49 protein-coding genes and 1 riboswitch (2 of these 50 cut by a window edge) are annotated in these 56,413 nt (G+C 72.3%); of the genes, 25 read left to right on the plus strand and 24 right to left on the minus strand.

All coding sequences use genetic code 11. The features are described 5' to 3' along the window. Positions 1–1,941: the 5' portion of an FAD-dependent oxidoreductase gene (locus ACIA8D_RS27095; RefSeq protein WP_399236212.1), read on the minus strand. It extends 75 nt beyond the left edge of the window; 1,941 of the gene's 2,016 nt are visible here — the first part of the coding sequence; it begins with the start codon at positions 1,939–1,941; the stop codon falls past the left edge of the window. A gap of 160 nt (positions 1,942–2,101) precedes the next feature. On the opposite strand from ACIA8D_RS27095, the gene ACIA8D_RS27100 reads away from it, so the two are divergent. Beyond that, the gene (locus ACIA8D_RS27100; protein ID WP_399236214.1) at positions 2,102–2,560 is read left to right on the plus strand and encodes a MarR family winged helix-turn-helix transcriptional regulator; all 459 of its coding nucleotides are present in this window, start codon (positions 2,102–2,104) and stop codon (positions 2,558–2,560) included. A gap of 11 nt (positions 2,561–2,571) precedes the next feature. Here the strand turns inward: ACIA8D_RS27100 and ACIA8D_RS27105 are convergent, their stop codons facing one another. Beyond that, positions 2,572–3,315, minus strand: a complete 744-nt coding sequence (locus tag ACIA8D_RS27105) for a GNAT family N-acetyltransferase (RefSeq protein ID WP_399236216.1) — start codon at positions 3,313–3,315, stop codon at positions 2,572–2,574. Between the two features lie 142 nt (positions 3,316–3,457). Here ACIA8D_RS27105 and def point away from each other — a divergent pair, with 142 nt between their 5' ends. Then, positions 3,458–4,105 carry a peptide deformylase gene (gene def / locus ACIA8D_RS27110; protein WP_399236218.1) on the plus strand — a complete coding sequence of 216 codons (648 nt, stop codon included), beginning with the start codon at positions 3,458–3,460 and terminating at the stop codon, positions 4,103–4,105. Between the two features lie 3 nt (positions 4,106–4,108). Here the strand turns inward: def and ACIA8D_RS27115 are convergent, their stop codons facing one another. Beyond that, positions 4,109–4,903 carry a VOC family protein gene (locus tag ACIA8D_RS27115; RefSeq protein ID WP_399236220.1) on the minus strand — a complete coding sequence of 265 codons (795 nt, stop codon included), beginning with the start codon at positions 4,901–4,903 and terminating at the stop codon, positions 4,109–4,111. A gap of 99 nt (positions 4,904–5,002) precedes the next feature. Next, positions 5,003–5,713: a class I SAM-dependent methyltransferase gene (locus ACIA8D_RS27120; protein ID WP_399236222.1), complete on the minus strand. Its 711-nt coding sequence runs from the start codon at positions 5,711–5,713 to the stop codon at positions 5,003–5,005. A gap of 344 nt (positions 5,714–6,057) precedes the next feature. Here ACIA8D_RS27120 and rho point away from each other — a divergent pair, with 344 nt between their 5' ends. The 7 genes from rho to ACIA8D_RS27155 all read left to right on the plus strand — a co-directional run bounded on the left by rho (position 6,058) and on the right by ACIA8D_RS27155 (position 14,327). Beyond that, positions 6,058–7,215, plus strand: coding sequence for a transcription termination factor Rho (rho, locus tag ACIA8D_RS27125; protein WP_399236223.1), 1,158 nt, complete (start codon positions 6,058–6,060; stop codon positions 7,213–7,215). Between the two features lie 30 nt (positions 7,216–7,245). Beyond that, positions 7,246–7,737, plus strand: a complete 492-nt coding sequence (locus ACIA8D_RS27130) for a GNAT family N-acetyltransferase (protein WP_399236224.1) — start codon at positions 7,246–7,248, stop codon at positions 7,735–7,737. 65 nt (positions 7,738–7,802) lie between these two features. Next, positions 7,803–8,306: an inorganic diphosphatase gene (locus ACIA8D_RS27135; protein WP_399236226.1), complete on the plus strand. Its 504-nt coding sequence runs from the start codon at positions 7,803–7,805 to the stop codon at positions 8,304–8,306. A gap of 3 nt (positions 8,307–8,309) precedes the next feature. After that, a riboswitch (cobalamin riboswitch) is annotated at positions 8,310–8,526 on the plus strand. A gap of 30 nt (positions 8,527–8,556) precedes the next feature. Next, positions 8,557–9,675: a HoxN/HupN/NixA family nickel/cobalt transporter gene (locus ACIA8D_RS27140; RefSeq protein ID WP_399236228.1), complete on the plus strand. Its 1,119-nt coding sequence runs from the start codon at positions 8,557–8,559 to the stop codon at positions 9,673–9,675. Positions 9,676–9,842: 167 nt separating this feature from the next. Then, positions 9,843–11,849, plus strand: coding sequence for a GTP-binding protein (locus ACIA8D_RS27145; protein ID WP_399236230.1), 2,007 nt, complete (start codon positions 9,843–9,845; stop codon positions 11,847–11,849). A 352-nt stretch (positions 11,850–12,201) separates the two neighbouring features. Then, positions 12,202–13,533 carry a hypothetical protein gene (locus ACIA8D_RS27150; RefSeq protein WP_399236232.1) on the plus strand — a complete coding sequence of 444 codons (1,332 nt, stop codon included), beginning with the start codon at positions 12,202–12,204 and terminating at the stop codon, positions 13,531–13,533. A gap of 56 nt (positions 13,534–13,589) precedes the next feature. Beyond that, positions 13,590–14,327, plus strand: a complete 738-nt coding sequence (locus tag ACIA8D_RS27155; protein ID WP_399236234.1) for a dienelactone hydrolase family protein — start codon at positions 13,590–13,592, stop codon at positions 14,325–14,327. A gap of 75 nt (positions 14,328–14,402) precedes the next feature. Here ACIA8D_RS27155 and ACIA8D_RS27160 read toward each other — a convergent pair whose 3' ends face one another. From ACIA8D_RS27160 to ACIA8D_RS27175, 4 genes are all read right to left on the minus strand, one after another. Next, entirely contained in the window at positions 14,403–16,364 is a 1,962-nt protein-coding gene (locus tag ACIA8D_RS27160) for a M13 family metallopeptidase (protein WP_399236236.1), read from the minus strand. Between the two features lie 134 nt (positions 16,365–16,498). Then, a complete protein-coding gene (locus tag ACIA8D_RS27165) occupies positions 16,499–18,718 on the minus strand; it encodes an NADP-dependent isocitrate dehydrogenase (protein ID WP_399236237.1) in 2,220 nt (739 codons plus the stop codon). A 147-nt stretch (positions 18,719–18,865) separates the two neighbouring features. After that, a complete protein-coding gene (locus ACIA8D_RS27170) occupies positions 18,866–19,897 on the minus strand; it encodes a PHP domain-containing protein (RefSeq protein WP_399236239.1) in 1,032 nt (343 codons plus the stop codon). Between the two features lie 158 nt (positions 19,898–20,055). Then, the gene (locus tag ACIA8D_RS27175) at positions 20,056–20,646 is read right to left on the minus strand and encodes a DoxX family membrane protein (RefSeq protein WP_399236241.1); all 591 of its coding nucleotides are present in this window, start codon (positions 20,644–20,646) and stop codon (positions 20,056–20,058) included. 165 nt (positions 20,647–20,811) lie between these two features. Between ACIA8D_RS27175 and ACIA8D_RS27180 the strand changes: the two genes are divergently transcribed. Beyond that, positions 20,812–21,516, plus strand: coding sequence for a DUF4097 family beta strand repeat-containing protein (locus ACIA8D_RS27180; RefSeq protein ID WP_399236243.1), 705 nt, complete (start codon positions 20,812–20,814; stop codon positions 21,514–21,516). Positions 21,517–21,537: 21 nt separating this feature from the next. On the opposite strand, the gene ACIA8D_RS27185 is transcribed toward ACIA8D_RS27180, so the two are convergent. Next, positions 21,538–21,981 (minus strand): hypothetical protein, encoded by a 444-nt coding sequence (locus tag ACIA8D_RS27185; protein ID WP_399236245.1) that lies wholly within the window; start codon positions 21,979–21,981, stop codon positions 21,538–21,540. A gap of 196 nt (positions 21,982–22,177) precedes the next feature. On the opposite strand from ACIA8D_RS27185, the gene ACIA8D_RS27190 reads away from it, so the two are divergent. Further along, complete coding sequence (locus tag ACIA8D_RS27190; RefSeq protein ID WP_399236247.1) at positions 22,178–23,563, plus strand: MFS transporter; 1,386 nt, start codon at positions 22,178–22,180, stop codon at positions 23,561–23,563. A 45-nt stretch (positions 23,564–23,608) separates the two neighbouring features. Here the strand turns inward: ACIA8D_RS27190 and ACIA8D_RS27195 are convergent, their stop codons facing one another. From ACIA8D_RS27195 to lnt, 4 genes are all read right to left on the minus strand, one after another. Then, a complete protein-coding gene (locus ACIA8D_RS27195) occupies positions 23,609–25,540 on the minus strand; it encodes a helix-turn-helix domain-containing protein (protein ID WP_399236249.1) in 1,932 nt (643 codons plus the stop codon). Positions 25,541–25,679: 139 nt separating this feature from the next. Further along, entirely contained in the window at positions 25,680–26,468 is a 789-nt protein-coding gene (locus ACIA8D_RS27200; RefSeq protein ID WP_399236251.1) for a 3-hydroxybutyrate dehydrogenase, read from the minus strand. A gap of 55 nt (positions 26,469–26,523) precedes the next feature. Next, a complete protein-coding gene (locus ACIA8D_RS27205) occupies positions 26,524–27,003 on the minus strand; it encodes an NUDIX hydrolase (protein ID WP_399236253.1) in 480 nt (159 codons plus the stop codon). A 50-nt stretch (positions 27,004–27,053) separates the two neighbouring features. Beyond that, positions 27,054–28,682, minus strand: a complete 1,629-nt coding sequence (lnt, locus tag ACIA8D_RS27210) for an apolipoprotein N-acyltransferase (RefSeq protein WP_399236255.1) — start codon at positions 28,680–28,682, stop codon at positions 27,054–27,056. A gap of 197 nt (positions 28,683–28,879) precedes the next feature. Between lnt and ACIA8D_RS27215 the strand changes: the two genes are divergently transcribed. Further along, a complete protein-coding gene (locus tag ACIA8D_RS27215; protein ID WP_399236256.1) occupies positions 28,880–29,965 on the plus strand; it encodes an O-antigen ligase family protein in 1,086 nt (361 codons plus the stop codon). Positions 29,966–29,986: 21 nt separating this feature from the next. On the opposite strand, the gene ACIA8D_RS27220 is transcribed toward ACIA8D_RS27215, so the two are convergent. Next, the gene (locus ACIA8D_RS27220; RefSeq protein ID WP_399236257.1) at positions 29,987–30,550 is read right to left on the minus strand and encodes a hypothetical protein; all 564 of its coding nucleotides are present in this window, start codon (positions 30,548–30,550) and stop codon (positions 29,987–29,989) included. Positions 30,551–30,625: 75 nt separating this feature from the next. After that, positions 30,626–31,411, minus strand: coding sequence for a glutamate racemase (locus ACIA8D_RS27225; protein WP_399236259.1), 786 nt, complete (start codon positions 31,409–31,411; stop codon positions 30,626–30,628). Positions 31,412–31,470: 59 nt separating this feature from the next. On the opposite strand from ACIA8D_RS27225, the gene ACIA8D_RS27230 reads away from it, so the two are divergent. Continuing rightward, positions 31,471–32,634, plus strand: a complete 1,164-nt coding sequence (locus tag ACIA8D_RS27230; RefSeq protein WP_399236261.1) for a glycosyltransferase — start codon at positions 31,471–31,473, stop codon at positions 32,632–32,634. Between the two features lie 18 nt (positions 32,635–32,652). Here the strand turns inward: ACIA8D_RS27230 and ACIA8D_RS27235 are convergent, their stop codons facing one another. Continuing rightward, a complete protein-coding gene (locus ACIA8D_RS27235; protein ID WP_399236263.1) occupies positions 32,653–33,849 on the minus strand; it encodes a TerD family protein in 1,197 nt (398 codons plus the stop codon). A gap of 265 nt (positions 33,850–34,114) precedes the next feature. Here ACIA8D_RS27235 and ACIA8D_RS27240 point away from each other — a divergent pair, with 265 nt between their 5' ends. The 4 genes from ACIA8D_RS27240 to ACIA8D_RS27255 all read left to right on the plus strand — a co-directional run bounded on the left by ACIA8D_RS27240 (position 34,115) and on the right by ACIA8D_RS27255 (position 38,808). Beyond that, positions 34,115–34,555, plus strand: a complete 441-nt coding sequence (locus ACIA8D_RS27240; RefSeq protein ID WP_399236266.1) for a DUF6643 family protein — start codon at positions 34,115–34,117, stop codon at positions 34,553–34,555. A 76-nt stretch (positions 34,556–34,631) separates the two neighbouring features. Continuing rightward, positions 34,632–35,453, plus strand: coding sequence for an MOSC domain-containing protein (locus tag ACIA8D_RS27245; RefSeq protein WP_399236268.1), 822 nt, complete (start codon positions 34,632–34,634; stop codon positions 35,451–35,453). A gap of 184 nt (positions 35,454–35,637) precedes the next feature. Beyond that, positions 35,638–36,243 (plus strand): hypothetical protein, encoded by a 606-nt coding sequence (locus ACIA8D_RS27250; RefSeq protein WP_399236270.1) that lies wholly within the window; start codon positions 35,638–35,640, stop codon positions 36,241–36,243. A gap of 159 nt (positions 36,244–36,402) precedes the next feature. Next, complete coding sequence (locus ACIA8D_RS27255; protein ID WP_399236271.1) at positions 36,403–38,808, plus strand: right-handed parallel beta-helix repeat-containing protein; 2,406 nt, start codon at positions 36,403–36,405, stop codon at positions 38,806–38,808. On the opposite strand, the gene ACIA8D_RS27260 is transcribed toward ACIA8D_RS27255, so the two are convergent. Beyond that, a complete protein-coding gene (locus ACIA8D_RS27260; protein ID WP_399236273.1) occupies positions 38,778–41,138 on the minus strand; it encodes a hypothetical protein in 2,361 nt (786 codons plus the stop codon). The two genes, ACIA8D_RS27255 and ACIA8D_RS27260, sit on opposite strands and share 31 nt — an antisense overlap. A 236-nt stretch (positions 41,139–41,374) precedes the next feature. On the opposite strand from ACIA8D_RS27260, the gene ACIA8D_RS27265 reads away from it, so the two are divergent. After that, positions 41,375–42,202 (plus strand): DeoR/GlpR family DNA-binding transcription regulator, encoded by an 828-nt coding sequence (locus ACIA8D_RS27265; protein ID WP_328634412.1) that lies wholly within the window; start codon positions 41,375–41,377, stop codon positions 42,200–42,202. A 129-nt stretch (positions 42,203–42,331) separates the two neighbouring features. Then, positions 42,332–42,814: an SRPBCC family protein gene (locus ACIA8D_RS27270; RefSeq protein ID WP_399236275.1), complete on the plus strand. Its 483-nt coding sequence runs from the start codon at positions 42,332–42,334 to the stop codon at positions 42,812–42,814. A gap of 204 nt (positions 42,815–43,018) precedes the next feature. On the opposite strand, the gene ACIA8D_RS27275 is transcribed toward ACIA8D_RS27270, so the two are convergent. Further along, complete coding sequence (locus tag ACIA8D_RS27275; RefSeq protein ID WP_399236276.1) at positions 43,019–44,188, minus strand: PLP-dependent cysteine synthase family protein; 1,170 nt, start codon at positions 44,186–44,188, stop codon at positions 43,019–43,021. Positions 44,189–44,509: 321 nt separating this feature from the next. Between ACIA8D_RS27275 and ACIA8D_RS27280 the strand changes: the two genes are divergently transcribed. Continuing rightward, positions 44,510–44,824, plus strand: a complete 315-nt coding sequence (locus tag ACIA8D_RS27280; RefSeq protein WP_399236279.1) for a hypothetical protein — start codon at positions 44,510–44,512, stop codon at positions 44,822–44,824. Between the two features lie 206 nt (positions 44,825–45,030). Further along, on the plus strand, positions 45,031–45,543 hold the full coding sequence (locus tag ACIA8D_RS27285) for an ATP-binding protein (protein WP_399236281.1): 513 nt from the start codon (positions 45,031–45,033) through the stop codon (positions 45,541–45,543). Positions 45,544–45,572: 29 nt separating this feature from the next. Here ACIA8D_RS27285 and ACIA8D_RS27290 read toward each other — a convergent pair whose 3' ends face one another. From ACIA8D_RS27290 to ACIA8D_RS27300, 3 genes are read right to left on the minus strand one after another with little or no spacing between them, the layout of a single operon-like run. Continuing rightward, positions 45,573–48,134, minus strand: a complete 2,562-nt coding sequence (locus tag ACIA8D_RS27290; RefSeq protein WP_399236283.1) for an ABC transporter permease — start codon at positions 48,132–48,134, stop codon at positions 45,573–45,575. Next, a complete protein-coding gene (locus tag ACIA8D_RS27295; RefSeq protein ID WP_399236285.1) occupies positions 48,131–48,913 on the minus strand; it encodes an ABC transporter ATP-binding protein in 783 nt (260 codons plus the stop codon). The genes ACIA8D_RS27290 and ACIA8D_RS27295 overlap by 4 nt, the downstream gene beginning before the upstream one ends. Next, a complete protein-coding gene (locus ACIA8D_RS27300) occupies positions 48,910–49,236 on the minus strand; it encodes an SHOCT domain-containing protein (RefSeq protein ID WP_399236287.1) in 327 nt (108 codons plus the stop codon). The genes ACIA8D_RS27295 and ACIA8D_RS27300 overlap by 4 nt, the downstream gene beginning before the upstream one ends. A gap of 264 nt (positions 49,237–49,500) precedes the next feature. Between ACIA8D_RS27300 and ACIA8D_RS27305 the strand changes: the two genes are divergently transcribed. Then, the gene (locus ACIA8D_RS27305; RefSeq protein ID WP_399236289.1) at positions 49,501–50,217 is read left to right on the plus strand and encodes a DUF998 domain-containing protein; all 717 of its coding nucleotides are present in this window, start codon (positions 49,501–49,503) and stop codon (positions 50,215–50,217) included. Between the two features lie 31 nt (positions 50,218–50,248). After that, positions 50,249–50,833: a TetR/AcrR family transcriptional regulator gene (locus ACIA8D_RS27310; RefSeq protein WP_399236291.1), complete on the plus strand. Its 585-nt coding sequence runs from the start codon at positions 50,249–50,251 to the stop codon at positions 50,831–50,833. A gap of 123 nt (positions 50,834–50,956) precedes the next feature. Here ACIA8D_RS27310 and ACIA8D_RS27315 read toward each other — a convergent pair whose 3' ends face one another. The 3 genes from ACIA8D_RS27315 to ACIA8D_RS27325 form a co-directional block, all read right to left on the minus strand. Further along, on the minus strand, positions 50,957–52,216 hold the full coding sequence (locus ACIA8D_RS27315) for an ROK family protein (RefSeq protein ID WP_399236293.1): 1,260 nt from the start codon (positions 52,214–52,216) through the stop codon (positions 50,957–50,959). 78 nt (positions 52,217–52,294) lie between these two features. Continuing rightward, the gene (locus ACIA8D_RS27320) at positions 52,295–52,939 is read right to left on the minus strand and encodes an alpha-ketoglutarate-dependent dioxygenase AlkB family protein (protein WP_399236296.1); all 645 of its coding nucleotides are present in this window, start codon (positions 52,937–52,939) and stop codon (positions 52,295–52,297) included. A 67-nt stretch (positions 52,940–53,006) separates the two neighbouring features. Further along, positions 53,007–53,882, minus strand: coding sequence for a polysaccharide deacetylase family protein (locus ACIA8D_RS27325; RefSeq protein ID WP_399236298.1), 876 nt, complete (start codon positions 53,880–53,882; stop codon positions 53,007–53,009). Between the two features lie 272 nt (positions 53,883–54,154). Here ACIA8D_RS27325 and ACIA8D_RS27330 point away from each other — a divergent pair, with 272 nt between their 5' ends. Together ACIA8D_RS27330 and ACIA8D_RS27335 are read left to right on the plus strand one after the other, a co-directional pair. Next, positions 54,155–55,825 carry a putative glycoside hydrolase gene (locus ACIA8D_RS27330; protein ID WP_399236300.1) on the plus strand — a complete coding sequence of 557 codons (1,671 nt, stop codon included), beginning with the start codon at positions 54,155–54,157 and terminating at the stop codon, positions 55,823–55,825. A 152-nt stretch (positions 55,826–55,977) separates the two neighbouring features. Next, on the plus strand, positions 55,978–56,413 hold the 5' portion of the coding sequence (locus ACIA8D_RS27335) for a helix-turn-helix domain-containing protein (protein WP_399236302.1). The gene runs 152 nt beyond the window's last position; the window shows 436 of its 588 coding nt (coding positions 1–436); its start codon is at positions 55,978–55,980; its stop codon lies off the right edge, out of view.

Raw genomic sequence — 56,413 nt, forward strand, 5'->3', positions numbered from 1 at the left:
GCCGATCAGGTGCGGGGTGCGTCCGGCGGCCACCAGGTCGTCGTAGAGCGAGCGGTGCGGTTCCTGGCCCGCGCACAGCACGACGGTGTCGACGGGGATGAGGGACTGCTCGCCCTCGACGGTGATGTGCAGGCCCGCGTCGTCGATCAGGTCGTAGGTAGCTCCGGCGACCATGGTGACTCCGCGGTGGCGCAGCTCGGTGCGGTGGATCCAGCCGGTCGTCTTGCCGAGCCCGGCGCCGACCTTGCTGGTCTTGCGCTGGACGAGGTGCACCTGGCGGGGCGGGGTGGGCCGCTCGGGCTTGGCGAGGCCGCCGCGGTCGCCGTAGTCCATGTCGACGCCCCACTGGCGGAAGTACGTGGCCGGGTCCAGGCTCGCCTTCTCGCCGCCGTCGGTGAGGTACTCGGCGACGTCGAAGCCGATGCCGCCCGCGCCGATGACGGCGACGCGGTCGCCGACGGGGGCGCCGCCCCGCAGCACGTCGAGGTAGCTGACGACGCTCGGGTGGTCGACGCCGTCGATGGCCGGGGTGCGCGGGGTGACGCCGGTGGCGACGGCGACCTCGTCGTAGGAGTCGAGGTCTCCCGCGACGACGCGGGTCTCCAACTTGACGGTCACGCCGTGCAGTTCGAGCTGCGTGCGGAAGTAGCGCAGCGTCTCGTTGAACTCCTCCTTGCCGGGGACCTGGCGGGCGACGTTGAGCTGCCCGCCGATCTCGGCCGCGGCGTCGAAGAGGGTCACGTCGTGGCCCCGCTCGGCGGCACTGACGGCGCAGGCGAGTCCCGCGGGGCCGGCTCCGACGACGGCCACGCGCTTGCGGATCCGGGTCGGCGAGAGGACCAGCTCGGTCTCGTGGCAGGCGCGCGGGTTCACCAGGCAGGAGGTGATCTGGAGGCTGAAGATGTGGTCCAGGCAGGCCTGGTTGCAGCCGATGCAGGTGTTGATGGCGTCGGAGCGGTCGGCCGCGGCCTTGTTCACGAACTCCGGGTCGGCGAGCATCGGGCGGGCCATGGACACCATGTCGGCGGCGCCGTCGGCGAGCAACTCCTCGGCGAGTTCCGGGGTGTTGATGCGGTTGGTGGTCACCAGCGGGATGCTCACCTCACCCATGACCTTCTTGGTGACGAAGGTGTACGCGCCGCGCGGCACGGAGGTGGCGATGGTGGGGATGCGGGCCTCGTGCCAGCCGATGCCGGTGTTGATGATGGTCGCGCCGGCCGCCTCGATCTCCTTGGCGAGGTGCACGACCTCCTCCAGGGTGGAGCCGCCGGGGACCAGGTCCAGCATGGACAGGCGGTAGATGAGGATGAACTCGGGCCCGACCCGCTCGCGCACGCGGCGCACGATCTCGACGGCGAACCGGATCCGGTTCTCGTAGGAGCCGCCCCAGCGGTCGTCGCGGTGGTTGGTGGCGGAGACGATGAACTCGTTGATGAGGTAGCCCTCGGAGCCCATGACCTCGACGCCGTCGTACCCGGCGGACTTGGCGAGCTCGGCGGCGCGCGCGTAGTCCTCGATGGTCCGCTCGACCTCTTCGTCGGTCAGGGCGCGCGGGACGTGGGCGCTGATCGGCGCCTGCACGGCGCTGGGCGCGACGAGGCCCGCGTGGTGCGCGTACCGGCCGAAGTGCAGGATCTGCATGGCGATCTTGCCGCCCGCCGCGTGCACGGCGTCGGTGACCTGGCGGTGCTGCGCGGCCTCCGCCTCGGTGGTCATCTTGGCACCGCCGTCGAAGGTGCAGCCCTCTGCGTTGGGGGCGATGCCGCCGGTGACCATGAGGCCGACGCCGCCGCGGGCGCGGGTGGCGTAGAACTCGGCCATGCGCGCGAACCCGTTCGGCGCCTCCTCCAGGCCCACGTGCATCGAGCCCATCAGAACGCGGTTGGGGAGCGTCGTGAATCCGAGGTCGAGCGGGGCGAGCAGGTGCGGATAGCGGCTCATGGGGCCCTCCGTGAGCGGTGAACGGTCGAAACAGTTGTAGAGGACACCGCATTGGTTTTGCAACAAGTTGCAAAAGAGATCCGCGCCACGTGCCTCCCGTACGATCCCGGAGGGTGCATTCGGTTGTAGAGTGCAACAAGTACCGGGGAAAGGAACCGCCGTGGCACAGCCCGATCACCCGGCCGACCGTGAGGCGGCCGTGGAGACCATTCAGCGCGAGCTGACCTCGTTCGCCCGGCGTGCGCGCGCCACCGCCGCCCGGATGCACCCCGAGCTCTCGCTCGTCTCGTACTCGCTGCTCGCCCACCTCGACGAGCGGGGCGGCTGCCGTGCCACGGACCTGGCGGCGCACTACGCCCTCGACAAGTCGACGGTCAGCCGCCAGGTGGCCGCCCTGCAGCGGGCGGGGCTCGTGATCCGGCGCGTCGATCCGGACGACCACCGGGTGCAGGTGCTGCACCCGACCGAGGCGGGCGCCGACGTGCTGCGCCAGGTGACCGTCAATCGCCGGCAGATCTTCGGCGAGCGCCTGGCGGACTGGCCCGAGGAGGACCTGGAGCGGTTCGCCGACTATCTGGTGCGCTACAACCACGCGTCACAGGAGGAACCGGACGCGTAGTCCGCCGCGGCCTATCGCGGGGCGCGCACCGTCCGGAAGCGGGTCGTGTTGCGCAGGTGGAAGCCCAGGGACTCGTAGAGCCGGATCGCGTTGGTGTTGCCCGCGCCGGTGTGCAGGAACGGGGTCTCGCCGCGCTCCTGGACGACGGCCGCGACGGCCTTCACCAGCCGTCCGGCGAGGCCCTTGCCCCGGTGGTCCGGGTCGGTGCACACGGCGCTGATCTCGGTGTGTCCGGGCAGGTGCAGGCGCTCCCCCGCCATGGCGATCAGCGTGCCGGCCCGGCGGATCCCCAGGTACGTGCCGAGCTCGATGGTGCGCGGCGTGAACGGGCCCGGCTGGGTGCGCGCCACCAGGTCGAGCATCTCCGGCACGTCGGCGGCGGTGAGCAGCACGGCCTCGGGGTCGGGGGCCGCGTCCACCGCGTCGCCCACCATGCGCACGCCCGCGTGGTCCACCGTCGTCTCCCAGCCCTCCGGGAGTTCGATGTCGGTGCCGAGCAGCGGGAGGGTGCCGTCGGGGGCGGCGAAGGCGGCGAGGCCGTTCCAGTCCGCGGGGCCCGGGTCCGGGGGCAGCGCGGTCCAGGGGGTGACATCGGCGGGATAGCGCAGGGCCCGGCCGCTGCGCTCGGCGAAGTGCGCGTGCGGGCCGGTGAGCGCGGCGTACGCGGGGTGATCGAGGGGGTGGAACCCGCGCTCGGAGTGCGGGGCGGGACCCGTGGTGCCCTCGTGTGCTGCGTACGTCTGCGTCTGCGTCATCCGTCGAAACCTTCGAACCTTCTCCTGTGCCACCGGCGCCCCATCCGCATCGGGGCGGCCAAAAGATCAGAACCGCCGGGGGCGCCGACACATTCCCGGACCCCGCGGGGCGTGCCCGTGATCACGCTGGCATCCTGGCGCGATGCCGTTCACGTCACTGAATGATCACGTCGAGTCCCTGCTCGCCGCCGAGGGCCCGCTGCCGATCGTCGCCGCGGGCGACCCGGTGCTCCGGCGCCCCGCCGGGCCCGTCGACGGGCAGCTCTCCGACGGGCTGCTCGCCCGGCTGATCGCCGCGATGCGGGTCACCATGCACGCCGCGCCCGGCGTCGGCCTCGCGGCGCCGCAGATCGGCGTGCCGCTGCGGCTCGCCGTCATCGAGGACGCGGCGGCCGTGAGCGAGGAGGTGCGGGCGGCGCGGGGGCGGACGCTGCAGCCCTTCCGGGTGCTCGTCAACCCCGCGTACGAGGCCGTGGGCGGGCGCCGGGCGGCGTTCTACGAAGGGTGCCTGAGCGTGCCGGGCTACCAGGCCGTGGTCGCCCGGCACGAGCGTGTGCGGCTGCGCGCCCTCGACGAGCGGGGGCGCGCGGTGGACGAGGAGTTCACGGGCTGGCCCGCGCGGATCGTGCAGCACGAGACGGACCACCTGAACGGCACGCTTTATCTGGACCGGGCGGAGATCAGGTCCCTGTCGTCCACGCAGACCCCCGAAGCGGTGGAGCGGTGGGCGCAGCCGACCCCCGAACGCGCCGCGCGGGAGCTGGGGTTCGAGCTCCCGCCGCGCGACTGACCGTCAGGACAGGTCCGGCATCTCGCCCTGGGTCGACGTCACGTCGATGACCGAGAACGCGGCACCCTGCGGGTCGCCGACCGCGGCGAACCGGCCGAAGGGGGTGTCGACGGGGCCGAAGTACAGCTTGCCGCCCAGGCGTTGGACGGTGGAGACGGCCGCGTCGCAGTCCTCGACGACGAAGTACACGTTGACGTGACTCGGCACGTGCGGCGGGAAGTCGTCCGTCATCTGCATACGACCCATGGCCGGTTCGCCGTTCAGCTGCCAGACGTTGAAGTCGATCTGGTCGTCGTCCATCTTCTTCACGTCGTAGCCGAAGACGGCCGGGAAGAAGGAGTCGGTCTTCGCGGCGTTGCGGGTGTTGACCTCGGCCCAGCAGAACGCGCCGGGCTCGTTGACCTTCTCGAAGCCCTCGTGGGTGTCGGGCTGCCACACACTGAAGACGACGCCGGCGGGGTCCTGGGCGGTGAGCATCGTGCCGAAGGACGCGACCTGCATCGGGTCCATCATGAGGCTGCCGCCCGCGTCCTTGATCCGCTCGGCGACCGAGCCGATGTCCGCGGTGGCGAGATACAGGTTCCAGGCGGGGTGCACGCCCTCCGCGCCCGGCATCTGCGGCACGAGCGCCGCCACATGCTTGCCGTCGGGCGTCTTCGCCTGCGTGTAGTTGCCGAACTCGGCGCTGCCCTCGTCGTAGGTCCAGCCGAACAGCTCCGCGTAGAAGCCCTTCGCGGCCTCCAGGTCGGGGAACATGGCGTCGGCCCAGACCGGCGCGCCTTCAGGACGAGCGGACATGTCGCGACACCTTCCGTCGGCCACCGGACACGACGCGGCCCGGCAGGTACGGCTCCACGCTAGGCGCGGCGGGCCTGCTGCGCGATCCGGCGGGACCCGTCAGCGACGCGTGGCCACCACCAGTCGGCACCGGGGGCTGCCGTCCGGGCGGTCGCCGAGATCGGGCAGCGCGTGCAGGGCGACGTCGAACCCGGCGCGGTCCAGCGCGCGGCGGACGTCGCCGAGCCGGAACGGCCGGTAGTACATGACGAACGGGGGCCGCCACACCGCGTTGCGCACCCGCATCGCACCGTCGAAGCCGAGCATCGCCCAGTAGGCCGGCGAGGCGGGGCGCGCCGGCGCGGGCAGCGGGAACGCGAACTGCCCGCCGGGGCGCAGCACTTGGCACACCTCGGAGAACAGCCGCGGCCACTCGCGCGGCAGGAAGTGTCCGAACGCCCCGAAGCTCACCACCAGGTCGAAGACCTCGCCGAAAGGCAGCGCGAGCGCGTCCGCGCGCACGCAGTCGGCCGTCGGCTCGCCGCGCCGCGCGACGTCCAGCATGCCGCCGCTGAAGTCCACGCCCACGGCCCGCCCGACCCCCGCCTCACGCAGCACGCGCAGGCCCGCCCCGGTGCCGCAGCACAGGTCGAGCCCGGTGTCGTACGGGCCGAGACCGGCGAGCGCGCGGCCCACGGCGTCGAGCACGACGTCCGGGGTGCGGAACGGCGTATGGTCGAACTTCGGCGCCAGCAGGTCGTAGCCGCGCTCGACCGAGGACAGCGCCTGAACGGCCAGCTCGCGGAGGGTGGGGCCCTGATCGGTGAACATGGCCGATCAGCATAGGGCGCGCGGACGCCGGCATCGGGGCTTGCCGCGCGGCAGGGGTCGGGTGGTACGGTCAAGGCGGTACATGTGCTCGCCCGTTTCGAGGCGCCGGTACCGAATCTCTCTTTTCAGCGCACGCGGTTCGACATCTCTTTGTCACCGCACGGCGCACGTCATTCCTGGTCAGCGGCTTCTGGCGGGCTCTTCACCCGTTGCCGCGACACCGGGTTCTCCCCGGCCGCGGGGCGCGCTCTGCCGCCCCTGCCACTCGCCGGATCCCTCCCCTTCCCTGCCCCCTCACGCCCCTCGCGTCCGCGGCCCAGGCCGCGAAAGGACCTGTGATCGCCATGACCACGACCACCACCACACCAGCCACGAGCACCACCACCGATTCCCAGGAACAAGAACCCGTCCGCGCCGCCGGCGTCCTCGACATCGGCGGGAACGGGCACGGTTTCCTGCGGGCCGCCGACCTGGAACCCACGTCGCACGACGTCCAGGTCCCCGCCCACCTCATCCGCCAACTCGGCCTGCGCAAGGGCGACTTCGTCGAGGGCGCGCGCGGCAGGCCGCGCGGCCTCGCACACGTCGAGACCGTCGGCGGGGCCCCCGCGGAGACGGCCCGCCGCCGCCCGCGCTTCGCCGATCTCACCCCGCTGCACCCCAGCGAGCGCTTCCGCCTGGAGCACCCGGCCGCCGGGCTTGCCGGACGCGTCGTCGACCTGTTCACACCCATCGGCAAGGGACAGCGCGGCCTGATCGTCGCGCCGCCGAAGACCGGCAAGACGGTGCTGCTGCAGCAGCTCGCCGCCGCGTTCGCCGCGAACCACCCCGACGTCCACCTCATGGTGGTGCTCGTCGACGAGCGCCCCGAGGAGGTCACCGACATGCGCCGCTCCGTGCGCGGCGAGGTGTACGCCTCGACGTTCGACCGCCCGGCGAAGGCGCACATCGCGCTCGCCGAACTCGCCGTGGAGCGCGCCAAGCGCCTCACCGAGCAGGGCCGCGACGTGGTGATCCTTCTCGACTCCCTCACCCGGCTGTGCCGGGCGCACAACAACGCGGCCTCCGCCAGCGGCCGCACCCTGTCGGGCGGTGTCGACGCCGCCGCCCTGCACGGCCCGAAGCGCTTCTTCGGCGCGGCCCGCGACGCCGAGGAGGCCGGCTCCCTGACCATCCTCGCCACCGCCCTCGTCGACACCGGCTCCCGCGCCGACGACTACTACTTCGAGGAGCTCAAGAGCACCGGCAACATGGAGCTGCGCCTCGACCGCGTCCTCGCGCAGCGCCGCGTCCACCCCGCCGTCGAGCTCACCCCCTCCGGCACCCGCCGCGATGAACTCCTGCTCCCCGCCGCCGAGTTGACCGTCACCCGCGGACTGCGGCGCGCCCTGCAGAGCCGCGACCCCGCCGCCTCCTACGAGGCCCTGCTCGACAAGCTGCGCCAGAGCCCGGACAACGCCGCGTTCCTGCGCCAGGCGCACTCCACGGTGCCCACCGCCTGACCCCGCCCCCGAGTACGTAATACTCGACACATGAACGCGAGCATTACGCGCCGTGGCGGGCCCCCGGCCGTCAGCGTCCGGCGGGCCACCGCCCGGGACGCCCGGCGCCTCACCCGCCTCGTGCGCGGCTCCACCGCCTACCGGGACCCCTACGCCTCCATGGTCGCGGGCTACCGGGTGGGCCCCGACTACATCGAGGCGCACCACGTCCACGTAGCCGTGGACGTGGCCGACGAGCGGGTGCTCGGCTTCTACGCGCTGCTCACCGAGCCGCCGGAGCTGGACCTGATGTTCGTCGCGGACGAGGCGCAGGGCCGGGGCATCGGGCGGCTGCTCGTCGACCACATGCGGGCGCAGGCCCTGGCGGCGGGCCTGGACCACGTCCGGGTCGTCGCGCACCCGCCCGCCGAGGGCTTCTACCGCGGCATGGGCGCGCACCGCACCGGCACGGTGCCCGCGCGCCCGCCGGCCGTCGCCTGGGACCGGCCCGAACTCGAATTCCCCATTCCCCCGGCCGCCTGAGGGGTTCCGCCCTCGCCCGCCACGGCGCACACTCGGGGGCGTCGGAATGCGGCAAGGAGGCCACATTGGGCAGCAGTCAGGCACGCGCCGAGGCGTTCGACGTGATCGTGGAGATCCCGCAGGGGTCCCGGAACAAATACGAGATGGACCACGATCTCGGCCGGATCCGGCTCGACCGGATGCTGTTCACGTCGACGCAGTACCCCGCGGACTACGGCTACATCGAGGGCACGCTCGGCGGTGACGGCGACCCGCTGGACGCGCTCGTCCTGACCGGCGACGCGACGTTCCCCGGCTGCGCCATCGAGTGCCGGGCGATCGGCATGTTCGTGATGAGCGACGAGAAGGGCCCGGACGAGAAGGTCCTGTGCGTACCCGCGCACGATCCGCGGCACGACGCGACCCGGGACATCGAGGACATCCCCGAGTTCGACCGCCTGGAGATCACCCACTTCTTCGAGGTCTACAAGGATCTCGAACCCGGCAAGTCGGTCGACGGCTCCAACTGGGAGGGCCGGGAGAAGGCATACGAGGAGATCCGCCGGGCCCGTGAGCGCGCTTCCGACTAGGTAGTAGGGTGGTCGGGCCGTGGTGCTCGGGAAGACCGGTGACGGCCCCTCAGGGGCCCATTCCGGAGCGGCCCTCGCCACTGTGATCGGGTTTCGGACAGCGACGTCCGGAGCGCGCCGTTCCATCCTGTACGCCACTGGCGGCCACCAGCCGCTGGGAAGGCCGGAACGGCGGGCACGCCCGTAAGCCAGGAGACCGGCCGCGGCATCTCACGAAGTGATCCACGAGGTGCTGGAGCGTGATCGACGCATGACCCTGCCCGGGAACTCCCCGACCCCTGCCCTGAACACCCCTCCCCCTGCCTTCCGCTGGCGCCGCGAGGACACGCTGCGCACGGCCGGCCTGATCGCGGTGATCGCCGCGCTGCACGTCGTCGCGTTCGGCGTGCTCTTCCTGCTCGTCGTCCCCGAGCACTACGAAGTCGGCAACAAGGCCTTCGGCATCGGCCTCGGCATCACGGCGTACACACTCGGGATGCGGCACGCCTTCGACGCCGACCACATCGCCGCCATCGACAACACCACCCGCAAGCTGATGGCCGACGGCAAGCGGCCCGTCTCGGTCGGCTTCTGGTTCGCGCTCGGCCACTCCAGCGTGGTCGTCGCGATGGCGGCGCTCGTCGCGGGCGGCGCGGCGCTCGCCGGCACGCTGTTGAACGACGGCTCGACCACCCACCAGGTGCTCGGCGTCGTCGGCACGACCGTCTCCGGTACGTTCCTGTACCTCATCGCGGCGCTCAACCTCGTTGCCCTGATGGGGATCCTGAAGGTCTTCCGGGCGATGCGCGCGGGCTCGTACGACGAGCGGCGGCTCGAGGAGCACCTGGACTCGCGCGGGTTCATGAACCGGATCCTCGGCCGCTTCACCAAGTCGATCACCCGGCCCGGCCAGATGTTCCCGCTGGGCTTCCTCTTCGGGCTCGGCTTCGACACCGCGACCGAGGTGACGCTGATGGTGATGGCGGGCAGCGGCGCCGCGGCGGGCCTGCCGTGGTACGCGATCCTGTGCCTGCCGCTGCTGTTCGCCGCGGGCATGAGCCTGTTCGACACGCTCGACGGCACGTTCATGAACTTCGCCTACCAGTGGGCGTTCTCCAACCCGGTGCGCAAGGTGTTCTACAACCTCACCATCACCGGCCTGTCCATCGCGGTCGCGTTCTTCATCGGCACCATCGAACTCGTCGGCGTCCTGCACGACAAGCTCGACCTGAGCGACGCGGTGACCGGGTGGATCGCCGGGCTCGACCTCGACAACGTCGGGTACGTCATCGTCGGTCTGTTCGTCGCGGTGTGGGTGGCCGCCCTCGCCTACTGGCGGCTCGCCAAGGTCGAGCAGCGGTGGTCGGCGCGGATGGCCGACGCCGGATAAATCGGTTGCCGGGGCGCCCGGCCCGCTGCTGCACTGATCTCGACGCGGCAGCCGGCCGCGCGTCCCCGAGCGTGAGGACCGATCCATGCGCACTGCAGTCCTGATCCTTTCGAAGGCCACCGCGAATCCCGCCGTGGCACTCCCTTCCTTCAAGGACTCGACTGCCAGTGGCATTGCTGAATCTTGGAATTCTCGCGCACGTCGACGCCGGTAAGACCAGCCTGACCGAGCGGCTCCTGCACACGGCCGGTGTGATCGACGAACTCGGCCGGGTCGACGACGGAAGCACCCGCACCGACTCCCTCGACCTGGAGCGCCGGCGCGGCATCACCATCAAGTCGGCCGTGGTGTCGTTCCCGGTCGACGGCACGAACGTCAACCTCGTGGACACGCCCGGCCACCCCGACTTCATCGCCGAGGTCGAGCGCGTCCTCGGGGTGCTCGACGGGGCGGTGCTCGTCGTCTCCGCCGTGGAGGGCGTACAGGCGCAGACCCGCGTCCTGATGCGCACCCTGCGCCGGCTGCGCATCCCCACCGTGGTGTTCGTGAACAAGGTCGACCGTGCGGGCGCCCGCGAGTCCGCGCTCCTGGACGACCTGCGCCGCAAACTCACGCCCGCCGTGATCCCGATGAACACGGTGCCGCACGGCCTCGGCGGCCGGGACGCCCACTGCGTTCCCTACGCCGCCGAGGACACGGCCCATCGCGCCCGCCTCGTCGACGTGCTCTCGGCCCGGGACGACGCGCTCCTGGAGGCGTACGTCAAGGACGAGGAGTCGGTCACGTACGGCCGACTGTTCGATGCGCTCGCCGACCAGACGGCGTGCACCGAGGCGCATCCGGTGTACTTCGGCTCGGCGATGACGGGCGCGGGGGTCGACGCCCTCATGGACGGCATCACGCGGTTGCTCCCACCCGCCGACGAGGCGCCTCAACTGCCGCTGTCGGCCCGCGTGTTCAAGGTGGAGCGCGGTCCGGCCGGCGAGAAGATCGCGTACGCCCGCGTGTTCACGGGGGCGCTGCGCGTCCGCGAGCGGCTCGCACTGCCCGGCGGCGGGGAGGAGCGGGTGACGTCGGTGCGCGTCTTCGCGGACGGGGCGGACGCACCGCGTACGGAGGCGGGCCCCGGGCAGGTGGCGCGCCTGTGGGGGCTCGGCGGCGTACGCGTCGGGGACGACCTCGGCGAGCGCCACGTCCCGGTCGGGGAGCACCACTTCGCGCCGCCGACCCTGGAGACGGTCGTCGACCCCGACCGGCCGGGGCGGCGCGGCGCCCTGCTCGCCGCGCTCACCCAGCTCGCCGAGCAGGACCCGTTGATCGGGCTGCGACAGGACGACATCCGGCAGGAGATCTTCCTGTCGCTCTACGGCGAGGTGCAGAAGGAGGTCGTACAGGTCACGCTCGCCGAGGAGTTCGGGCTCGACGTGACGTTTCGGGAGTCGACGCCGCTGTGCGTGGAGCGGCCGACGGGCTCCGGAGCGGCGGCCGAGGCCATGAAGGACGAAGCGAACCCGTTCCTGGCGACCATCGGCCTGCGGGTCGACCCGGCGCCGGTCGGCTCGGGCATCGCGTTCCGGCTCGGCATCGAGCTCGGCTCCCTCCCGCTGGCCTTCATCAAGGCCGTCGAGGACAGCGTGCACAGGACGCTGCGCCAGGGGCTGCTCGGCTGGCAGGTCACCGACTGCACGGTGACGCTGACGCGCTCCGGGTACGCCCCGCGGCAGAGCCATGCGCACGCGATCTTCGACAAGTCGATGTCGAGCACGGGGGCCGACTTCCGCGGGCTGACCCCGCTGGTCCTGATGAGCGCGCTCGCGCGCGCGGGCACGGCGGTGTGCGAGCCGATGCACCGCTTCCGCCTGGACATCCCGGCCGAGTTGTACGGGGCGGTACTGCCGGTGCTCACCCGGCTGCGGGCCGTGCCGACGGGACAGCGCACGGGCGGCGGGCCGTGGACCACGGTCGACGGGCTGATCCCCGCGGCCCGGGTGCGCGCCCTGGAGCAGCAACTGCCTTCCCTCACCCGGGGCGAGGGCGTCCTGGAGGCCTCCTTCGACCACTACGCCCCGGTCCACGCGGACGCGCCGCGCCGCTCCCGCACGGACGACGACCCGCTGCACCGCAAGGAGTACCTGCTGCGGGTGGTGCGCGGGGCGGGGGTGCGGCACGGGTAGGGGGCGCGGCACCGACGGGTGGGGGCCGCGAACCCGGGCCGTTCGGCCCACCGGGAGGGCCCGTTGGCCCCGTCCCCCGCGAGGCCCCGCACTGAGATGCTGCGGTATCGAGCCTCCTGTGCCCTCGCCCTCCCGCCGCGGCGCACGGTCGAGGCCGAGGGCACGGGCCCGCTGTTCGCAGAAGGGGGAGTTGCGAATGGCGGGCCCGTCCATGCCCCGCCCCGGACGGGCCACAGCCGCTTCGCACACGTGTCCGGCGCGCTGCCGTGGCAACTCGCGCGCAAAACGCCCCAATCGGAGCGATAAAGTGGCTCGTCAACCCGCACGTGCCCGATCACTCAGGAGTGCCTACGTGTCCGTAGCCATCGACTCGTCCGACGCCGCCATCCCGTCCGGCGACGCCGCCCCCGCGGAGCCCGTGCCCGCGCCGGCCGTCGCCCCCGACGGCGGCGCCGCCGCGCCCGCGAACGAGGAGACGGCCGAGCCCGGGGACACCGCGAACATGTGGATCCCGCCGACCACCGAGACCCCGGACGCCGCCGCCACGGACGACACCGCCCCGGACGCCGAGAGCGCGTCCGACAGTGCGTCCGACAGCTTCTGGACGCCGCCCACGGAGGTCCCCTTCGCGGAGAGCTCCGAGGCCGACGCCGACGCGGCGGCCGACGACGACCCCGCCCCCGGCGACGTACCGGAGGCCATCACGCGCGACGCCCACGAGTTCGGCGTCTACGCCCGCACCGGCGGCTGGGCCTTCGCCCTGAAGGTGGCCCGCAGCGTGCGCCCCGGCGGGCAGGCGGCCGGTGAGTCGTCGAAGGTCTCGGCGCGGAAGTTCGCCGAGCTGGCGGGCTGCTCGGCCGACCGCGTCATGCGCTTCTACAAGGCGTGGGACAGCGCGGCCGACGACGGCATCGTCCCGCAGTTCGAGGCCCTCGCGCCCGGCGCCGACGTCGAACTCCCGGACGCCGACGTCTGGTTGTCGTACTACGTGTCCCGCAACAGCGCGACCTCGGTGCGCGGTCAGGCGATCACCGAGGCCGCCGAGTCCGAGGGCATCCGCCCGACGAAGGCCCTGGAGGTCGCGGAGAACCCGACGGCGCTGCGGGCCGCGATCCTCGCCGACCCCGGCACCGCCGAGGCCGCCCGCAAGGCGCTGATGGACCGCCTCGACGAGGACCCGGTGCTGCGCACGGGCATGGCGCGCGACATCGTCCGCACGGACGACCTGAAGAAGGCCGTCGCCGAGGAGACCAAGACCGGCGGCCAGCTCGAGTACGTGCGCAGGATCGCGGAGGAAGGCCAGGTCAAGACCCCCGCGGGCCAGAAGATCGAGGCCTCCCCCGCGCTGCGCGAGGAGGCCGAGCGGCACCTGTCCCTCATCGACGAGCTGGACGAGGACGAGGAGGCGGGCGAGTGGGCCCGCGAGGCGTACGACACCGTGCGCACGCTCGTCGCCGAGACCGTCGAGAAGGACCCCGAGCTGCGGGTGCAGGAGCGGCGCGCGAAGTTCTACAGCAGCCTGCAGAAGGCCACGAAGGCCTTCGAGGAGCTGACCTTCGACGACGTCGACGCCGAGGAGATCGACGACATCGTGGAGGACGACATGCTGCAGCGCCTCGAGGAGCTGCAGTCGGCGATCGCGATGTGCATCACGGCGCTGCAGTCCGCCCAGAAGAAGGACTGACACGGCCCGGCCCCACGATGCCGTCGCGGCGCGTTCCGCGGTGGCATCGTGGGCCCATGGCACAGACCCCGCACACTCCCAGGTCCACGGGCCGACCGGCCCACCAGAACCTGACGTTCGACAGCCACGGCAGCACGGCCCACGGCTATCTGGCGCTGCCGGCCTCGGGGCGCGGCCCCGGCGTCCTCGTCATCCAGGAGTGGTGGGGCCTGACCGACCACATCGCCGACATCGCCGACCGTCTGGCGGCGGAGGGCTTCGTGGCGCTCGCGCCCGACCTGTACGGCGGGAACGTGGCGCACGACTCCGCCGAAGCGTTCCGCATGATGCGGGACCTGCCGGTGGAGCGCGGCGTGGAACTCCTGTCCGGCGCGGTCGACTGCCTGCTGGCCCTCCCCCAGGTCAGCTCCGACACGGTCGGCGCGGTCGGCTTCTGCATGGGCGGCGGCTTCGTCCTGTACCTGGCCGCCGAGGACCAGCGGGTGAGCGCGGCCGTCCCGTTCTACGGCGTGATCCAGGGCGCGGTCCCGGACTTCTCCCGCCTCAAGGCGCGGATCCTGGGCCACTACGGCGAACGCGACGAGGCGATCCCCCGGGCCACCCTCGACGGCCTGCGCACCGCGATCAGCACCCAGTCGGGCGTGACCCCCGACTTCCGCATGTACCCGGCCGACCACGCCTTCTTCAACGACGGCCGCCCAGAGGTCTACGACGAACAGTCTTCGCGCGAGGCGTGGACGTCGACGATCGACTTCCTGAGGACGTCTTTGCTTTCAAGCCCCGCCGGCGATTGAGGCGCGGGGCCCGGGGCAGCGCCCCGAGACGTAGGACCGGACGACCGCAACCGTCCGGCCCACCCAAGGATCACGTCACCAGATCCGAACCCGCTCCCCCGGCTCAACCCACAACCCGTCCCCGGCCACCGTCGAAAACGCCTCATGGAACTCATCCAGGTTCCGCACAATGTTCGCCCGGAACTCCGGCGGCGAATGCGGGTCGATCGTGAGGTACTGCTGCTCCTGCTCCTTGCGCCGCTTCGTGCGCCAGCAGTACGCCCAGTTCATGAACAGCCGCTGCGTACCGCTGAGTTCACCGACACTCGGCACCGGCGCGTCCCCGAGCGCGATCTTGTACGCGGTGTGCCCGATGGTCAGCCCGCCGAGGTCACCGATGTTCTCGCCCACGGTCAGCGACCCGTTGACGAACTCCCCCGGCAGGTTCCGCGGCGAGAACCCGTCGTACTGCTTGACGAGCGCCTTCGACTTCGCCTCGAAGGCGGCCTTGTCGGCGGCGGTCCACCAGTCGTTCAGGTTCCCCGCGCCGTCGTACTGCGCGCCCTGGTCGTCGAAGCCGTGGCCGATCTCGTGGCCGATGACGGCGCCAATGCCGCCGTAGTTCTCCGCGGCGTCGGCGTCCGGGGAGAAGAAGGGCTTCTGCAGGATGCCGGCCGGGAAGCAGATCTCGTTCGTGCCCGGGTTGTAGTAGGCGTTCACGGTCTGCGGCAGCATGAACCACTCGTCGCGGTCGACCGGCGCGCCGATCTTCGCCATCTGCCGGTCGTGCTCGAAGGCGTCGGCGGCGTACGCGTTGGCGAGCAGGTCATCGGGCACCACGGCGAGCCCCGAGTAGTCCCGGAACTCGTCCGGGTACCCGATCTTCGGCCGGAACGTCGCGAGCTTCTCGTACGCCCGCTCCTTCGTCTCGTCCGTCATCCAGTCGAGGCGGGAGATGGACTGGCGGTAGGCCTCCAGGAGGTTGGCGACCAGCTCGTCCATGAGCGCCTTGGAGCGCGGCGGGAAGTGCCGGGCCACGTACTCCTTGCCGACGGCCTCGCCGATGGCGCCCTCGACGAAGGCGACGCCGCGCTTCCAGCGGGCGCGCAGCTCCGGCGTGCCGTTCAGCGTGCGCCCGTAGAACTCGAAGTTGACGCGCACGAACGGCGTCGAGAGGTACGGCGCGGCGGAGCGCAGCACGCGCGCGAGCAGCCAGTCGCGCCACTGCTCGATCGGCACCTCGGTGAGGACGGCGGACAGGTGGGTGAGGTACGAGGGCTGGCGCACGCACGACTCGGCGAGCGTCTCGTCCTTGCCGCCGAGCCCGGTGACGTAGCCCCGCCAGTCGAACGCCGGGGCGAGCGCGGTGAGTTCGTCGAAGGTGGTGAGGTTGTACGTCTTCTGCACGTCGCGCGTCTCGGCGCGCTCCCAGTGGCCCGCGGCCAGCCGGGTCTCAAGCGCGAGGACGGTGCGCGCGGCGGTGGCCGGGTCGGCGTGCTCGCCGAGCGTGAACAGCTCGGTCAGGTACGCCTCGTACTTCTCGCGGATCTCGGCGAACTTCTCTTCGCGGTAGTACGACTCGTCGGGCAGGCCGATGCCGCCCTGGAGGATGTTGAAGAGGTAGCGGTCGGAGTTCCGGTCGTCGCTGTCGATGTAGGCGCCGAACAGGCCGGAGCCGCCCTTGCGCTCGAAGCGGCCGAGGAACCCGGCGAGCTGCCGTACGTCGCTCAGCGCGGCGACCTCGTCGATCAGCGGGCGGACCGGGTCGAGCCCGCGGGCCTCGGCGGCCTCCTCATCCATGAACGACGCGTACAGGTCGGCGATCTTGCGCGCCTCGTCCGCGTCCAGGCTTGTGGGGCCGCCGACCGCGATCTCCTGGATGATCTCCTTGACCCGCTGCTCGGCCACGTCCACGAGCTCCACGAAGGGGCCCCAGCTGGATCGGTCGTCGGGGATGGGCTCGGTCGCCAGCCACTGGCCGTTGACATGCCCGAAGAGATCGTCCTGCGGTCGGATCGCCGGGTCCATGCCCGGGCGTGCGTCATCCAGAGTGCTCATCACCGCACCCTACCCAGGTCAGGGGGTAGGGCGAGCGTCAAATACGGCGCCTTCCGCGCAGCGAGAACAACGCTGCCCCCGGACGGCACGTGCCGTCCGGGGGCAGCGTTCGCGCAGCGCTGATCCGGCTGGGATCAGGCGAGCGAGGCCAGCGCCTCGTTCAGGGTCTGCGACGGGCGCATGACCTTGTCGGCCTTGGCCGAGTCGGGCTGGAAGTAGCCGCCGATGTCGGCCGGGGAGCCCTGCACGGCGATCAGCTCGTCGACGATCTTCTGCTCGTTCGTGGCGAGCTTCTCGGCGAGCGGGCCGAAGGCCTTGGCGAGCTCGGCGTCCTCGGTCTGCTTGGCCAGCTCCTGGGCCCAGTACAGGGCGACGTAGAAGTGGCTGCCGCGGTTGTCGATGCCGCCGAGGCGACGGGTCGGCGACTTGTCCTCGTTGAGGAAGGTGCCGGTGGCGCGGTCCAGGGTCTCGCCGAGGACCTTCGCACGAGCGTTGTCCGTGGTGGTGGCGAGGTGCTCGAAGGAGACGGCCAGGGCGAGGAACTCACCGAGGGAGTCCCAGCGCAGGTAGTTCTCCTTGACGAGCTGCTGGACGTGCTTCGGGGCGGAGCCGCCGGCGCCCGTCTCGAAGAGGCCGCCGCCGTTCATCAGCGGGACGACCGAGAGCATCTTGGCGCTGGTGCCCAGCTCCAGGATCGGGAAGAGGTCGGTCAGGTAGTCGCGCAGCACGTTGCCGGTGACCGAGATGGTGTTCAGGCCCTGGCGGATGCGCTCGACGGACAGCTTGGTGGCGTCCTCCGGCGACAGGATCCGGATGTCCAGGCCCTCGGTGTCGAACTCCGGCAGGTACTGCTCAACCTTCTTGATCAGCTGGGCGTCGTGGGCGCGGCCCTCGTCCAGCCAGAACACGGCCGGGTCGCCGGTGGCGCGGGCGCGCGTGACGGCGAGCTTGACCCAGTCCTTGATCGGGGCGTCCTTGGTCTGGCAGGCGCGGAAGATGTCGCCCTCGGAGACCTGCTGCTCCAGGACGGCCTCGCCGTCCTGGTTGACCACGCGGACGGTGCCGGTGGCCTTGATCTCGAAGGTCTTGTCGTGGGAGCCGTACTCCTCGGCCTTCTGCGCCATGAGGCCGACGTTCGGGACGGTGCCCATGGTCGACGGGTCGAAGGCGCCGTTGGCGCGGCAGTCCTCGATGACGGCCTGGTAGACACCGGCGTACGAGGAGTCCGGGATCACCGCGAGGGTGTCCTGCTCCTGGTCGTCCTTGTTCCACATGTGGCCGGACGTGCGGATCATCGCCGGCATGGAGGCGTCGATGATGACGTCGGACGGGACGTGCAGGTTGGTGATGCCGCGGTGCGAGTCGACCATCGCGAGGTCGGGACCGGCGGCCAGCTCGGCGTCGAAGGAGGCCTTGATCTCGGCGCCGTTCGCGAGGGTCTCGAGGCCCTTGTAGATGCCGCCGAGGCCGTCGTTCGGGGTCAGGCCCGCGGCGGCCAGGTCGGCGCCGAAGCGGGCGAAGGTCTCCGGGAAGAAGGCGCGCACGACGTGGCCGAAGATGATCGGGTCGGAGACCTTCATCATGGTGGCCTTCAGGTGCGCGGAGAACAGCACACCCTCTTCCTTCGCGCGGGCGATCTGCGCGGTGAGGAACTCGCGCAGCGGCGCGACGTGCAGCACGGAGGCGTCGACGACCTCGCCGGCGAGGACCGGTACGGACTCGCGCAGCACGGTGGTGGTGCCGTTGTCGGCGACGAGCTCGATCTTCAGCTTGTCGTCGGCCGGGATGACGGTGGACTTCTCGGTGGAGCGGAAGTCGTTCTCGCCCATCGTCGCGACATTGGTCTTGGACTCGGGGGTCCACTTGCCCATGCGGTGCGGGTGGGCCTTGGCGTAGTTCTTCACCGAGGCGGGGGCGCGGCGGTCGGAGTTGCCCTCGCGCAGGACCGGGTTGACGGCGGAGCCCTTGACCTTGTCGTAGCGGGCGCCGACCTCGCGCTCCTCGTCGGTCTTCGGCTCGTCCGGGTAGTCCGGCAGCGCGTAGCCGTGCTCGCGCAGCTCGGTGATCGCGGCCTTGAGCTGCGAGACCGAGGCCGAGATGTTCGGCAGCTTGATGATGTTGGCCTGCGGCGTCTTCGCCAGGTCGCCGAGCTCGGCGAGGGCGTCCGGGACGCGCTGCTCCTCGGTCAGGTACTCCGGGAACTGGGCCAGGATGCGCCCGGCCAGCGAGATGTCACGGGTCTCGACGCCCACGCCGGCGGTGGACGCGTAAGCCTCGATGACCGGCAGGAAGGAATACGTCGCGAGGGCCGGGGCCTCGTCAGTGTGCGTGTAAATGATGGTCGAGTCAGTCACCGGGGGCTCCGCTTCCACGTCTTCCACGTCGTCGTCTGCATCTTGCTCAGATTGCTCGACATCAAGATATCTCCTCCTCGGCCAGGATTCGAAAGGGGTCCGCCCGCCGATCTTCGAGCCCCTGCGGCAATTGAGCAGCGGTGATCCCTATGCGACGCTCGCGTGGTCGTCGGTCCAGGCCAGCAGCTTCTCCGCAGGCCACGTGGTCACCACCCGCTCCGCGGGCACCCCGCACTCCTCGGCGCGGGCGCAGCCGAAGAGCTGCCAGTCGAGCTGGCCGGGCGCGTGGGCGTCGGTGTCGACGGCGAAGAGGGTGCCCGCCGCGACCGCCTCGCGCAGCAGCCTGCGGGGCGGGTCGAGCCGCTCGGGGCGGCTGTTGATCTCGACCGCGGTACCGGCGGCGGCGCACGCCGCGAAGACCTCGTCCGCGTCGAACCGTGACTCCGGGCGCCCCTTGCCGGTGACCAGGCGGCCCGTGCAGTGCCCCAGGATGTCGGCGTGCGGATTGCCGACGGCGGTGACCAGGCGGCGGGTCATCGCGGCGGCGTCCATCCGCAGCTTGGAGTGGACCGACACGACGACCACGTCCAGGCGGTCGAGCAGCTCGGGTTCCTGGTCGAGCGAGCCGTCGTCGAGAATGTCGCACTCGATGCCGGTCAGCAGGCGGAACGGCGCCCACCGCGCATTGAGCTCGGCCACCACGTCCAGCTGCTCGCGCAGCCGCTCCGGCGAAAGCCCGCGGGCCACCTTCAGGCGCGGCGAGTGGTCGGTGAGCACCGCCCACTCGTGGCCGAGGTCCCGGGCCGCACGGCCCATCTCCTCGATCGGGCTGCCACCGTCCGACCAGTCGGAGTGCAGATGGCAGTCGCCGCGCAGCAGGGACCGCAGCGCCACGCCCGCGTCGCCCTCCAACGGCACCGTGCGGGCCAGCTCCTCCTCCAGGTGCGTGAGGTAGTCGGGGACCTGCCCGGCGGCCGCCTCGCGGATCACGGCGGCGGTCTTGGGGCCGATGCCCTTGAGCGACTCCAGGGATCCGGCCTCGATGTGCCGCGCGACCTCGGCGTCGCCCAGGTCGGTGACCACGCCCGCGGCGGTACGGAACGCACGCACCCGGTAGCTGGGCGCGCCGTCCCGCTCCAGCAGGAACGCGATCCGCTCCAGCGCCCGTACGGGCTCCATCGCCACCTCCGGCCGCGTGCGCGTGCGTCGCGGCGTTCGGTCCTCGCGACGTCTCCAGCGTGCCGCACCCGGGGGCGACCGGCATCCGAGGCGCCGGTCAGGGGCGGGCGTCCGGCCGGGCGTCCGTCGGGCGTGCGGTCGGGTGCGCGGCGGTAGCGTCAGAGGTGCTTGTTCACCGCCTGCTGGGCCTGGGCCGGGAGGGCCCGCACCGTGTCGGAGGCGCCGCGCAGGGTGCCGGCCGTCGCCTCGCGGACGGTGTCCGTCGCGTCGTGCAGGGCGCCCGTCGCGTGGTGCAGGGTGCCGGTCGTGTTGCGGCGCATCCGGCGGGCCGACGCGCGTCCGGAGGCGGCGGCGCCGCGGGCCCGGTAGGCGACCGAGGGCTTGCCGTGGGTGTCGGCCGCCGCGATGAGCAGGCCGCCCAGCAGGGAGACGTTCTTCAGGAACTGGGTGCGCTGCTCGGCGCGCCGGTCCGGGTCCTTCTCCTTCCACCAGGCGTGCCCCGCCAACGTGGTCGGCACGAGCGTCGCGGCGAGGGCCAGGGCGGCCGGGCGCGGGGCGATCCCGGCGGCGAGCAGCAGCCCGGCGCCGATCTGCACGGCGCCGTTGATCCGGACCAGTTGTTCGGGGTCCTCCGGCAGCGGGGGGACGCGGGAGGCCACGGGAACGGCCACCGGTTCCGCGGCGGGCGCCACGTGTTCGGGCGCGCGGACGGTGGAGAGCCCGCCGGCCACGAAGACGGAGGCGAGCATCGGACGTGCGCTTTTCCTCAGAGCAGCCATGCAGCGACGCGTTCCCCGAGTCCGCGCTCTCAGTCACAGGTTTCGGGTGAGGTGTCTGGGCGGCGGCGTGCGGGGCAGTCGACTTCCATGGAGGCTGCGACAGGAACCGTGACGGGATCGGGCGTCCGGAGTCGGGTGCTGGCTCTGGGGATGGCGGTGGGGCTGCTGCCTCTGGCGGCTGCCTGCGACGGCGGTGAACATGCCGAATCGGGCGGGCAGTTGACGCGCGGGCACGTCACCCGACTGCTGGTCACCACCGACAACGGGCTGCGGCTGCGGCCCACCGACGGCGAACGCGTCACCGTCGACCGCCGGGTCGACCATCACTGGTCGCGCCGCGACGGCACCCGGGTGCTCGACCTGTCGTGCGCGGGGCAGTGCCCGCGGATGCCGGAGGTCGACGTGCCGAAAGGCACCGCCGTCACCGTCGTCGGCCGCAACGCAGGCATCGACGCGGCGGGGGTACCGGGGCCCTTGAACCTGTCGACGGTCAACGGCGATGTGACGGTGACCGGTTCGGGCCGCACGGATGCGACGCTGCGCCTGACGACCCGCAACGGATCGGTGCGTGCGACGGGCCTACGGGCATCCGCCGTGAACGCCACGACGGTCAACGGCGACGTCACTCTCGACTGCGCCACCGCGCCGCGCCGGGTCACCGCGGCGACCACCAACGGCTCGGTGGACACGCTGCTGCCGCACGACGCCCCCGCCTATCGGGTCACCGCCACCACCGACCATGGGCGCCCCACGGTGGCCGTGGCCACCAGCGGAGCGCCCGAGGACCGCGTGCTGCGCCTGACCACCGTCAACGGTGACGTCCGCGCACGCGAAGGCTGAGTGCCGGGGCCCCGATCCGCGTCAGATGCGGCCTCCCGTCAGGCGGGTGACCGGGCCCTGCGGACGCCGACCCGACCGCCGTCCCGCGGCGAACGAGGCCGCGCCGAGGGCGGTGACCCCTGCCCCGACGCCCACGGCGAGCATCTTGCGGTGCGCCAGGGCGGTCCAGGCCGTCCGGGCGACGGCGGTCACCTGTCCGGTCGCCGCCACCGCGGCCTGCCGACCCGCCTCGACATTCCGCGCCGCGGTGCCCACGGCTCCCGCCGCGCCCTCGGTCGCCTGCTCGGCGCCCCGCTGTGCGGCCCGGGCCGTCTCATCGGCCTTGCTCTCGGCCTTCTTGGCCGCGCGGGCCACGGGGGCCGTCGCGTTGTCGGCGCTCGCGGCCGCGCGGGAAGCGGTCTTCCGCTTCGTCGCCTCGTTCGTCGCCTCGTTCTGCTGATCCGTTCCCTTGTTCGTATCACTCATAGTGTCCCGGTTAGCCCCTGACGGTCATCACAAACCCACCACACTCTCAACACCCCGCTGCCGGACCGCAATTCAGTGTCCAGCTGCCACAGTCGGACCCGAAAGTATGGTGTCCCACCACATGTGCCGCTGACCTGCGTGTTCCTACCTTGTGCCAGCAGATACACGTCCCCACCAACGCCTGGAAGTGGTGCACATGGCCTCCGCAGCAACCGCTCCACCAACGCCCGGAAACCTCAAGCGCATTGTCGCGGCGAGTCTCATAGGCACCACGATCGAGTGGTACGACTTCTTCCTCTACGGCAGCGCCGCGGCGCTCGTGTTCAACAAGCTCTTCTTCCCCGACTCCGATCCCCTGGTCGGCACCCTCCTCTCCTTCCTCACCTACGCCGTCGGATTCGCCGCCCGCCCGCTGGGCGCGCTCGTCTTCGGGCACTACGGCGACCGGCTCGGCCGCAAGAAGCTCCTGGTGGTGAGCCTGCTCATGATGGGCGGCGCCACCTTCGCCATCGGTCTGCTCCCGACCCACGCGACCGTCGGCACGGCCGCTCCCGTGCTGCTCACCGTGCTCCGCCTGGTCCAGGGCTTCGCCCTCGGGGGCGAGTGGGGCGGCGCGGTGCTCCTCGTGTCCGAGCACGGGGACGCCCGACGCCGCGGCTTCTGGGCCTCCTGGCCGCAGACGGGCGCGCCCGCGGGACAGCTCCTGGCGACCGGCGTGCTCTCAGCCCTGACCGCCCTGATCTCGGATGCCGCGTTCACCGACTGGGGCTGGCGGATCCCGTTCCTCCTCTCCGGCGCCCTCGTGCTCGTGGGTCTGTGGATCCGTCTGTCCGTCGACGAGTCCCCCGTCTTCAAGGAGGCGTTGGCCCGCGCCGAGGCCCGCAAGGCGACCACCGACACCGTGGAGAAGCTGCCGCTGGTCGCGGTCCTGCGGCACCACTGGCGCGATGTCCTGGTCGCCATCGGCGCCCGCATGGCCGAGAACATCAGCTACTACGTCATCACCGCCTTCATCCTCGTGTACGCCACCACGTCGGCCGGCGTCTCGAAGCAGACCGCGCTGAACGCCGTGCTCATCGCGTCCGCCGTGCACTTCGCCGTGATCCCCGCCTGGGGCGCCCTGTCGGACCGGATCGGCCGCAGGCCCGTGTATCTGCTGGGCGCGGCGGGCGTCGGTCTGTGGATGTTCCCGTTCTTCTCCCTCATCGACTCGGCGAGCTTCGGTGGGCTGCTCCTGGCCGTGACCGTCGGCCTGGTGCTGCACGGCGCCATGTACGCCCCGCAGGCCGCGTTCTTCTCCGAGATGTTCGCGACGCGGATGCGCTACTCCGGGGCGTCCATCGGCGCGCAGTTCGCCTCGGTGGCGGCGGGCGCGCCCGCACCGCTCATCGCAACGGCTCTGCTGTCCGAGTACGACTCCTCGACGCCGATCTCCCTGTACGTCGTCGCGGCCGCGCTCCTCACGCTGATCGCCGTGGGCGTGGCGAAGGAGACCCGGCACCGCGACCTGGCGGACATCGAGCCCGAGGTCATGACCGGCGTCGCGGACAGCGAACAGCCCGCCAAGGTCCACCGCGTCTGACCGGGGCTTCGGCCCGCCCGACCCCGTCCGTCCCCGCGGACGGGGTCACGCTATGTCCGGGGCCGCCAACCGGTGCAGCCGCAGCGCCAGTTGGATCTCCAGTGCGCGCTCGGGCGTCTGCCAGTCATCGCCGAGAAGCCGGCCCACCCGCTCCAGACGCTGCGCGACCGTGTTCACGTGCACATGCAGCGTGTCCTTGGTACGGGCCGGGCTCATGCCGGACGCGAAGTAGGCGTCGAGGGTGCGCAGCAGGTCGGTGCCTCTGCGCGCGTCGTAGGTGACGACCTCGCCGATCGTGCGGGTGACGAAGCCCCCCACGTCCCGGCTGTCGGCGAGCAGCAGCCCGAGGAACCCGAAGTCCTCGGCGGCCGCTCCCTGCCCCGGCCTGCCGAGCAGCCGCAGCGTGTCGAGGCAGCGCTGCGCCTCCACGTATGCGGCGGCCGCTGCCTCGGTCCGCCCGGCCAGGTCGGCGACGAGGGCCGACGCGCCCACGGTGACGCTCTCGTGGATGGCCTCGGCAAGCCGGCCCGCGACATGGGACGCCAGCTGCGACGCGCCGGTGGTGGGCGCCGGGAGCAGCAGGACGGTGCCGCCGTCCCGCGCGGCGGCGAGGCCACGCCGGGTCGCCGCGAGGTGGTTGGCCGCGGACCACAGGCGGCGGCGCGCGGCCGCCTCCTGCTCGGCGTCGCCGGTGCCCTCCAGGCGGGCGGCGAGCACCACATGGGTCGCGTCGAGATCGGCGTGCAGTCTCTCCGCTCGCTCGCGCAGCAGCCGCGGGTCGCGGTCCCGCCCGTCGAGCAGGTCGTCCAACAGCTCGCCGCGCACCCGCTGTTCGGCCTCGGCGGCGGAGCGCCGGGCGAGCAGCAGCAGCGAGGTGACCATGGCGGCGCGCTCCAGGGTCCGCTGGTCGACGGGGTCGAGGCCGGGGTGGCCGCGCAGCACCAGGGCGCCGAGCAGCTCGCCGCCTGCGGCGACGGCCGCGACCCAGTCGTCCCGGTGCCGCACCGCGTGCCCGTCGACCCGGGAGGCTTCGAGGGCGCGGCCGGGCGCCGCCTCCGCGTCGGTGAACTCCACGGTGCCGTCGAGGACCTGGGAGACGGCTGCCGCCACGTCGTGCACGCCGCCGCCGCGCAGCACCAGCTCGGCGAGCCTGTCGTGCACGTCGGACGCGCGCTCGATGACGCCGCTGCGGTCGCGGATGATCTCGTTGGCGCGCTCCAGCTCGTTCAGCGCCTGCCGGGTCTCGGTCAGCAGGTTCGCGGTGTCGATGGCCGCCGCGGCGAGCGCCGCGAAGGAGCCCAGGAGCGCGATCTCCTCGCGCTCGAAGACCCGCGCGCGCCGGTCGGAGGCGAACAGCACCCCGATCACCTGTGCCCCCAGCATGAGCGGCACGCCGAGGATGGCGACGAGCCCCTCGTCCCCGACGCCCGCGTCGATGCTGCGGGTGTGCTGGAAGCGCACGTCGTGCCCGTAGTCGTCGGTGACGTACGGCCGCGCGGTCTGCGCGACGAGGCCGCCGAGGCCCTCCCCCATGCCGAGGCGCAGCTGCTGGAAGCGGGCCGCGACCGAGCCCTCGGTGACCCGCATGTAGGTGTCGCCCCTGGCCGGGTCGTTCAGGGTCAGATAAGCGACGTCGGTGCCGAGCAGCGATCGGGCCCGCTGGACGATGGCCTGCAGCACCGCGTCCAGGTCGCGCAGCCCCGCGAGGTCGTGCGCGGTCTCGAACAGCGCGGACAGCTCCGCCTCGCGGCGCCGCCTGCCCTCCATCTCCGCGCGCACCCGCAGCGCGAGCGCCTTGGCCGCCTCGAGTGCCGCTATCCGCTCGGGCGCCGCGCCCTCCGCCCGGGCGAGCAGCACCGGCTGTTCGTAGGCATCGGCGGAGGCGCCCCTGGCGAGCAGTTCCAGGAACGGGGCCTGTCGGTCCTCGGTGGTCACCGGGCCGGAGGCGCTGGCTGAGTGCGGTTGGTGGCGCGACATGCGGACAAGGATTACCCGTCGAGCGGTCGGGCCTGCCAGCCCTGTGGACAACTCGGGTCGTCACGAAATCGCGGTCACCCGGTCGAGGGACCGCGTTCCGTGCGAAACCATCCGGAACCCGGCGAATTGCGGGGTCGGGTCAGTGGGCGGACCAGCCGCCGTCGAGCACGAGGGACGTGCCGGTCATGAACGAGGCCTGCGGCGTGCACAGATACGCGACGGTCTCGGCGACCTCGGACGGTTCGATGAGCCGCTTGATCGCGCTGTCCTGCAGCATCACCTCGCTGAGCACCCGCTCCTCGGGGATGCCGTGCGCGGCGGCCTGGTCGGCGACCTGCCGCTCGACGAGCGGCGTGCGCACATACCCGGGGTTCACACAGTTCGAGGTGACGCCGTGCGCCGCCCCTTCCAGCGCGGCCGTCTTCGACAGCCCCTCGAGCCCGTGCTTCGCGGCCACGTACGCGGATTTGTACGCGGAGGCCCGCAGCCCGTGCACCGACGACACGTTCACGACCCGGCCCCAGCCCTGCTCGTACATGTGCGGCAGCGCGCCGCGCAGCAGCCGGAACGGGGCTTCCAGCATGACGGTGAGCACGGTGTGGAAGACGTCGGGCGGGAACTCCTCGATGGGCCGCACCAGTTGGATCCCGGCGTTGTTCACGAGGACGTCGGTGCCGGCCGCCGCTTCCTCCGCGGCGTCGAGATCGCTGAGGTCCAGGACATAGGGCTCGACGCCGTCGGCCGCACCGGCCAGCGCCTCGAGCCCCGCCGCGTCCCGGTCCACCGCTCTGACCTTGGCGCCCGCCACGGCGAGCCGCAGGGCGCAGGCCCGGCCGATGCCACTGGCGGCGCCGGTGACGAGTGCGGTGCGGCCGCCGAGATCGAGCTCGGGGGCGGCGGGTGCGGTCAGCGGGGTGCGCGGCGTCATGACTGGCACCCTAGGCAGCTGATCGGCGCCGCCCGATGTGGGCAGCACCCATACTTCAGCGCTCGGCCATGGTCTCGAACCATGTGGGTCCTTCCGACTGGGCCTGCTTGATCCGGAACAGCGAGAACTCGTCGAGCGACGGCAGCGCGTCCAGGGCGAACCAGGCGACGTCCAGCGACTCGTCGTCGTTGACGCGCGCCTGGCCGCCGGTGGCCCGGCAGCGGAAGGACGTGTCCATGAACTGGCACTGGTCGCCGTTGGGGTACGTGACCGGCTTCAGGGCCTGCACCAGCACGACCCGCTCGACGACGCACTCGATGCCGGTCTCCTCGAACACCTCGCGCGCGGCGACGTCCGCGGGCTGCTCCCCCGGCTCGGGAATCCCGCCGATGATCGACCACTTGCCGGTGTCCGCGCGCCGCCCGAGCAACACCCGGCCGTCGTCGTCGAAGACGACGGCACTGACCCCCGGCAGAAGCAGCAGCTGGTGGCCCGCGGTGGCGCGGATCGTACGGATGAATTCAGGAGTCGCCATGTCGGTGAGCCTACCTGTACGCCCCAACGAACCGGCAGGCCACGGGCCCGTCAGGCACTCGGGCGACGCCCCGCGCGAGCCCGCACGACGGCCCAGCCGAGGCCCCCGACGCCGAGAGCCACGAGCAGCGCCTCCGGCCACGCGCCGACGCGGGTGGCGAGCGTCTGCGACGTACGCTTCGGGACCTCGGCGAGCAGCGTGGCGGGCTCGAACATGCCGGTCCGCTGCGCGATCGAGCCGTCGGCCCGGATCACGGCGCTGACCCCGCTGGTGACCGGCACCATCACGGCCCGGCCGTGCTCGACGGCCCGCACCCGGTCCATGGCGAGCTGCTGGTACGTCATCTGGCTGCGCTCGAACGTCGCGTTGTTGCTCGGCACGGACAGGATCTGCGCGCCCTCGCGGACCTGGTCGCGCACCGTGTCGTCGAACGCGGCCTCGTAGCAGGTGATGTTGCCGACCTCGGTGCCCGCCATGTCGAAGACGACGGGCTTCTTGCCAGGCACGAAGTTGCCCGCCCGGTCGACGTCCCTGCTGAAGATCCGGAAGAAGCCGCGGTACGGCATGTACTCGCCGAACGGCTGCAGGTGCCGCTTGTCGTAGACGGCGCCGGGCCCCGTCTTGGGGTCCCACTGGATGAGCCGGTTGCGGGGTGTGCCGTCCTTGGCGGTCACCACGGCGCCCACCGAGATCGGCACTCCGACGGCCTGCGCGGCCTTGGTGATCTCGTCGTAGGCGTCCTGGTTGACGTACGGGTCGATGTCCGAGGAGTTCTCCGGCCACAGCACCAGGTCGGGGCGCTCGACCTGCCCCGACTTGATCTTCGCGGCGAGCTTCATGGTCTCGCGCACGTGGTAGTCGAGTACGGCGCGGCGCTGGGAGTTGAAGTCGAGGCCCATGCGCGGCACGTTGCCCTGAATGAGCGCCACGCGCGCGGTGCCCGCCTCGGCGCCCGTCGCCACGAAGGGCATCGCGACCGCTCCCGCGACGACCGGGGCGACGGTGAACGCGGCCGCGGCGGCGATCCCCTTGTCCTTCAGGAAGGTCAGGTTCCTGGGGGCCGACGCGTCGCCGGTCGACTCCCTGCGCGCCTTCCTGACGCGCAGGGCCAGGGACCCGAGCCCGAAGCCGCACAGGACCACACCGAAGCCGAGCAGCGGGGTGCCGCCCAGCGAGGCGAGCGGCAGGAACACCCCACTGGGCTGCCCGAAGGCGACCTTCCCCCACGGGAAGCCACCGAACGGGGCACGCGCGCGCAGCGCCTCGGACGCGATCCAGACCCCACTGGCCCAGAGCGGCCACAGCGGAAGCCGCGACACATAGGCGATGCCCAGGCCCGCGAGCGACACCAGCAGTGCCTCCGCGGCGGCGAGCGCCAGCCACGGCAGCGGACCGACGTCGACGCCCGTCCAGGAGAGCAGCGGCACCAAGTAGGCGAGCCCGAAGGCCAGGCCGAGCCCGAAGCCCGCTCTCAGCCGCCGCCCGTACACGGCCATGCCGAACAGCGCGAAGGAGATCGGCGCGAGCCACGGGAGCTCGCGCGGCGGAAAGCTCACGTACAGGAGCAGCCCGGCGATCACCGCGAGCGCGAGAGGCACGAACCGTCGCAGGTGGAAGCCTCTCCCGGGCTGCTCTGCGGGCTCGTCCGACGGGGCTACGGGAGGTGCGGTGGCGGTCACCCGGGGAGTGTACGGCGCGGTGCTGTCACGCCGACATGCCGGTCGGCGCGCCCCGGGGTTGCCATCGAGGCGCATCGTTCCTGTGCAACACCGGTCCGCGGCGGCCCACCAGCGGTTACCGTGTGGCCCGGTTCCCGACAGCGCGGCCGCGTCCGGCCTCGCGTCCGGGGCCCGGCTACGTCGGGGGGGGGCGACGGGTGGGTACGACGGGGTGGTCGACGGGTGCGGGGGCGGACGGTGCGCTGCGGGAGCACCGCGGTGCCTCGGACGCCGTGGGGGTCGCGGTTCTCGGGTGTTGCGCGGCGTGGTCGCTGATCAGCGCGACCACGCGCGCAGGCAGGCCGGAAGGGGAGCTCCTGGCGGTGCTCGCCGTGATCGCGGGGTACGCGTGCGGGCGCATCGGCGGGGCCCTGGTCCCGGTCGGCGCGTCCTGCGCGGTCGGGCTCGGCGGCCTGTGTCTCGCGTTCACCGCCCCGTACGCCGCCCCGGCGCCGGATGTCGTGACGCCGCTCGGCCGGGTCGGGGCCACCGCGGCGCTGCTCGCCCTGTCGGCGGGAGCTCTGTGCTGCGCGGCCTGGGCAGCGCGGCAGCGGGCGCTGCGGGCCGTGCTGCACCTCCTGGCGGCGGGCAGCGTGGTGGCGGCCGCCGTCGTCGACTCGCCCGCCGGGGTCACGGTGTGCGCGGGGGTCGTCCTGTGCTCGCTCGCCGCGACGCGGCTGCGCAATCGGGCGCTCGGTCTGGCGGGCCTGGGCCTCGCCACGGCGGTGGTGGCCGGGATCGGTGTGGCGCTCGCCAAGGGCGCCCTGCCGGCCGGCCCGACGGACTCCCTGGAGACCGTCCTGTCGCAGCGGCGGATCCTGCTGTGGCGCGACGCCGTGCACCTCGCCGAGGCGCATCCCGCCCTGGGCGCGGGCCCCGGACGCTTCGAGAACCTCAGTCCGACGCTCGCACAGTCCCCGCTCTCCGACGGCAAGCCGCACTCCGCCGTCCTCCAGGTGGCGGCCGAACAGGGGCTCGTCGGCGTGCTGCTGCTCGCGGCGGCCTACTGCTGGCTGCTGTACGTCCTGTGGCGCTCCGCGCGCTCGACGCAGGTGGTGCTGGCGGCGGGCGCCGCGCTGACCGCGGTGGCCGCGATGGCGACGGTCGGCAACGCGCTCAGTTTCACGACCGTGACCGCGGGCGTGGGCCTGCTCGCGGGGATCGCCACGGCGGAACCACTCACGGACGGGCCGCCCGACGACGACGCGACCGCCCCGGAACTGGTCCGGGACGGCCGCGACTGAGCGTGCGGGTCGGGGTTCGGCTCAGAGGGCCGGGCCCGCGGCGGTGGGCTTGAGGCGGTCGCGGATGTGCCGCACCGCGCTCTCCGCGTCGTCCACGGTCACCGTGAACCTGCGGCCGTCTCCGAGGCGGAGCACCACGCCCTCACCGCGCCGCACCACGACGGCCGTGCCGATCTCCGGGCGCCAGCGGTAGCCCCAGCCGCCCCACTGCCGGGGCGTGACGCGGGGCGCGAAGTCGGCCTCGACCACATGGGCGAGCGGGATGCGGCGGCGCGGCAGGCCGACATGGCCGCAGCGCACTTCGAGGTGGTCCTTGTCGACCTTCACCGCCACGTGGAGGAAGGCGAGGGTGCCGAACAGGATGAGCAGGCCCACGGCGATCAGGCCGACCACGGACATGGCCAGGGCGAGTATGCCGGTGGCCCACGAGTTGTCCACGGCCAGCTCGATGCCCAGGGCGAGGCAGGCGAGCCCGCCGCAGGCAAGGAGCCACTGCACGCGGTTGTGCGCGCGGCCGGTCCAGATGTCGGTCGCGGGGGCGGCAGAGCGTCGCCCTGAGTGCTCGTCGGGGGCGTGTTCCCTCATGGAATCGAGCCTACTCATGTTCCGCGGGTCCGGCACCGGCTTGCGCGGCCCTGTGGGCCGGGCCGGTGTGATCGATCAGCCCGCGTGGCTCAGCGCCTGCAGGTCGCGGCCCTCCACGTAGGCCAGCGCCTCCTTGGGCAGCGCGTCCTCGCGGCCGCCCAGCAGGACCGTGAGCCGCCCGCGCGCATTGGTCGCCACCTGCGGGCCCTCTCCGATCCGGCGCAGCGCCTGTGCGGCGACGGCGCCCGCGCTGCTGTGCAGGACGAGGGCGTCGGCGTCCGGCTGCTGCACCGCGGCACGGATGCGCTCCGCGACCAGCTCGTAATGGGTGCAGCCCAGGACGACGGCCCGTACGTCACGGGAGGTGAGGGCGGCCGCAGCCTCGATGGCCCGGTCGATGCCCTCCTCGTCGGCCCACTGCACCGCGTCGGCAAGGCCGGGGCAGGGCACCTCGGTGACCTGGGCGCCGCCGCCGAAGTCCCGGATCAGCGTCTGCTGGTAGGGGCTTCCGGTGGTCGCGGGCGTGGCCCAGATGGCGACGGGGCCGCCGCCTGCCGCGGCGGGCTTGATCGCGGGGACGGTGCCGATCACCGGGATCCCCGGCTCGAGCCGGGCGCGCACCGAGGGCAGTGCGTGCACGGAGGCGGTGTTGCAGGCGATGATCAGCGCGTCCGGGTCGTGCTCCGCGGCGGCCTCGGCGACGGCGAGCGCGCGCGCCGTGACGTCCTCGGGGGTGCGCGGTCCCCACGGCATGGTCTCCGGGGCGGAGGAGAGCACGAGGTCCGCGTCGGGGCGCAGGCGCCGTACCGCGGCGGCGGCCGCGAGCAGTCCGATTCCCGAGTCCATCAGCGCGATCTTCACCCGGAAACCATAGACGATCGGTCCGACAATGCCCCTGCCGGTGGGGCAGACTGCGGCGGATGGACGTCGTTGTGTGGATCACCGCGGCCTCGCTCGCCGCATGGCTGTGGCTGCTGCTGTGCCAGGGCTTCTTCTGGCGGACGGACCTGCGTCTGCCGCCGCGCACCGAGCCCGGGAGTTGGCCGGACGTGTGCGTCGTGGTGCCGGCCCGCGACGAGGCGGAGGTGCTGCCGGACAGCCTGCCGTCCCTGCTCGCCCAGGACTATCCGGGACGGGCGGAGATCTTCCTGGTGGACGACGGCAGCTCGGACGGAACGGGCGAGGTCGCACGGACGCTGTCGGAGCGGTTCGGCGGGCTTCCCCTCACCGTCGATTCGCCGGGCGAGCCTCCGGCGGGCTGGACCGGGAAGCTGTGGGCGGTGCGGCACGGCATCGGCCTGGCACGCGCGCGTGATCCCGAGTTCCTGCTGCTGACCGACGCCGACATCGCACACGAGCCGGACAGCCTGCGGGAGTTGGTGGCGGCGGCGCGCACGGGCGGCCTCGACCTGGTGTCGCAGATGGCACGGCTGCGGGTGGAGAGCGTGTGGGAGCGGCTCGTCGTGCCCGCGTTCGTGTACTTCTTCGCGCAGCTCTACCCGTTCCGCTGGATCGCGCGGCAGGGCGGGCGCACGGCCGCGGCGGCGGGCGGCTGTGTCCTGCTGCGCGCCGAGGCGGCGGAGCGGGCGCGGATCCCGGACGCGATCCGGCAGGCGGTCATCGACGATGTGTCGCTCGCGCGGGCCGTGAAGCGGTCGGGCGGGCACATCTGGCTGGGCCTGGCCGAACGCGTCGACAGTGTGCGGCCGTATCCGCGGCTCGCCGATCTGTGGCGGATGGTGTCGCGCAGCGCGTACGCACAGCTGCGGCACAACCCTGTGGTGCTGCTCGCCACCGTGCTGGGGCTCGCCCTCGTCTACCTGGTGCCGCCCGCGGCGCTGATCGCCGGCCTGGCCCTGGGCAGCGCGCCGACCGCGCTGCTCGGAGGGCTCGCCTGGGCGGTGATGGCGGGAACGTACCTCCCCATGCTGCGCTACTACCGGCAGACGCTGTGGCTGGCGCCGCTGTTGCCGTTCACCGCGCTGCTGTACCTCCTGATGACGGTGGACTCCGCCGTGCAGCACTACAGGGGGCGGGGCGCGGCCTGGAAGGGGCGCACGTACGCCGCGCCCGAACGGGGGTGAACGGCTCGCCGGGGCACGCTACTTGCGTCCCCGCGTCCAGTTCATGCCCCACCCGTAGGCGCGGTCCACGGTGCGCTGCGGGCTGATGCCCCGGTCCGGGACGAGATAGCGGGCCTCGCGCCGCACGGTCAGGTCGCCGCCTTCGTTCGTGAGCAGGGCGAGCGCGCACACCGTGGAGGGCACCGTGCACTCGTCCAGGGAGAAGTCGATCGGCGCGCCGTGCACCGGTCGCAGCGTGACCGTGGCGTGCAGGTCCGCGAAGCTGCGCGCGCCTTCGTAGATGGTCACGAAGACGAGGATGCGGCGGAACGCGTTCACGTGGTCGAGGTTGATGGTGAGGTTCTCACCGGCGGCGAGGCTTCCGCTGCGATCGTCTCCGTCGAGGTGGATGTACGGGGCCTGCCCCAGCGCCCCGAACGCGTTGCCGAGCGCCTGCACCACCCCCTTGCTCCCGTCGGCCAGTTCGTACAGCGCGCACAGGTCGAGATCGAGGTTCCGGGCGCGCCTGCTCCCCCGGCCGCCGAACTGTTTGCGCACCTCCCAGTTGAGGTTCACGCGCAGGACACCGGACGTGCCGCCCTGCTTCGCGAGGGAGACGGTGGGAGACGCCTTCGTCAGCGTCACCTTGGTCAGTTGCACGGGCTCCGCGCGCGTGGTCGCCGCGGAAGGCGCGGCGGCGGGCGGCGCCGCCTGCCGTGGTTCGTCCACGGTGATGCCGTAGTCCGTCGCGAGGCCCGCGAGCCCGCTGTCGTAGCCCTGGCCCACGGCCCGGAACTTCCAGGCTCCCTGACGGCGGTACAGTTCGCCGAGGACGAACGCCGTCTCCAAGGTCGCGTCCGCGCTTTCGTAGCGGGCGAGTTCGGTCCCGTCCGCCGCGTCGACGATGCGGACGTACAGGCCCGGCACCTGTCCGAACGTCCCGCCGTCCGCGGACGCCGCGAGGACCACCCGCTCGATGGCGGGCTCCACGCGCGCGAGGTCGACGAAGAGGGTGTCCGTGACGGCGTCCCCGCCGGTGGAACTGCCCTCGTGCCGCACCGCTCCGGACGCGTGCGTCGGCTGGTTGTAGAACACGAAGTCCGCGTCGGAGCGCACCTTCCCGGAAGCGAGCAGCAGCGCCGAGACGTCGACCTCGGGCACCCCGGGGCCTGAACGCCGGCCCAATTCGACGCGTACGGCCGACGCCCGCACGCCGACATTCGCCCCTTTAGCCATTGTCATGTCCGCCCCAAACGCCCGTCCTCGGCTTACGGCCAACATATTCCCTGGGGCCTTCCGGCTCCCAGAGGCTCGTTCGAAGATCACTGGCCAACCGCCGGTAACTCCCCGAAATCTTGGGCTCTACAGGAAAACTGCCCCGAGTGACGACCGTTTTCCCCAAGTTCGCTCGCATTGAGGACGCGCGGTCACACACGACACGCAAAAGAACCCTCTTATCGGTCTACCCCAACGACCACATCGTGGGCTTAACTTATGTGTCATGACCTCCCCCCGCTCCACATATGGCGGCGGTTACTACTCCGCGCCGTCCTTCCCGGACACTCCGATCTACGACTCACTCGTCGCGGAACGGGGTACGCCGCAGATCGCCCCGATCCGGGTTCCCTCCGCGTACGACAGCAACAGCCACCTGCCGGCACTGCCGGCCGCGCTGCCCGCGCTACCGTCGGCGCACTCCGCGCCCGCGCCGCAGTACGGCTATCCGCATCCCCAAACCGCCCCGATGCAGGCGGCCCCGGCCCCGTACATCCCGCAGCAGGCGAGCGCCCCGCGCGGCTATCCGGGCCAGCAGGCCCAGCAGCCGCAGCGGCCCGCGCCCGGCCCCGCGACCGGCTACGAGGCGATGCGCCCGGCCACGCCGCGGCCCGCCCCCGCACCGTACGAGGATCCGTACAACCGCCAGCAGTACCGCGGTTACTGACCCGACACGGCCGGAACGTCCCGGCCCACCACAGCAGCCACGGGCGATGTCCGTGGCTGCTGGCAGAATGACCGGCATGTCGCAGCCAGCAGTCAGTTCGATCCATGTCCACCCGCTCAAGGCAGTTCGGGGGCACGCCCCGCGCGAGGCCGTCGTGGAGCCGTGGGGCCTGGCCGGAGACCGGCGCTGGGTACTGGTGGGCGCGGACGACAAGATCGTCACTCAACGGCCGCATCCGCGCCTGGCGTTGGCCGCCGCCGAGCAACTGCCCGGCGGCGTTCGTCTGTCGGCCCCCGGGATGGACGCGCTGACCGTCGCGGTGCCCGAGCCGCGGCAGACGACCACGATCGAGGTCTGGTCGGACAAGGTCGAGGCGGTCCCCGCCGACCGCGCGGCGCACGCGTGGTGGAGCGCCTACCTCGGCACCGAGATACGCCAGATGCACCTCGACGACCCGGCGACCAGACGCCCCATCGACCCGGAGTACGCGCGCCCGGGCGAGACCGTGAGCTTTGCCGACGGTTACCCACTGCTCCTGACGACGCTCTCCTCGCTCGACGCCCTCAACTCCTTGATCGCTCAAGGTGACCACGCGGACGAGGGCCCGCTGCCCATGAACCGGTTCCGGCCGAATGTCGTCGTCTCCGGCACGCCTCCGTGGGCGGAGGACGACTGGTCGCGCATCGCGATCGGCCCGGTCACCTTCCGTGTCGCCAAGAAGAGCGGGCGCTGCGTGGTCACGACGACGAACCAGCAGACCGCGGAGCGTGGCAAGGAGCCCCTGCGCACGCTGGCCCGGCACCGCCGCTTCGGCGACCAGCTGTGCTTCGGCACGAACCTGGTCCCCGAATCCACGGGCACCATGCGCATCGGCGATCCCTTGACCATCCTCGAATAACCGTCACCCGGTAGGGGAACCCGGCGCCGCGACATGCTCGTTGAGAGACAATGGCAGTGTCGGAAGCGCCGGTGGGCTGGGGCGAGACAGGATCTGGGCCAGGTGACGTCGCTCTCTCTTCACTTCTCCGGCATGCGGGCGCTGCCGTTCGGGGTTATGACAGACCCGGAAGGGGGTGCAGACCATGCGAGCGTTGATCGGGCTCTGGCGCTGGCGCCACAATCCCGTGTGCCGCGGGACGGACCTGGCGGAGGCCTGGGTCGCCCTGGTCGCACTGTTCCTGATCGTCGTCGCCGCGCCGGTGGCCGGCGTCGTCGCGGGATCCATGGCGCGTGACGCCCTGTACCGCTCCGTGGAGGAGCAGCGCAGCGTGCGTCACGAGGTGACGGCGACCGTGGTGCACAAGGTGGCCCAGCCGCCGCTCGACCCGGACCCGGAGACCTCCACGGCGCGTGACGCGCACACCCGCGTGGTGGCGACCTGGAAGGCGCCCGACGGCTCCACCCGGCAGGACCGCGTCGTCGCCGACCTCTCCACTCCGCACCGCGGCGACACGTTCCCCGTGTGGACCGACGACCAGGGCCGCGCCGTCGGCAGGCCCCTGGACCGGCCCACCGCCGCCACGCACGCCGCGCTCGCCGGATTCGGTGCGGCCGTCGCCGTCACCGGCCTGGTGGAAGGCAGTCGGCGCCTGATCCTGTGGCGCATGATGCGCCGCCGGTACGCGCGCTGGGACAGCGCCTGGGACATCGCGGGACCCGACTGGGGCAGGACCGGCACGGGCAGTTGACGCTCTCCACAGGCTCGCGGCTCTGGTCAACTGCCGTGCTCCGCGCACGCTACGGTGGAGCCACCTTTTGACAGGCAGAGCGCAGGAGGAAGCCAGGAACGGCGCCCCGAGTGGCGCGCCCACTTCCTGCGTACGACGAGGTGGGGGCAGATCAGCGCCATGGCACAGGGCTCGGTCCAGGTGACGCACGCCGGTACGTCGCGGTGGCGGCGCCGCACGGGTGAGTACGCGTCGCTGGCAGCCGCCCTGGAGGCGGCGACCGACGGGGACGTACTGACCGTGGCTCCCGGCACGTACCGGGAGAACCTGGTGCTGCGGCGGGCGGTGACGCTGCGTGGTCCCGAGGGCTCCCCCGGCTCCGTCAGAATCGCCCCGGCGGACGGTGTCCCCGTGACCGTACGGGCCTCCGCGACCATCCGTGACCTGCACGTCGAGGGGCAGGACGCGGCGGCGCCCGCGCTGCTCCTCGAGGAGGGCGCTCCGGAGATCGTCGGCGTGCGCGTGGTGACGCGGTCCGCGGCCGGCGTCGAGGTCCGCGGCGGCGCCCGGCCCACGGTGCGCCAGTGCACCGTCGACAACCCCGGCGGCATCGGCATCGCCGTGCTCGACGGCGGTGGCGGCGTGTTCGAGGAGTGCGAGGTCGTCGCCGCCGGGCAGGCGGGCGTCGCGGTGCGCGGCGGCGCGCATCCGCGGCTCGAGCGCTGCCGCGTGCACCACACGTCGGGCGCGGGCCTGTCCGCGACCGGCGAGCACTCCGGCCTGGAGGCCGTGGGCTGCGAGGTGTACGAGGTCAAGGGGTCCGGTGTGCAGATCACCGGGCGGGCCGCCGCACACCTGACCGACTGCGATGTGCACCGCACGACGGGGGACGGCGTCACGCTTGACACGGACGCGGTGCTCACCCTCGCCGACTGCCGCGTCCACGACGTTCCGGAGAACGCGATCGACCTGCGCTCCCGGTCCGTGCTGACGCTGACGCGTTCGACCGTGCGCCAATTCGGGCGCAACGGCCTCTCGGTGTGGGACCCCGGCACGCGCGTGGACGCCAACCAGTGCGAGATCCACGACAGTACGGGCGACTATCCGGCCGTCTGGGTCAGCGACGGCGCGACGGCCGTGCTCGAGTCCTGCCGGGTGCACGACGTGCCGGACGCGCTGTTCGTGCTCGACCGCGGCTCGCGCGTGGACGTCGTCGACAGCGATCTATCCCAAGTACGCAACACGGCCGTGTCGGTGAGCGACGGGGCCACCGCCCAGCTCGACGACTGCCGCATCCGCGAGGCCGCGACGGGCGCCTGGTTCCGCGACCACGGCAGCGGCGGGACGCTCGCCAACTGCACGGTGGACGCGACGCAGACCGGCGTGATCGTCACGAAGGGCGCGGACCCCACCATCGAGCGCTGCACGGTCACTTCGCCCGCCGAGGCCGGCTTCTACGTGTCCGCGGGCGGCCGGGGCAGCTTCCACGGCTGCCGGGTCACGGACAGCGGCGGCTTCGGCTTCCACGTCATCGACGGCTGCCGTACGAGCCTCAAGAAGTGCCGCACGGAGCGGTGTTCGCGCGGCGGCTACGAGTTCGCCGAGGACGGGCCGCTGATCGACGACTGCACGAGCGACGAGAGCGGCGGCGTGCGGACCGGCGCGGCGGCGGCCCCGCAGGCGGCGGTGCAGACCGCGACGCAGACCGTCGGCCTGCTCAGCGCGGTGCCCGATCAGCGGCCCGTGGCGGCCCCTGAGGCGCCCGCGAAGGAGTCCCGCACCTCCAAGCTCGTCCTCGGCGAACTCGACGCCCTGGTGGGCCTGGAGAGCGTCAAGCGCGAGGTGCGCGCGCTCACCGACATGATCGAGGTGGGCCGCAGGCGCCAGGAGGCGGGTCTCAAGGCGGCCTCCGTGCGGCGGCACCTGGTGTTCACCGGCTCCCCCGGCACCGGCAAGACGACCGTGGCGCGGCTGTACGGCGAGATCCTCGCGACGCTCGGCGTCCTCGGGCAGGGGCATCTCGTGGAGGTGTCCCGTGTCGATCTGGTCGGCGAGCACATCGGCTCCACCGCGATCCGCACCCAGGAGGCCTTCCAACGAGCCCACGGCGGCGTCCTGTTCATCGACGAGGCGTACGCCCTGTCCCCCGAGGACTCCGGGCGCGACTTCGGCCGCGAGGCGATCGACACGCTCGTGAAGCTCATGGAGGACCACCGCGACGAGGTCGTCGTGATCGTCGCGGGCTACACCGCGGAGATGGAGCGCTTCCTGTCCACCAACCCCGGTGTGGCATCCCGCTTCTCACGGACCATCACGTTCTCCGACTACGTGCCCGAGGAACTGCTGCGGATCGTGGGGCAGCAGGCCGACGAGCACGAGTACCGGCTCGCCGACGGGACGCCGGAAGCACTGCTCAAGTACTTCACGGCGCTCCCGAAGGGGCCCGCGTTCGGCAACGGACGCACCGCGCGGCAGACGTTCGAGTCGATGGTGGAGCGGCACGCCGGCCGGGTCGCCCAGCTCGACGCCCTGGACACCGACGCGCTCACGCTGCTCTACCCGGAGGACCTGCCGGAGCTGCCCTGACCCTCGGCCCGCGCCGGGTCCGTCTCGGGTCGCTGCTGCGGTACGCCCTGCTTGAGGCGGGCGAGCAGCCGGGCGCGCTCCTCGGCGAAGACCGGGTCGGCCTGGTAGTCGCCGTGGCCCAGGATCGGTGCGGGCAGCGGGTGTTCGGCCGTGCGCCCGTAGGCGAGCGGGTCGAGCAGCGCCGGGTGGTCGACCTGGGGGCCGCACTCGCCGGACAGGTTGATCGGCCCGCCGATGGGGTCGGTCTCGCGGTGCAGATTGCGCCAGCAGTCGACCTGGCGGTGCAGCGAGGCCAGTGCCTCGGGGCCGAACTGGGCCGGGAACCAGCGCCCGTACAGCCGCTCCAGCGGCGATCCGTAGGTGAGCAGTCCGACGCGCTTCCTTACGGAGGAGTGCAGTTGCCAGGCGGCGGCCGCCGCGAGGACGCTGCCCTGGGAGTGCCCGGACAGGATGAGCCGGCCGCCCGTGGCCTGCGTCCAGGTGGCCATCCGCCAGGTCAGGTCGGGGACGGCGCGCTCGGCGTAGCACGGGGGCGCGAAGGGGTGCGCGGCGCGCGGCCAGAAGGTGCCGACGTCCCACAGGATGCCGATGGTGCGGCGGGCGGAGGCGTCCTTGTAGGCGCGGCGCCCCCAGGTGACGAACAGTATGAAGCCGAGGCCGATGAGCCAGGAGCCGAGCGCCTGCGAAGCCTGTGCCGCCCCCTCGACGATCGCGTACGTCCCTCGGAACGCCGCCGCCGGTACCTTCCCGGTGGTCCAGGCGCCGGCCACGGCCAGGGCGCCGAGCAGCAGCGTCACCGAGGATACGACCCCGATCATCACCGGTGCCTTGTCGGTGAGGGCGGCCCGCGCGCGCGTGCCCGCGATGCGGGCCGTGCGGTGCGCGTCCGGAGGTTCGGCAGTGTCGCCCGGCTTCTCTTCGAGGTGGTAGTCGGCCGCCACCTGAGCCGTCTCGCGCTTCTTGATACGGACCGTGCGCAGGGCCAGCGCGCCGCACAGGACGGCGAGCACGACCAGCAGCGGCGGGATGACGGAGGCCTGCCAGGAGAGCAGCACGGGCGGGCCCTTGATCAGCCCGCTGGTGCCGTCCAGCCAGTCCGCCACGCGCTGCGCCACACCACCGGTCATCACGCCGCCCAGCGCGCACGCGAGCATCGCGGTGGCGGGACCGCCGAGGCCCCGCAGCGCGGTGCGCGGGTCGCGGGCCGTGCGGTAGATGGCGTGCGCGACGAAGCACAGGACGAGCACGAGCGCGCCCTGCGCGAGGGCGATGCCGCCGAAGCTCATGTCCCCGGGCAGCCGACCCGAGGACCGCCAACCGGGGCGCGACCAGGCCGCGTACACCATGGTCACGACGAGCAGGGCGAGCGCCGCGTAGGGCAGGGCGCGCACAACGGTGCAATCCACGGTGTCGTCGATCCGGCTCTCGCTGCGGCCGCGGTGCACGACGACTCCGACGACGGTGAGCGTGCCCAGGACCAGCGCGCCGACGATCACCCAGCCCAGCACGGCGAGCAGCGCGGGCCCTCCGGACGCCCGGTCGAAGCGCGCCGCGGACGTGCCGACCGCCGCGGCGACCGTGAGCAACGCGGCCGCGGTGTGCGCGGAGCGCAGCCGGGCCACCAGGCGGCGGCCGTACCAAAAGCCGGGCCTGCCCAGCGCGTTGTCGATCTCGCCGTCGGTGGGCTCGGGCATGTGCGGCAGCGGGCGCTGCGTCTCGTACGCGCTCCAGGTGCGGTGCGAGAGGTACCAGAGCAGGCCCGCGAGTGCCGTCGGGACGAGCGAGGCCAGGGCGAGGCGGCGGCCGGGCTGGCTCCACCAGCCCTCGGCGAGGAAGCCCAGCCAGGACCGCTGCTCGGCGCAGGCCGCGGTGCCCGCGCACTGCCAGGCCGTCAGGTCCAGGGCAACCTCGCACGCGGCACCGACCAGCAGCACCGTCAGGGTGAGCGAGAGGAGACGGACGAGGAGGCCGTACAGGCGTACGGTGCGCGTCCAGCGGCGGGCGTTGGGGCGCATCCAGTGCGACAGGTTCACCACCATGAAGGGCAGCAGCAGCAACCACAGCGCCCGCGAACCGTTGCCCGACGTGAGGTTGCACCACACGTACGCCTCGGGGACGGGCTTGCCCCGGTAGTCGTCCGGGCGCGTCTCCGCGTCGGCGTCCTCGCCGCGCCGGAAGACGGCCGCCGTGTCGTCGCCCGACACCCGCACCGGCCGCGGGTCGTCGAGCATCTCCTGTGGTGTGGTGCCGCCGACTCCGTGGACGAGGAGTTCCAGGGCGGTCTGCTGGTCGTCCCCGTGTGTCGATTCGTGGCCGTGTGTCGTGCTCATGGGTCCCCCGTTTCTGAACACGACCAGGATCCCGGCCCGGCACCCCCTCGGGCACCCCTCGTCACGGAATCTCCCCGAGGTGCCCCGCCCCATTCACCCCGTCTCGCCCCGTCGCGGCGCAGGTCGGCAGCGCGGGCGGTGGTCCCGGTGTCGGTGGCGCGTGCGAGGATGACGAGAAAGCGCTGGCCGGTACGGCGGTGGTGGCAGGCGGGACGAGCCGAAGGGATCCGACGGACGTGAGCGAGAATCAGAACCTCCTCGCGGAGCAGCGCCGCGCCCTGATCATCGACGAGGTCCGTCGGCGCGGCGGCGTCCGGGTCAACGAGCTGACCAGGAAGCTCGGTGTCTCCGACATGACGGTCCGGCGCGATCTGGACGCGCTCGCCCGGCAGGGCGTCGTCGAGAAGGTGCACGGCGGCGCGGTCCCGGTCGTCGAGGCCAGCACGCATGAGCCCGGTTTCGAGGCCAAGTCGGGCCTGGAGCTGACCGCCAAGGAGGACATCGCGCGCGCCGCGGCCCCCCTGGCCGCGCCCGGCACGGCGATCGCGCTCTCCGGTGGTACGACGACGTTCGCGCTGGCCCAGCAGCTGCTCGACGTACCGGACCTCACGGTGGTGACCAACTCGGTGCGGGTGGCCGATGTCTTCCACGCGTCACAGCGCGGCGCGGCGTCCCGGCAGGGCGCGGCGACGGTGGTGCTGACCGGCGGGGTGCGCACGCCGTCGGACTCGCTGGTGGGGCCGGTCGCCGACCAGGCGATTGCGGCGCTCCATTTCGACGTGCTGTTCCTCGGGGTGCACGGCATAAGCCCGGAGGCGGGGCTGTCCACGCCGAACCTTGCGGAGGCGGAGACCAATCGGCGGCTCGTGCAGTCCGCGCGGCGGGTCGTCGTGGTGGCCGACCACACCAAGTGGGGGACGGTGGGGCTGAGTTCGTTCGCCGCGCTCGACCAGGTGGACACGTTGGTGACGGACGGCGGGCTGCCGGTGGAGGCGCGGGCGGAGGTCGCCGAGCACATGCGGCTCGTGGTGGCCGGGGAGCCCGAGGACGGTACAGACATCTGACGGTGCGCCAGTTATGGTGGCCGGGACCGGCCGACCAGCGCACCGACTGCGTCAACTCACTTACGAGCGAAGCCCGTTGACCCGACGCGGCCTCGCGCCCGTCGATTCAACCTTGGGGGCTGAACCTTCATGGCACGCCGACTTCTCCCCGTCGAGCTCGACTTCGTCGACAGCGCACCGTTGCGGCTCGTGTTCGCCCGTGAGGTGTCGGCGTCCCCGGACGCCGTGTACCGGGCGCTCGCCGAGGACGTCGTCGGGTGGCCCCAGTGGTTCTCCGCGGTGACGCTGGCGCGGCCGATGGACGGCGGGGCGCGGCGGGAGGTCCGGCTCAAGGGCGGGACCCGGTTCCTGGAGACGATCATCGCCGCGGAGCCGGGTGAGGTGTACGCGTACCGGGTCGACGAGACGAATGTGCCGGGGCTCCGGGCGATGGTGGAGGAGTGGCGGATCGAAGGGGTTCCCGGGGGCGGGTCCCGGGTGCGGTGGACGTTCGCCGTGGACGCGCCCGCGGGGGTGCGGGCCGGGATGAAGCTCGGGCGGGCCGGGATGGGGCGGGCGTTCCGGGGGGCCGTGGAGGCGCTCGATCGTCGGCTGGCGTCTACGCCCGCGTGAGGCGTGGTTGACGCCTCGGGGCTCTGCCCCGGACCCCGCTCCTCAATCGCCGGAGGGGCTTGATTTGGGGCGCCGCCCCGAGCCACGCCCCTCAACCACCGCAGGGGCCTGATGTGGGGCGCCGCCCCGAGCCACGCCCCTCAACCACCGCAGGGGCCTGATGTGGGGCGCCGCCCCGAGCCACGCAGCGCCGAGCCACGCACCTCAATCGTCGACGGGGCTTGATCGGGGCCACTCCCCCGTCTCCAGGAGCGTCGCAATCGCATCCGCGTACGGCGTGATGTCCAGGCCCTGGCCCGCCAGCCACTCGTCCGAGTAGTACTTGTCCAGGTAGCGGTCGCCCGGGTCGCACAGGAGCGTCACCACGCTGCCCGTGCGGCCCTCCGCCACCATCTCCGCGACGATCTTGAGGGCGCTCCACAGGCCCGTACCCGTCGAGCCGCCCGCCCTGCGGCCGATGGCCGACTCCAGGGCGCGGACCGCCGCGACGCTCGCCGCGTCGGGGACCTTCATCATGCGGTCGATGGCGCCCGGCACGAAGCTCGGCTCCATGCGGGGGCGGCCGATGCCCTCGATGCGGGAGCCGCAGTCGCTCGTCGCGTCGGGGTTGTCGGTCGTCCAGCCCTCGAAGAAGCAGGAGTTCTCGGGGTCCGCGACGCAGATGCGGGTGTCGTGCTGCATGTAGTGGACGTAGCGGGCGAGCGTCGCAGAGGTGCCGCCGGTGCCGGCCGTGGCGACGATCCAGGCGGGCTCGGGGTAGCGCTCCAGGGCGAGTTGGCGATAGATCGACTCGGCGATGTTGTTGTTCCCGCGCCAGTCCGTGGCCCGCTCGGCGTACGTGAACTGGTCCATGTAGTGGCCGCCGGTGCGCGACGCAAGGGCCGCGGACTCCGCGTACATGGTGCGCGGGTCGTCCACGAAGTGGCACTGGCCACCGTGGAATTCGATCAGGCGGCACTTCTCGGCGCTGGTCGTACGCGGCATCACCGCGATGAAGGGCACGCCGATCAGCTTCGCGAAGTACGCCTCCGAGACCGCCGTCGAGCCACTCGACGCCTCGATGACAGGGCGGTCGGGACGGATCCAGCCATTGCACAGGCCGTAGAGGAAGAGCGAACGGGCCAGGCGGTGCTTGAGGCTGCCCGTGGGGTGGGTCGACTCGTCCTTGAGATAGAGGTCGATGCCCCAGCGCTCGGGGAGCGGGAAGAGCAGCAGGTGCGTGTCGGCCGAGCGGTTGTTGTCCGCCTGTACCTTGCGTACCGCGTCCTTGAGCCATTCACGGTAGCCGGGGTCCGTGTGGTCGACGTCGAGCGTCGGCAGGGGGCCGGACGCCGCGCCCTCGCCCGTGGGCCGACCTTGTTCCGTGGTGCTCACCGATTGGCTCCTTCGCGTCGTGCCCGGACGTCGTTCCGCGCACCGGATCCGGGGCGCCGACGGCGGCCGGACACCACGATCATAAGCACCTTGCGCACGCTTCTCACCTGCATAAATGCATCTTTGAGCGTCTCAAAGGAACGCCTGGGACGGCGGCGGAACACGCGCACGGCACTCCGGGGGAGTCCGGGAACGTACGTGCGAGGGGCGCACTCCGAAGGTGCCCCCAGTGCTTCACAGCGCATCCACATGTGGACTGGTGCTCCTGGCCAGGTGCGTGCAGACTGCACCGCAAACACGCATTCGAGGGGGCGAAACGCCATGGCGGAGCCGGAGTTCACGGCGACGGGCGTGCGCATCGGCCGGCGCCTGCGGTCCCTGACCCGGGCGGGGCAGGTCCGGATCACGGGCGGCAGGCTGGAGTTGCTCACGAGCTACGGGAGCGAGATCGACAGCGCCCCGTTGGGTGAAGTGCGCGCGGGCAGGCCGTGGTTCGGCGCCGAGGACCGGGCGATGGCCGACGTGGACGGGCGGCGTTATCTGCTCCGCCTCGGTGGCCCGGGCGGCGGCGCGGAACCGCCCATGGCCAGCCGGTTCATCGAGGCCGTGCGCGCCGCCACCTCGCGAACCGGATAGCGCCCCGCCCCGCGGCGGACAGCCGGCGAAGTTGCACGCCCACGCCCCCTGGGTCACGCTGGTCACACATCACTACTCAGGGTTTACCGGCGATAACGCTGCGAACCAGCCCGCCGGACACGGAGCGGGCAGTCCTGTCGCAGCGCGGTCGCACCGCCCGATCCGTTTTCGTCTTCTTCCGGACTCACTTTCGGGGAGTCGTAGCCGTGATCAGCCAGCCGAACAGGCATTGCACGGTGGAGCTCCAAGCCCTGCCGTCGCGGATCGGTCAGGTCCGCAGAATCGTATCGGCGCAGTTGCGCTACTGGCATCTCGATCCGTTGATCGAGATGGCCGCGCTCGGTGTCACCGAGCTGTTGACGAACGTCCACCGGCACGCCGAGCCGGACAAGCTCTGCACCGTGGAGATCGAGCTGCTCAGCGGCATGCTCACGGTCTCGGTGCACGACCACGACCCGAGGCTGCCCGAGGTACGGGACGCCGACTCCCTCGCCACCTGCGGCCGCGGCCTCGCGATGATCGCCGCGGTCAGCGAGAGCTGGGGCGTGCGGCCGCACGGCGAGGACGGCAAGGTCGTCTGGTTCGCCCTGCCGGCCCCCGCCCCCGCGATGGCCATCGCCCCGTACCCGGTGTACGCGACGCATCCCGCGCGCCGCACGGACCTGCGCAAGCGCACGGTGTCCCCGCATGCTCCCGCCCGGTCGGCCGTCGCAGGCTGACCGGGCGGTGATCACCGTAGGTACGTCGCTCACTCGGTGGCGATGGCCCGCAGGACGTCCAGGCGTGCCGCCCTGCGCGCCGGGCGCAGCCCCGCGAGGGCGCCGGCGGCGAGCCCGACGAGGGCGACGATCGCCAACTGGGCCGGCGGCAGCGCGAACGCGAACGCGCTGTCGCTCGCCCCGTCGGACGCCTTCACCAGGACCCAGCCGAGGAAGCCGCCGAGCACGAGCCCGCCGGCCGTGCCGAACGCGGCGACGAGCACCGACTCCCAGCGGACCATCGCCCGCAGCTGCCCGCGGGTCTGGCCGACGGCGCGCAGCAGACCCAGCTCACGGGTCCGTTCGTGCACGGCGAGGGTGAGCGTGTTGGCGATGCCGAGCAGTGCGATGACGACGGCCAGGGCCAGCAGCGCGTAGACGAGCGTGAGCATCATGTCGATGCCGGACGCCGAGGACTGCGCATAGGCGTCGCGGGTCTGCACATCCGGATCGCCGTACGCCGCCGCGACCTCCTCGACCGCCTTCGTGCCTTCGGCCGTGGAGACGCCGTCCTTGAAGGTGACGGAGACCAGCCGGTCGGCGTCCTGCGTACGGTGCGGGGCCCAGGCCTCGCGCGAGATCACGTAGTCCCCGGCGAGCTCGGACTGTCCGTAGACGGCGCGGACCGTGAAGGGTTCCTTCGTGCCGTCGGTGAACGTGAGCCGGGCCGTGTCGCCGACCGCGAGATGCCGCTTGTCGGCCTCGGCGCGGGTGATCGCGATGCCGCTCTTGCCGAGGCCGTCCATCGAGCCCCTGACGGTGCCGAGGTCGAAGGACTTGGCGAGCGCGGCCGGGTCGGTGACGGTGAGGGCGCGGCCCTTGCCGTCCACGTCGGCGACGCCGCCGCCGAGGCCGACCGCCGTGGCCACCTCGGGCCGCTCGGCGATCGCGGGCGCGAGCTTCGGGCTGAGTCCGCTGCCGCCCGCGCCGAACGACGGGGTGGAGACGGCGACGTCACCCGCGAAGGAACGGTTCACGGTCTGGTCCATGGTCGCCTTCAGCGAGGCACCGAAGACGGTGAACAAGGAGACCACCGCGACGCCGATCATCAGGGCGCTCGCCGTGGCGGCGGTGCGCTTCGGACTGCGCAGGGCGTTGCGCCGCGCGAGCCCGCCCGTGACGCCGCGCAGCCGGTCGAGGGGTGCGCCGAGCGCCCGTACCGCGGACGTGGACGCGACGGGACCGAGCACGACGAACGACGCGAGGACCAGCACGGCGCCGATGCCCGCGAGCATGATCGAGGGCGACACCAGGACGCCGACGAGGGTCGCGGCGACGGCGGCCGCGCCCAGCACACCACCGATGACGGCGCGGCGCCGCGAGGCACCGGAGTCGTCGACGGCGCTCTCGCGCAGGGCGGCCAGTGGAGCGGTGCGTCCGGCGCGCAGCGCGGGCAGCAGGGCGGAGCCGACGCACACCACGAGGCCGACGGCCAGCGGCAGCAGCATGGACAGCGGGCCGATCACCAAGTCCCCTTCGGGGAACGGGAATCCGATGGCGGGGAACAGGGCCTGGAGCCCGGCCGCGATGCCGATGCCGCCGGCGAGCCCGGCGGCCGATGCCACCACGGCGACGGCGCTCGCCTCGACGAGGGTCGCCCCCGCGATCTGCCGGCGGGCCGCGCCGAGCGCCCTCAACAGGGCGTTCTCACGGGAGCGTTGGGCGACGACGATGGCGAAGGTGTTGTGGATGGAGAAGGTCGCGACGAGCAGGGCGACACCGGAGAACACGAGCAGGAACGTCGTGAACAGGGTGAGGAACTGCCCGGAGATCATGTCGGTGTTCTCCTGCGCCGACTCCTGACCGGTGATGGCCTCGACACCCTGGGGAAGGCGGCCGCTCAGGGAGTCGACGAGCTCCTGCTGACCGACACCGGGTCCCGCCCGCACCTGGATGGTGGACGCCTCCCCCGGCTTCGGGGCGAGGTACTTCTCGGCGTCGGCGCGGGTCATGCCGGTGAAGGTGGTCTGCGCCATGCCGTCCTCGCCACCGAAGGTGGCCAGGCCCACGATGGTGACCTTCACAGGGTCGGGGGTGCGCAGCGTCGTGGTGTCGCCGACCTTCAGGTCGCCGGTCTTCGCCGCGCCGCGGTTGACGACGACTTCGCCGCTCTTGTGCGGGGTGCGTCCCTCGGCGAGCTGGTAGGCGTTGAGCTTCGGGTCGTCGATCCAGTTGCCGGCGAGGGTGGGCGGGCCCTGGCCGCCGATGGGTTCGCCGTGGGCGTCGACGAGCTGCCCCGCGCCCTGGATGTTCGGCGTCGCCGCGGCGACGCCCGGGGCCTTCGCCAGGTCGTCGGCGAGCGAGGCGTCCACCGGGCGGCGGGTTCCCTGGCTCTCGCCGGGGGTGGTGATGACACTGGCGGAGCGCACGACGGCGTCGGTGCCGCTGCTGGCGCCCGCGAACATTGAATCGAAGCTCGCGCGCAGGGTGTCGCCCATGACGAGGGTGCCGGCGAGGAACGCGACGCCGAGCAGGACGGCGCTGAACGTTCCGGCGAAGCGCCGCTTGTGGGTGCGCAGCGAGGTGCGGCTGAGGCGGACGGAGGCGTTCATGATGGTCCGCCTCCCTCGGCCGCGGCGGGTCCGTCGAACGCCTTCATCCGGTCGAGGACCCGCTCCGCGGTCGGCCGTTCCATCCGGTCGACGAGGCGGCCGTCGGCGAGGAAGACGACCTCGTTGGCGTGGGCGGCGGCGACCGGGTCGTGGGTGACCATGACGACGGTGCGCCCGGACTGCCGGGCCGCGTCGCCGAGGAGGCGGAGCACCTCGCCGCCGGAGCGGGAGTCGAGGTTGCCGGTGGGCTCGTCGGCGAAGACGACGTCGGGGCGGCCCGCGAACGCTCGCGCCACGGCGACGCGTTGCTGCTGCCCGCCGGACAGTTCGGCCGGCCGATGGTGCAGCCGGTCGCGCAGTCCGACGACGTCGACGAGCGCGTCGAGCCACTCGTGGTCGGGGCGTTCGCCCGCGAGGTCGATCGGCAGCGTGATGTTCTCGGCGACGCTCAGCGTCGGGACGAGGTTGAACGCCTGGAACACGAACCCCACGCGGTCGCGCCGCAGCAGCGTCAGACGTCGGTCGTCGAGGGAGCCGAGGTCGGTGTCACCGATGTACGCGGCGCCCTCAGTGAGGGTGTCGAGGCCCGCGGCGCAGTGCATCAGGGTCGACTTCCCGGAGCCGGACGGGCCCATGATCGCGGTGAACCGTCCGGCGCGGAAGCCGACGCTCACGCCGTCGAGGGCGCGGACGGCGGTGTCACCGGAGCCGTAGACCTTGACGGCGTTGTCCACGCGCGCCGCGAGGGCGGTGGGGGTGAGCGTCGTGGCGGTGCTCATGACGCGCCGCCCTTCGCCTTGCCGTCGGTGCCGTACTGGCCGTAGGTGCTGTAGTGGCCGAACTCCTCGTTCAGTACGGTCAGTCGGCGCCAGTACTCGTCCTCGTCGATCTCACCGGCGGCGAAGCGGCGGCCGAGCACGGCGATCGGCGAGTGCTCGTCGAGGCGGGGGCCGCCGGGGCGCCACGGTCCGCGCCGGCCGCGCCAGACGGTGCGGCGCAGCAGGGTGACGGCGCCCACGACGACCGCTGCCCAGATCAGCGGGAAGAACAGGATCCAGGGGCCGGGGCCGTTGCCGGGTCCGAAGTCCGCGAGGGTCTGCATCCGACTCATCTCCTCTTGTTGCGGTGGCGCCCGGGCGGTGTGCCGGGGTGTCCACGTGTGGTGATGACTCGAGCGTCCCGCCGGGAGGGGGTCCGGGTCGTCGTACGGCCAGCGGCACTGTGCGTACCTCCCTGGGAGTACGTGAGGGGGTTGGGGCTGCTCCCTGGAGCCCGGCCGACCCTGGTGTGTGTCAGGGGCCGGGTCAGGGGTGGCTCCAGGGCGGCCCTCATGTGCGCGGGGCGTCGCGGGCCGGAGGATCGGTCCGTGACCACTTCGCGACGAGACACCCTCAGCCGACGGCTCGGCCTCAGCCTGCGGCTCACTCACGGCCGGTCCGGCGCGTCCGGCCGGTTACTCGCGCCTGCGGTGTGGACCGTCGTGGTCGTGGCCATGCTGGCGGCGCTGCTGACCCCCAGGGACACCGACCCGGGTCTGAGTCAACTCTCGCTCACCGTCAGCGACTTCGCGGCACTGGACCGCGGCGGGCCGATCGAGACCGCCATGGCCTCGCTCGGTCTCGTCTCGCTGTTGCTCCTCGCGGTGGCGCGGAGACGGCTCCCGGCCGTGCGCGGGCTGCCGTCCGTGCTGCTGGCGGTCTGGGGTGCGGGGCTCGTGCTCGCGGCCGTGGTGCCGACGGATCCGCTCACCACGCAGCTGACCGGTTCGGCGTATGTGCACCGCTACGCGTCCGTCGCGGCGTTCGCGGCGCTGCCTGCGGCCTGTCTCGTCCTGGCGGGGCGGCTCGGCTCCGCGGCGGGGCGCACCGTGCGGTGGCTGCGTGTGCTGTCGCTGCTCGCGGTGGCCGGGGCGGGGGTGATGGCGTATTCGGCGGGGCCGGGCGGCCGGGAGCTGATCGGGCTGGTGGAGCGGGTGATGCTGGGGTGCGAGGTGATCATGCTGGGGGTGCTCGGGCGGTACGTGCAGCGCATGGCCTCCGCAGGTCGCCGCAGGGACCACGGGGGCGACACATTGCCCCTGTAACTACCGGTACGTATGGACGTATGGTGCCCTCATGGCCACCACCACCCAGGATCGACTGATCGAAGCCACCCGCGAGCTCCTGTGGGAGCGCGGCTACGTGGGCACCAGCCCGAAGGCGATCCTGGGGCGCGCCGGGGTCGGCCAGGGCAGCATGTACCACCACTTCACCGGGAAACAGGACCTGGCGCTCGCCGCGATCCGGCGCAGCGGGGACGAGATGCGGACACTGGTCGACCGGGTGCTCGGCGGAGGCGGGCCGGCGCGCGAGCGGATCGCTGCGTATCTGCTGCGCGAGCGCGAAGTGCTGCGCGGCTGCCCCGTGGGCCGGCTGACGATGGACCCGGACGTGATCGCCGCGGACGAGCTGCGGGCGCCGGTGGACGAGACGATCGCGTACGTCGAGAGTCGCGTCGCCGCGGTCGTCCAAGAGGGCGTGGACAGCGGCGAGTTGGCGGCGCACCTGATGCCGCGCGACATCGCGGCGGCCGTCGTGGCGACGATGCAGGGCGGTTACGTCCTGGCGCGGGCGTCGGGCGACACGGGAGCGTTCGACGCGGGCGTGCGGGGGCTGTTGGCGCTCCTGGCCGCCGCCGCACCGGTCGACACGGGCCCGTGAGCGGGGCGGCGGCCGTCGTAGGGAACACGGTGCCGGGGCGGGCCGTGGTGTGCATGCTGGGCATCGGTCTCGCGAGGGGGCACCATACGGTGCGAACGGAGCCGGTCGTGGAGGCCGTCGGCGTCAGCCCCCGCTGAGCGCCCCCAGCGGGTCGTCCAGGACCGGTTGCCAGGCCAACTCCGCCGCGCCCACCAGGCTGTTGTGGTCCAGCGTCGACGCCAGGATCGGGACGCTGCCGCTGCGGCCCCACAGGCTGCGGTCCGCCACGACGGCCCGCAGCCGCTCGGGGTCGGCGTCGAGGAGGGTGCGGTGGAGGCCGCCGAGGACGATGCGGTCCGGGTTGAGGATGTTGACCAGGCCGGCGAGGCCGAGGCCCAGACGGTCGATCAGCGCCTCGGTCGCCGCGCGGACGGCCGGGTCGTCCTTCGCCTCGGCCAGCAGGTCGCGGGCCTGGGAGAGCAGCGAGCCACCGGGGTCGGGGGCGCGGCCCGCCGCCGTGAGGAAGGCGAGCGGGTCGGCCTCGACGTCCAGGCAGCCGCGGCTCCCGCAGTGGCAGGGGCGGCCCTCGGGGTTCACCGTGAGGTGGCCGACCTCGAGGGCCAGGCCCGAGCTGCCGGTGTGCAGGTGGCCGTCGAGGACCAGGGCGCCGCCCACTCCGCGGTGGCCGGTCGCCACCAGCAGCAGGTCACGGGCGCCGCGTCCCGCGCCGTGGCGGTGCTCGGCGAGCGCGCCCAGGTTGACGTCGTTGGCCGCGAACGCCGGGATGTCCAGGCCCGCTTCGCGTACGCAGTCGGTGAAGATCTGCCGCACCGGGGCGCCCACCGGCCAGGCCAGGTGGAGGGGGTTGAGGGCCGTGCCGTCGGGTTCCGCGACCGCGGAGGGGACCGCGAGGCCCGCGCCCACGCAGCGTCGCCCCGTCGAATCGAGGAGTCGGACGCCCGCCTCCACCACCGAACGCAGTACGTCCGCCGGGTCCGGGTCGATGATCTCGCAGCCCGGCGTGGTGGCGACGATGCCGCCGCCGAGGCCGACGAGCGCCGCCCGGTAGCCGTCGGAATGGACCTGTGCCGCCAGCGCCACCGGTCCTTCGTCGGCGACCGAGAGACGGTGCGAGGGGCGGCCCTGGGAGCCGGAGGCCGCGCTGGGCTTCGCGTCGATGCGGATGAGGCCGAGCGCCTCCAGCTCCGCGGCGACGGCGCCCGCGGTCGCGCGGGTCACACCGAGTTCGGCGGTCAGCACGGCGCGGGTGGGAGCCCGCCCGGTGTGGACGAGTTCGAGCGCCGGGCCGAGTGCGCTGCGCCCCCGCTCAAGACGTGGTGGCCGCCCCGCCGTATCGCCCGCCGTGTGGCCCCCGGCCCCGGAGGCCGCCTTGCCGCCGCCCATCAGCAACTCCTCGCCCTGATCACGCTCAGGAATGGTAGCCGGTGAACGCCCCGCGGCCGATCCGCACGCCCACCTTCCCTACAGGCCACTGACCCGCAACGTGATGTTGAGCCGCCCGCTCAGGCCGAGCCCCGGCGGCGCCGTCCCCGGCTCGGTCCTCGGCACCCCGTGGTACGCGAACCGGGACGCGCCGCCGAACACGAACAGGTCCCCGCTGCGCAGCTCGACGTCCGTGTACGGCTTCGTCCGGGTCTCGGTGTTGCCGAACCGGAAGACGCAGGTGTCACCGAGGCTGAGGGACACCACCGGCGCCGTCGACTTCTCGTCGCGGTCCTTGTGCATGCCCATGTGGGCGTCGGTGTCGTAGTAGTTGATCAGGGCGATGTCGTACGGCTCGGTGGTGTGTCCCTCGCCGTAGGCCGCCGCGACGGCGCGCCGGCCGAGCGTCTCCAGCTCCCGCGGCATGGCCTTCACCGTCTCGCCGTCGCCGTCGACCGCGGTGCGCGCGTACCCGTACGGGAACCAGTGCCAGCCGAGACCGAACTGCCGCACGCTCATCGTGCCCCCGCCCGGCAGCCGCACCGCCCGCAGTCCCGCGGGCGGCCGCGCCCACACCCGACACAGCTCGACCAGGCCCCGCTGCTCTCCCTCATCGAGCCAGTCGGGAACGTGGACGGCACCGGGCGCGACCTCCACGCGGTCGCGGGCGAACAGTTCGTTCATGGGTCCAGTGTTCCCGATGACACCTGGCCCGGTGACTCGGCCCTGGCCCGGTGCCCCGGCGGACGCCTCAGTACGGCCGGAGCCGGTCCTTCGGCGCCGTCTTCCCCGGTCGTGCGCTCGTGGTCTTCGGGTACGAGACGTGGTCCGGGTCGCCGTCGGACGTGTAGCGCGCGAGCTTTCCGGCGGACAGTTGGTCGAGCCAGTGCGTGGAGCTGTAGTTCGCGTCCTTGCCCTTGGCGGGGGCCGAGCGGATGCGGGGGATCGCGGCCGGGTCGAAGGAGTCGGCGTACGGGGAGGGGGCCGGGTTCGCACCGACGAGGTAGACGCCGCGGTTCTTGTACGCCGTTCCGGACGCGCTGCCGGTCAGGGCGAGGTCGGCGGGTTCGGGCTGGATGCCGTACGGGAGGGCGAGGGAGCGGACGTCCGTGCCGGGGACGTCGCGTTCGATGGAGCGCTGGCCGTCGGCGATCTGGGCGCGCGCCTTGGCGGTGCCGCTCTGCGCGAGGTTCGCGTGGTCGAGGGTGTGGTTGCCGATCTCGAAGCCGTTCTTCTTCAGCCAGGTCAGGGCCTTCTTCTGGCCGGTGGCGGCGAAGGCGTCGCCGTTCACGAAGAGGGTGGCGCGGGCCGGGAAGCGGGGGTGTTCGCGGGCGACGTCGCGCAGGACACCGATCGCGGAGTTCTTGGTGGGTTCGCCGTCGGCGCCGAGGCGGAGCTGGCTGTCCGTGGAGTCGTCGAAGGTGAGGACGACCGGGTGGGCGCCGGCCGGGATGTCGATCTTTCCGGTTTCGAAGTCGCCCGCGGTCACGGGCACGTACCCCTCGCGCACCAGGCGTTCCAGTTCGGTGCGGAGGTCCTTAGGGGTCCGGTCGTACGCGCTCTTCGGGTGCTCGAGGATCTGGTGGTACATGAGCACCGGCACGGCGCCCAGCTCGTTGGCGCGCACCTTGTCGGGCGCCGGAGGTTTGGCCGGTTTCGCTGCCCCGGAAGAGTGTCCCGAGGTCGGGGAACGGGAAGCCTGCCGGTCACCGGCGGACTCAGGGGGCTTGGCCCCGTCATTCGGCGCATCGCTCCCGGTCCCGCCACAGGAGACAGCGGCCATCACAAGGACCAGAGCGGTTACGGCAGTTGTGCCGACACGATGAAGACGATGAAGACGGCGCACACGAAGAGGACGCAGTAGACCACGACGCACGAGACCTCCTGGAGGATCTGCTGATGCGGCTCGACTGGAAGAACTGGCTCCGCTCCCCCACCTCCCGCACATCCGGTTCCGCTTCCGACCCCGGCGCCAGTGCTTCCCCGGCGGGCTTCCCGCACAGACGGCCGGTCATCCTCGCCTGCGTACTGCTCGCACTGGTTCTCGCCATAGGCGGCACACTCTCGCTACGTGCCGCGCACGGAACCACCCTGAACCTCGTCGGCCTGCCGAACGACGGCACATTGGGCGCGCGGGTCCTGCGCACGGGCGGGTTCGAGATCACCGGCGCCGAGGGCGACGAGCTCAAGGGCACCAAGGTCACCCTCGACGGCAAGCCCCTGCGGACGCGGGCCGCGCACGGCAGCGCGGGACCCCTTTCCGTCGGCCTGGGTGACATCAAGGACGGCACTCACGAACTGCGGGTCACGCACCCCGGTTCCTGGCCCACCGGAGACACCGAGGTCGTCCGAAAACTGACGGTCGACACCGAGGCACCCCGCCTCAAGGTGGCCGACACCAAGGCGGACGGCTTCCGCGAACCCGTCACCGTCAGGGGTACGGCGGACGGCGCGCAGCAGGTCACCGTCGCGGGGCGCACCGCGAAGCCCGCGAAGGACGGCGCCTTCGCCGTCCGGCTCCCGCGCCCACCGGGGCGTGCGACGGTCACCGCGACCGACGCCGCGGGCAACACCGCCCGCCACGAGGCCGAACTCACAGTGCACCGGCCACTGTTGAAGGCCGTGCACGTCAGCGCCCAGGGCTGGGCCTCCGACGCGCTGCGCAAGCCGGTCATGAGGATGCTGAAGCAGAAGAAGATCAACGCCGTGCAGCTCGACATCAAGGACGAGCTGGGCGAGATCGGATACGCCTCGAAGGTGCCGCTCGCCAAGAGCGTCGGCGCCGCCAAGGGGTACTACGACGCAAGGAAGGCCATCAAGGAGATCCACGCCGCGGGCGGCACGGTCGTCGGCCGCATCGTCGCCTTCCGCGACCCGATCCTCGCCACCAAATCGTGGAAGTCCGGGCACCGCGACCGCGTGGTGCGCGCCCCGGGCGGGGGTGCCTACAACGGCGGCAGCTACGGCCAGTTGTCGTTCACCAACTTCGCGAACAAGGAGGTCAGGAAGTACAACATCGACCTGTCCGCGGAGGCCGCGAAGCTCGGCTTCGACGACATCCTCTACGACTACATCCGCCGCCCCGACGGCCCGATGAGCAAGATGTCCTTCCCGGGCCTCGGTGACACCACGCCCGAGCGGTCCGTCGCCGATGTCGTCGGCGAGACCCGCGCCGCCGTGCGCAAGTACGACGCGTTCCTCGGTGTCTCGGTGTTCGGCATCGCCGTCGACCGGCCGAAGGAGATCGCCCAGGACGTCGGCCTGCTCGCGCAGGAGGCCGACTACATCTCGCCGATGATCTACCCATCGCACTGGGCGAAGGGCGAGTACGGCGTCTCCGACCCCAACTCCCATCCGTACCCGATCACCAAGCGCTCCCTCGCCGCCTTCGCGAAGAAGACCCGGCACACCGACGCGCAGATCGTCCCCTGGATCCAGGACTTCTCCCTCGGTGTCTCCTACGGCGACAAGGAGGTCCGCGCCCAGCTCGACGCGGCCCGCTCCGACGGCATCAAGGGATTCCTGCTGTGGAACCCGGGGGTTCAGTACCACGCGGGGGCGCTGGACTGAGTCAGAGCGGAACACTCCCTCGATTTTCAGGATGCTGAAGAATTTCAACATGCCCCTTGTCGGGCGCGGCGTCGTGCAGTTGAATCGTCATTGAGCCCGCCGGTGTCCGCACCGGGCGGGGACGCCCGACCCGACAAGAGGCAGGTACGTCCATGAGTGAGGCCAAGCCCGATGTGGACGCCCTCGTCGCAACCGTGGGACTGCAGGTCAGGGCGGCCCGCAAGCAGGCGGGACTCACTCTGGAGACGCTCAGCAAGTCGGCCGGCGTCAGCGTCGGCCTCATCAGTCAGGTCGAGCGGGGCAAGGGCAACCCGTCCTTCGCCACGCTCGCCCAGATCGCGCACGGCCTGGACATCCCCATCGGCCGCCTCTTCCACCTGGCGGACCAGGTCTCGCCCGTGGTGCGCCACGACGAGCGGCGGGTCCTCGACTTCCACGGCGCCGCCGAACTGACCGGCGCACGTTACGAGTTGCTCACGCCGACCCTGAGCGGGGCGCTGGAGTCGATCTGGGTGGAGACGGAGCCGGGGCACGACACGAGCGACACCCCGTTCCGGCACAACGGCGAGGAGTTCGGCATCGTGCTGA

Origin of the sequence: Streptomyces sp. NPDC051684, assembly GCF_044453445.1 — a bacterium.
Taxonomy (GTDB): Bacteria; Actinomycetota; Actinomycetes; order Streptomycetales; family Streptomycetaceae; genus Streptomyces.

What these genes read in the sequence shown, in the direction of transcription:
- ACIA8D_RS27330 (WP_399236300.1), top strand. Translation starts at nt 54,155, where the DNA reads ATGCGGCTCGACTGGAAGAACTGGCTCCGCTCCCCCACCTCCCGCACA.
- ACIA8D_RS27280 (WP_399236279.1), top strand. Translation starts at nt 44,510, where the DNA reads ATGGCGGAGCCGGAGTTCACGGCGACGGGCGTGCGCATCGGCCGGCGC.
- rho (WP_399236223.1), top strand. Translation starts at nt 6,058, where the DNA reads ATGACCACGACCACCACCACACCAGCCACGAGCACCACCACCGATTCC.
- ACIA8D_RS27310 (WP_399236291.1), top strand. Translation starts at nt 50,249, where the DNA reads ATGGCCACCACCACCCAGGATCGACTGATCGAAGCCACCCGCGAGCTC.
- ACIA8D_RS27120 (WP_399236222.1), bottom strand. Translation starts at nt 5,713, where the DNA reads ATGTTCACCGATCAGGGCCCCACCCTCCGCGAGCTGGCCGTTCAGGCG.
- ACIA8D_RS27230 (WP_399236261.1), top strand. Translation starts at nt 31,471, where the DNA reads ATGGACGTCGTTGTGTGGATCACCGCGGCCTCGCTCGCCGCATGGCTG.
- ACIA8D_RS27205 (WP_399236253.1), bottom strand. Translation starts at nt 27,003, where the DNA reads ATGGCGACTCCTGAATTCATCCGTACGATCCGCGCCACCGCGGGCCAC.
- ACIA8D_RS27190 (WP_399236247.1), top strand. Translation starts at nt 22,178, where the DNA reads ATGGCCTCCGCAGCAACCGCTCCACCAACGCCCGGAAACCTCAAGCGC.
- ACIA8D_RS27115 (WP_399236220.1), bottom strand. Translation starts at nt 4,903, where the DNA reads ATGTCCGCTCGTCCTGAAGGCGCGCCGGTCTGGGCCGACGCCATGTTC.
- ACIA8D_RS27235 (WP_399236263.1), bottom strand. Translation starts at nt 33,849, where the DNA reads ATGGCTAAAGGGGCGAATGTCGGCGTGCGGGCGTCGGCCGTACGCGTC.
- ACIA8D_RS27250 (WP_399236270.1), top strand. Translation starts at nt 35,638, where the DNA reads ATGCGAGCGTTGATCGGGCTCTGGCGCTGGCGCCACAATCCCGTGTGC.
- ACIA8D_RS27140 (WP_399236228.1), top strand. Translation starts at nt 8,557, where the DNA reads ATGACCCTGCCCGGGAACTCCCCGACCCCTGCCCTGAACACCCCTCCC.
- ACIA8D_RS27315 (WP_399236293.1), bottom strand. Translation starts at nt 52,216, where the DNA reads ATGGGCGGCGGCAAGGCGGCCTCCGGGGCCGGGGGCCACACGGCGGGC.
- ACIA8D_RS27300 (WP_399236287.1), bottom strand. Translation starts at nt 49,236, where the DNA reads ATGCAGACCCTCGCGGACTTCGGACCCGGCAACGGCCCCGGCCCCTGG.
- ACIA8D_RS27195 (WP_399236249.1), bottom strand. Translation starts at nt 25,540, where the DNA reads ATGTCGCGCCACCAACCGCACTCAGCCAGCGCCTCCGGCCCGGTGACC.
- ACIA8D_RS27240 (WP_399236266.1), top strand. Translation starts at nt 34,115, where the DNA reads ATGACCTCCCCCCGCTCCACATATGGCGGCGGTTACTACTCCGCGCCG.
- ACIA8D_RS27155 (WP_399236234.1), top strand. Translation starts at nt 13,590, where the DNA reads ATGGCACAGACCCCGCACACTCCCAGGTCCACGGGCCGACCGGCCCAC.
- ACIA8D_RS27290 (WP_399236283.1), bottom strand. Translation starts at nt 48,134, where the DNA reads ATGAACGCCTCCGTCCGCCTCAGCCGCACCTCGCTGCGCACCCACAAG.
- ACIA8D_RS27255 (WP_399236271.1), top strand. Translation starts at nt 36,403, where the DNA reads ATGGCACAGGGCTCGGTCCAGGTGACGCACGCCGGTACGTCGCGGTGG.
- ACIA8D_RS27185 (WP_399236245.1), bottom strand. Translation starts at nt 21,981, where the DNA reads ATGAGTGATACGAACAAGGGAACGGATCAGCAGAACGAGGCGACGAAC.
- ACIA8D_RS27170 (WP_399236239.1), bottom strand. Translation starts at nt 19,897, where the DNA reads ATGGAGCCCGTACGGGCGCTGGAGCGGATCGCGTTCCTGCTGGAGCGG.
- ACIA8D_RS27260 (WP_399236273.1), bottom strand. Translation starts at nt 41,138, where the DNA reads ATGAGCACGACACACGGCCACGAATCGACACACGGGGACGACCAGCAG.
- def (WP_399236218.1), top strand. Translation starts at nt 3,458, where the DNA reads ATGCCGTTCACGTCACTGAATGATCACGTCGAGTCCCTGCTCGCCGCC.
- ACIA8D_RS27295 (WP_399236285.1), bottom strand. Translation starts at nt 48,913, where the DNA reads ATGAGCACCGCCACGACGCTCACCCCCACCGCCCTCGCGGCGCGCGTG.
- ACIA8D_RS27105 (WP_399236216.1), bottom strand. Translation starts at nt 3,315, where the DNA reads ATGACGCAGACGCAGACGTACGCAGCACACGAGGGCACCACGGGTCCC.
- ACIA8D_RS27320 (WP_399236296.1), bottom strand. Translation starts at nt 52,939, where the DNA reads ATGAACGAACTGTTCGCCCGCGACCGCGTGGAGGTCGCGCCCGGTGCC.
- ACIA8D_RS27270 (WP_399236275.1), top strand. Translation starts at nt 42,332, where the DNA reads ATGGCACGCCGACTTCTCCCCGTCGAGCTCGACTTCGTCGACAGCGCA.
- ACIA8D_RS27220 (WP_399236257.1), bottom strand. Translation starts at nt 30,550, where the DNA reads ATGAGGGAACACGCCCCCGACGAGCACTCAGGGCGACGCTCTGCCGCC.
- ACIA8D_RS27130 (WP_399236224.1), top strand. Translation starts at nt 7,246, where the DNA reads ATGAACGCGAGCATTACGCGCCGTGGCGGGCCCCCGGCCGTCAGCGTC.
- ACIA8D_RS27175 (WP_399236241.1), bottom strand. Translation starts at nt 20,646, where the DNA reads ATGCTCGCCTCCGTCTTCGTGGCCGGCGGGCTCTCCACCGTCCGCGCG.
- ACIA8D_RS27245 (WP_399236268.1), top strand. Translation starts at nt 34,632, where the DNA reads ATGTCGCAGCCAGCAGTCAGTTCGATCCATGTCCACCCGCTCAAGGCA.
- ACIA8D_RS27160 (WP_399236236.1), bottom strand. Translation starts at nt 16,364, where the DNA reads ATGAGCACTCTGGATGACGCACGCCCGGGCATGGACCCGGCGATCCGA.
- ACIA8D_RS27200 (WP_399236251.1), bottom strand. Translation starts at nt 26,468, where the DNA reads ATGACGCCGCGCACCCCGCTGACCGCACCCGCCGCCCCCGAGCTCGAT.